The organism is Paenibacillus xanthanilyticus (assembly GCF_042682185.1).
GTDB lineage: Bacteria > Bacillota > Bacilli > Paenibacillales > Paenibacillaceae > Paenibacillus_Z > Paenibacillus_Z xanthanilyticus.
In genome coordinates this window covers 2,945,001-3,002,289 of the sequence record NZ_JBHUHA010000002.1, presented here as the reverse complement: position 1 = coordinate 3,002,289, position 57,289 = coordinate 2,945,001, and the positions used below count along the sequence as shown (strand labels likewise).

The 57,289-nt window shown below is 56.4% G+C and carries 53 protein-coding genes, 2 tRNA genes, 2 rRNA genes and 1 riboswitch (2 of these 58 only partly in view); of the genes, 17 read left to right on the top strand and 40 right to left on the bottom strand.

The window, feature by feature from the left end; all coding sequences use genetic code 11:
• The 5 genes from ACFSKT_RS30715 to ACFSKT_RS30695 form a co-directional block, all read right to left on the bottom strand.
• Positions 1-691, bottom strand: the 5' portion of a protein-coding gene (locus ACFSKT_RS30715) for an ABC transporter permease (RefSeq protein WP_377717518.1). Its footprint begins 167 nt before the window's first position; 691 of the gene's 858 nt are visible here — the first part of the coding sequence; the start codon lies at positions 689-691; its stop codon lies off the left edge, out of view.
• Positions 658-1,845, bottom strand: a complete 1,188-nt coding sequence (locus ACFSKT_RS30710) for an ABC transporter substrate-binding protein (RefSeq protein ID WP_377717517.1) — start codon at positions 1,843-1,845, stop codon at positions 658-660. Before ACFSKT_RS30710 ends, ACFSKT_RS30715 begins: the two co-directional genes overlap by 34 nt.
• Before the next feature lie 325 nt (positions 1,846-2,170).
• The gene (locus ACFSKT_RS30705) at positions 2,171-3,256 is read right to left on the bottom strand and encodes an efflux RND transporter periplasmic adaptor subunit (RefSeq protein ID WP_377717516.1); all 1,086 of its coding nucleotides are present in this window, start codon (positions 3,254-3,256) and stop codon (positions 2,171-2,173) included.
• A gap of 36 nt (positions 3,257-3,292) precedes the next feature.
• On the bottom strand, positions 3,293-4,663 hold the full coding sequence (locus tag ACFSKT_RS30700; protein ID WP_377717515.1) for an ABC transporter permease: 1,371 nt from the start codon (positions 4,661-4,663) through the stop codon (positions 3,293-3,295).
• Positions 4,660-5,376, bottom strand: coding sequence for an ABC transporter ATP-binding protein (locus ACFSKT_RS30695; protein WP_377717514.1), 717 nt, complete (start codon positions 5,374-5,376; stop codon positions 4,660-4,662). The genes ACFSKT_RS30700 and ACFSKT_RS30695 overlap by 4 nt, the downstream gene beginning before the upstream one ends.
• A gap of 389 nt (positions 5,377-5,765) precedes the next feature.
• Between ACFSKT_RS30695 and ACFSKT_RS30690 the strand changes: the two genes are divergently transcribed.
• Positions 5,766-6,524, top strand: a complete 759-nt coding sequence (locus ACFSKT_RS30690; protein ID WP_377717513.1) for an exodeoxyribonuclease III — start codon at positions 5,766-5,768, stop codon at positions 6,522-6,524.
• Positions 6,525-6,638: 114 nt separating this feature from the next.
• Here the strand turns inward: ACFSKT_RS30690 and ACFSKT_RS30685 are convergent, their stop codons facing one another.
• Complete coding sequence (locus ACFSKT_RS30685; RefSeq protein ID WP_377717512.1) at positions 6,639-7,616, bottom strand: GntR family transcriptional regulator; 978 nt, start codon at positions 7,614-7,616, stop codon at positions 6,639-6,641.
• Between the two features lie 171 nt (positions 7,617-7,787).
• On the opposite strand from ACFSKT_RS30685, the gene ACFSKT_RS30680 reads away from it, so the two are divergent.
• Positions 7,788-8,312, top strand: a complete 525-nt coding sequence (locus ACFSKT_RS30680; protein WP_377717511.1) for an HPP family protein — start codon at positions 7,788-7,790, stop codon at positions 8,310-8,312.
• 405 nt (positions 8,313-8,717) lie between these two features.
• Here the strand turns inward: ACFSKT_RS30680 and ACFSKT_RS30675 are convergent, their stop codons facing one another.
• Positions 8,718-9,257, bottom strand: coding sequence for a hypothetical protein (locus ACFSKT_RS30675; RefSeq protein ID WP_377717510.1), 540 nt, complete (start codon positions 9,255-9,257; stop codon positions 8,718-8,720).
• Positions 9,258-9,348: 91 nt separating this feature from the next.
• On the opposite strand from ACFSKT_RS30675, the gene ACFSKT_RS30670 reads away from it, so the two are divergent.
• Complete coding sequence (locus ACFSKT_RS30670) at positions 9,349-9,960, top strand: TetR/AcrR family transcriptional regulator (protein ID WP_377717509.1); 612 nt, start codon at positions 9,349-9,351, stop codon at positions 9,958-9,960.
• 131 nt (positions 9,961-10,091) lie between these two features.
• Positions 10,092-10,964, top strand: coding sequence for a phosphotransferase (locus ACFSKT_RS30665; protein ID WP_377717508.1), 873 nt, complete (start codon positions 10,092-10,094; stop codon positions 10,962-10,964).
• Positions 10,965-10,990: 26 nt separating this feature from the next.
• Here the strand turns inward: ACFSKT_RS30665 and ACFSKT_RS30660 are convergent, their stop codons facing one another.
• Both ACFSKT_RS30660 and ACFSKT_RS30655 read right to left on the bottom strand, forming a co-directional pair.
• The gene (locus ACFSKT_RS30660) at positions 10,991-11,752 is read right to left on the bottom strand and encodes an SDR family NAD(P)-dependent oxidoreductase (protein ID WP_377717507.1); all 762 of its coding nucleotides are present in this window, start codon (positions 11,750-11,752) and stop codon (positions 10,991-10,993) included.
• 79 nt (positions 11,753-11,831) lie between these two features.
• The gene (locus ACFSKT_RS30655) at positions 11,832-12,695 is read right to left on the bottom strand and encodes an ROK family protein (RefSeq protein WP_377717506.1); all 864 of its coding nucleotides are present in this window, start codon (positions 12,693-12,695) and stop codon (positions 11,832-11,834) included.
• Positions 12,696-12,941: 246 nt separating this feature from the next.
• Between ACFSKT_RS30655 and ACFSKT_RS30650 the strand changes: the two genes are divergently transcribed.
• The gene (locus ACFSKT_RS30650) at positions 12,942-14,309 is read left to right on the top strand and encodes a dicarboxylate/amino acid:cation symporter (RefSeq protein ID WP_377717505.1); all 1,368 of its coding nucleotides are present in this window, start codon (positions 12,942-12,944) and stop codon (positions 14,307-14,309) included.
• Between the two features lie 169 nt (positions 14,310-14,478).
• On the opposite strand, the gene ACFSKT_RS30645 is transcribed toward ACFSKT_RS30650, so the two are convergent.
• The gene (locus tag ACFSKT_RS30645) at positions 14,479-15,069 is read right to left on the bottom strand and encodes a Crp/Fnr family transcriptional regulator (protein ID WP_377717504.1); all 591 of its coding nucleotides are present in this window, start codon (positions 15,067-15,069) and stop codon (positions 14,479-14,481) included.
• A gap of 123 nt (positions 15,070-15,192) precedes the next feature.
• Between ACFSKT_RS30645 and ACFSKT_RS30640 the strand changes: the two genes are divergently transcribed.
• Complete coding sequence (locus tag ACFSKT_RS30640; RefSeq protein ID WP_377717503.1) at positions 15,193-15,930, top strand: SDR family oxidoreductase; 738 nt, start codon at positions 15,193-15,195, stop codon at positions 15,928-15,930.
• Between the two features lie 79 nt (positions 15,931-16,009).
• Here the strand turns inward: ACFSKT_RS30640 and ACFSKT_RS30635 are convergent, their stop codons facing one another.
• Entirely contained in the window at positions 16,010-18,301 is a 2,292-nt protein-coding gene (locus tag ACFSKT_RS30635; RefSeq protein ID WP_377717502.1) for an S-layer homology domain-containing protein, read from the bottom strand.
• Positions 18,302-18,376: 75 nt separating this feature from the next.
• Positions 18,377-19,192, bottom strand: coding sequence for a hypothetical protein (locus ACFSKT_RS30630; RefSeq protein ID WP_377717501.1), 816 nt, complete (start codon positions 19,190-19,192; stop codon positions 18,377-18,379).
• Between the two features lie 403 nt (positions 19,193-19,595).
• On the opposite strand from ACFSKT_RS30630, the gene ACFSKT_RS30625 reads away from it, so the two are divergent.
• Both ACFSKT_RS30625 and ACFSKT_RS30620 read left to right on the top strand, forming a co-directional pair.
• The gene (locus ACFSKT_RS30625; protein ID WP_377717500.1) at positions 19,596-21,377 is read left to right on the top strand and encodes a fibronectin type III domain-containing protein; all 1,782 of its coding nucleotides are present in this window, start codon (positions 19,596-19,598) and stop codon (positions 21,375-21,377) included.
• Between the two features lie 326 nt (positions 21,378-21,703).
• Positions 21,704-22,657 carry an ABC transporter substrate-binding protein gene (locus ACFSKT_RS30620; RefSeq protein ID WP_377717499.1) on the top strand — a complete coding sequence of 318 codons (954 nt, stop codon included), beginning with the start codon at positions 21,704-21,706 and terminating at the stop codon, positions 22,655-22,657.
• 200 nt (positions 22,658-22,857) lie between these two features.
• Here the strand turns inward: ACFSKT_RS30620 and ACFSKT_RS30615 are convergent, their stop codons facing one another.
• Entirely contained in the window at positions 22,858-23,142 is a 285-nt protein-coding gene (locus ACFSKT_RS30615) for a DUF2277 domain-containing protein (RefSeq protein WP_377717498.1), read from the bottom strand.
• A 440-nt stretch (positions 23,143-23,582) separates the two neighbouring features.
• Between ACFSKT_RS30615 and ACFSKT_RS30610 the strand changes: the two genes are divergently transcribed.
• Positions 23,583-25,409, top strand: a complete 1,827-nt coding sequence (locus tag ACFSKT_RS30610) for a rhamnogalacturonan lyase (RefSeq protein WP_377717566.1) — start codon at positions 23,583-23,585, stop codon at positions 25,407-25,409.
• Between the two features lie 75 nt (positions 25,410-25,484).
• Here the strand turns inward: ACFSKT_RS30610 and ACFSKT_RS30605 are convergent, their stop codons facing one another.
• From ACFSKT_RS30605 to ACFSKT_RS30590, 4 genes are all read right to left on the bottom strand, one after another.
• Entirely contained in the window at positions 25,485-25,853 is a 369-nt protein-coding gene (locus tag ACFSKT_RS30605) for a VOC family protein (RefSeq protein ID WP_377717496.1), read from the bottom strand.
• 174 nt (positions 25,854-26,027) lie between these two features.
• Positions 26,028-26,477 carry a MarR family winged helix-turn-helix transcriptional regulator gene (locus tag ACFSKT_RS30600; RefSeq protein WP_377717495.1) on the bottom strand — a complete coding sequence of 150 codons (450 nt, stop codon included), beginning with the start codon at positions 26,475-26,477 and terminating at the stop codon, positions 26,028-26,030.
• A 185-nt stretch (positions 26,478-26,662) separates the two neighbouring features.
• Positions 26,663-27,580: a helix-turn-helix transcriptional regulator gene (locus tag ACFSKT_RS30595; protein ID WP_377717494.1), complete on the bottom strand. Its 918-nt coding sequence runs from the start codon at positions 27,578-27,580 to the stop codon at positions 26,663-26,665.
• A 207-nt stretch (positions 27,581-27,787) separates the two neighbouring features.
• Positions 27,788-28,954 carry an epoxide hydrolase family protein gene (locus tag ACFSKT_RS30590; protein WP_377717493.1) on the bottom strand — a complete coding sequence of 389 codons (1,167 nt, stop codon included), beginning with the start codon at positions 28,952-28,954 and terminating at the stop codon, positions 27,788-27,790.
• Between the two features lie 283 nt (positions 28,955-29,237).
• Here ACFSKT_RS30590 and ACFSKT_RS30585 point away from each other — a divergent pair, with 283 nt between their 5' ends.
• Positions 29,238-30,485 carry an NAD(P)/FAD-dependent oxidoreductase gene (locus tag ACFSKT_RS30585; RefSeq protein ID WP_377717492.1) on the top strand — a complete coding sequence of 416 codons (1,248 nt, stop codon included), beginning with the start codon at positions 29,238-29,240 and terminating at the stop codon, positions 30,483-30,485.
• A gap of 246 nt (positions 30,486-30,731) precedes the next feature.
• Here ACFSKT_RS30585 and ACFSKT_RS30580 read toward each other — a convergent pair whose 3' ends face one another.
• The 3 genes from ACFSKT_RS30580 to ACFSKT_RS30570 all read right to left on the bottom strand — a co-directional run bounded on the left by ACFSKT_RS30580 (position 30,732) and on the right by ACFSKT_RS30570 (position 33,623).
• Positions 30,732-31,535 carry a helix-turn-helix domain-containing protein gene (locus ACFSKT_RS30580; protein WP_377717490.1) on the bottom strand — a complete coding sequence of 268 codons (804 nt, stop codon included), beginning with the start codon at positions 31,533-31,535 and terminating at the stop codon, positions 30,732-30,734.
• A 24-nt stretch (positions 31,536-31,559) separates the two neighbouring features.
• On the bottom strand, positions 31,560-32,351 hold the full coding sequence (locus tag ACFSKT_RS30575) for a VOC family protein (RefSeq protein WP_377717489.1): 792 nt from the start codon (positions 32,349-32,351) through the stop codon (positions 31,560-31,562).
• Positions 32,352-32,756: 405 nt separating this feature from the next.
• A complete protein-coding gene (locus ACFSKT_RS30570; RefSeq protein WP_377717488.1) occupies positions 32,757-33,623 on the bottom strand; it encodes a sulfurtransferase in 867 nt (288 codons plus the stop codon).
• A 217-nt stretch (positions 33,624-33,840) separates the two neighbouring features.
• Between ACFSKT_RS30570 and ACFSKT_RS30565 the strand changes: the two genes are divergently transcribed.
• Complete coding sequence (locus ACFSKT_RS30565) at positions 33,841-34,353, top strand: GNAT family N-acetyltransferase (protein ID WP_377717487.1); 513 nt, start codon at positions 33,841-33,843, stop codon at positions 34,351-34,353.
• Positions 34,354-34,620: 267 nt separating this feature from the next.
• Positions 34,621-34,944: a DUF378 domain-containing protein gene (locus tag ACFSKT_RS30560; protein ID WP_377717485.1), complete on the top strand. Its 324-nt coding sequence runs from the start codon at positions 34,621-34,623 to the stop codon at positions 34,942-34,944.
• A 210-nt stretch (positions 34,945-35,154) separates the two neighbouring features.
• Here ACFSKT_RS30560 and ACFSKT_RS30555 read toward each other — a convergent pair whose 3' ends face one another.
• Positions 35,155-35,277, bottom strand: coding sequence for a hypothetical protein (locus ACFSKT_RS30555; RefSeq protein WP_377717483.1), 123 nt, complete (start codon positions 35,275-35,277; stop codon positions 35,155-35,157).
• A gap of 30 nt (positions 35,278-35,307) precedes the next feature.
• A riboswitch (cyclic di-GMP riboswitch) is annotated at positions 35,308-35,402 on the bottom strand.
• 222 nt (positions 35,403-35,624) lie between these two features.
• A complete protein-coding gene (locus ACFSKT_RS30550; RefSeq protein ID WP_377717482.1) occupies positions 35,625-35,918 on the bottom strand; it encodes a hypothetical protein in 294 nt (97 codons plus the stop codon).
• Positions 35,919-36,189: 271 nt separating this feature from the next.
• Between ACFSKT_RS30550 and motA the strand changes: the two genes are divergently transcribed.
• Positions 36,190-36,981, top strand: a complete 792-nt coding sequence (gene motA, locus ACFSKT_RS30545) for a flagellar motor stator protein MotA (RefSeq protein ID WP_377717480.1) — start codon at positions 36,190-36,192, stop codon at positions 36,979-36,981.
• Positions 36,974-37,795: a flagellar motor protein MotB gene (gene motB, locus ACFSKT_RS30540; protein ID WP_377717479.1), complete on the top strand. Its 822-nt coding sequence runs from the start codon at positions 36,974-36,976 to the stop codon at positions 37,793-37,795. Before motA ends, motB begins: the two co-directional genes overlap by 8 nt.
• A 133-nt stretch (positions 37,796-37,928) precedes the next feature.
• Here motB and rluF read toward each other — a convergent pair whose 3' ends face one another.
• Genes rluF through ACFSKT_RS30525 form a run of 3 tightly spaced genes read right to left on the bottom strand, consistent with a single transcriptional unit; the run spans position 37,929 to position 41,671 of the window.
• Positions 37,929-38,618, bottom strand: a complete 690-nt coding sequence (gene rluF / locus ACFSKT_RS30535; RefSeq protein ID WP_377717478.1) for a 23S rRNA pseudouridine(2604) synthase RluF — start codon at positions 38,616-38,618, stop codon at positions 37,929-37,931.
• 17 nt (positions 38,619-38,635) lie between these two features.
• Positions 38,636-39,391 (bottom strand): NAD(P)H-binding protein, encoded by a 756-nt coding sequence (locus tag ACFSKT_RS30530; protein WP_377717476.1) that lies wholly within the window; start codon positions 39,389-39,391, stop codon positions 38,636-38,638.
• Positions 39,392-39,409: 18 nt separating this feature from the next.
• The gene (locus ACFSKT_RS30525; RefSeq protein WP_377717475.1) at positions 39,410-41,671 is read right to left on the bottom strand and encodes an ATP-binding protein; all 2,262 of its coding nucleotides are present in this window, start codon (positions 41,669-41,671) and stop codon (positions 39,410-39,412) included.
• A 368-nt stretch (positions 41,672-42,039) separates the two neighbouring features.
• On the opposite strand from ACFSKT_RS30525, the gene tadA reads away from it, so the two are divergent.
• Positions 42,040-42,507, top strand: a complete 468-nt coding sequence (gene tadA / locus ACFSKT_RS30520) for a tRNA adenosine(34) deaminase TadA (protein ID WP_377717565.1) — start codon at positions 42,040-42,042, stop codon at positions 42,505-42,507.
• Between the two features lie 5 nt (positions 42,508-42,512).
• Here tadA and ACFSKT_RS30515 read toward each other — a convergent pair whose 3' ends face one another.
• Positions 42,513-42,719, bottom strand: coding sequence for a Spo0E family sporulation regulatory protein-aspartic acid phosphatase (locus ACFSKT_RS30515; protein ID WP_377717473.1), 207 nt, complete (start codon positions 42,717-42,719; stop codon positions 42,513-42,515).
• 373 nt (positions 42,720-43,092) lie between these two features.
• Here ACFSKT_RS30515 and ACFSKT_RS30510 point away from each other — a divergent pair.
• A tRNA-Arg gene (locus ACFSKT_RS30510) sits at positions 43,093-43,169 on the top strand.
• Positions 43,170-43,284: 115 nt separating this feature from the next.
• Here the strand turns inward: ACFSKT_RS30510 and ACFSKT_RS30505 are convergent.
• Positions 43,285-43,407 (bottom strand): hypothetical protein, encoded by a 123-nt coding sequence (locus ACFSKT_RS30505; protein WP_377717472.1) that lies wholly within the window; start codon positions 43,405-43,407, stop codon positions 43,285-43,287.
• A 299-nt stretch (positions 43,408-43,706) separates the two neighbouring features.
• On the opposite strand from ACFSKT_RS30505, the gene ACFSKT_RS30500 reads away from it, so the two are divergent.
• The gene (locus ACFSKT_RS30500; RefSeq protein ID WP_377717471.1) at positions 43,707-43,883 is read left to right on the top strand and encodes a YjfB family protein; all 177 of its coding nucleotides are present in this window, start codon (positions 43,707-43,709) and stop codon (positions 43,881-43,883) included.
• Between the two features lie 325 nt (positions 43,884-44,208).
• Here ACFSKT_RS30500 and ACFSKT_RS30495 read toward each other — a convergent pair whose 3' ends face one another.
• The 13 genes from ACFSKT_RS30495 to ACFSKT_RS30435 form a co-directional block, all read right to left on the bottom strand.
• Positions 44,209-45,282: a hypothetical protein gene (locus ACFSKT_RS30495; protein ID WP_377717470.1), complete on the bottom strand. Its 1,074-nt coding sequence runs from the start codon at positions 45,280-45,282 to the stop codon at positions 44,209-44,211.
• Positions 45,283-45,452: 170 nt separating this feature from the next.
• Positions 45,453-45,608 carry a small acid-soluble spore protein P gene (locus tag ACFSKT_RS30490; protein WP_148933038.1) on the bottom strand — a complete coding sequence of 52 codons (156 nt, stop codon included), beginning with the start codon at positions 45,606-45,608 and terminating at the stop codon, positions 45,453-45,455.
• Positions 45,609-45,647: 39 nt separating this feature from the next.
• The gene (locus ACFSKT_RS30485; protein WP_377717469.1) at positions 45,648-45,824 is read right to left on the bottom strand and encodes a hypothetical protein; all 177 of its coding nucleotides are present in this window, start codon (positions 45,822-45,824) and stop codon (positions 45,648-45,650) included.
• A 51-nt stretch (positions 45,825-45,875) separates the two neighbouring features.
• Positions 45,876-46,223, bottom strand: coding sequence for a hypothetical protein (locus ACFSKT_RS30480; protein ID WP_377717468.1), 348 nt, complete (start codon positions 46,221-46,223; stop codon positions 45,876-45,878).
• Positions 46,224-46,446: 223 nt separating this feature from the next.
• Positions 46,447-46,535, bottom strand: a tRNA-Ser gene (locus tag ACFSKT_RS30475).
• A gap of 105 nt (positions 46,536-46,640) precedes the next feature.
• Complete coding sequence (gene serS, locus ACFSKT_RS30470) at positions 46,641-47,918, bottom strand: serine--tRNA ligase (RefSeq protein ID WP_377717467.1); 1,278 nt, start codon at positions 47,916-47,918, stop codon at positions 46,641-46,643.
• Positions 47,919-48,092: 174 nt separating this feature from the next.
• The gene (pdxT, locus tag ACFSKT_RS30465) at positions 48,093-48,677 is read right to left on the bottom strand and encodes a pyridoxal 5'-phosphate synthase glutaminase subunit PdxT (RefSeq protein ID WP_377717466.1); all 585 of its coding nucleotides are present in this window, start codon (positions 48,675-48,677) and stop codon (positions 48,093-48,095) included.
• 90 nt (positions 48,678-48,767) lie between these two features.
• Positions 48,768-49,649, bottom strand: coding sequence for a pyridoxal 5'-phosphate synthase lyase subunit PdxS (pdxS, locus tag ACFSKT_RS30460; RefSeq protein ID WP_377502516.1), 882 nt, complete (start codon positions 49,647-49,649; stop codon positions 48,768-48,770).
• A gap of 109 nt (positions 49,650-49,758) precedes the next feature.
• Positions 49,759-51,069 carry a D-alanyl-D-alanine carboxypeptidase family protein gene (locus ACFSKT_RS30455; protein WP_377717464.1) on the bottom strand — a complete coding sequence of 437 codons (1,311 nt, stop codon included), beginning with the start codon at positions 51,067-51,069 and terminating at the stop codon, positions 49,759-49,761.
• A 301-nt stretch (positions 51,070-51,370) separates the two neighbouring features.
• Positions 51,371-52,828: an IMP dehydrogenase gene (gene guaB / locus ACFSKT_RS30450; protein WP_377717463.1), complete on the bottom strand. Its 1,458-nt coding sequence runs from the start codon at positions 52,826-52,828 to the stop codon at positions 51,371-51,373.
• A 135-nt stretch (positions 52,829-52,963) separates the two neighbouring features.
• Positions 52,964-54,205: a putative glycoside hydrolase gene (locus tag ACFSKT_RS30445; RefSeq protein WP_377717461.1), complete on the bottom strand. Its 1,242-nt coding sequence runs from the start codon at positions 54,203-54,205 to the stop codon at positions 52,964-52,966.
• A 232-nt stretch (positions 54,206-54,437) separates the two neighbouring features.
• A 5S ribosomal RNA gene (rrf, locus tag ACFSKT_RS30440) occupies positions 54,438-54,554 on the bottom strand.
• 85 nt (positions 54,555-54,639) lie between these two features.
• Positions 54,640-57,289: ribosomal RNA gene (locus ACFSKT_RS30435) — 23S ribosomal RNA — on the bottom strand; it runs 280 nt beyond the window's last position.

Sequence of the window (57,289 nt, the reverse complement as noted above, 5' to 3'; positions counted from 1 at the left end):
AGCCCGTGAGCGCGTACGCCGTCGCATAAGCCCCGAGCGCGTTGGCGAACAGCATCCCGAAGGTGCCGACGATCGAAGGCAGCAGCATCGGAATGCCGATGTGCCGCCAGAATCGGAACGCCGAGGCGCCCAGCACCGCGGCCGCTTCCCGCCACTCCTCGCGAATGCCGTAATAGGCCGGATAGAGCAGCATAACCGCCAGCGGCACTTGAAAATAAACGTAGATAAGCGTCAGCCCCAGCTCCGAATACAAATCGAAGTCGCCGAACGAGTCGATGCCGAATGTGCGCGCGATGATCGTGAAGACGCCGTTATTGCCCATCAGAATCATGAACGCGAACGCCAGCGGCACGCCGGCGAAGTTGCCGATCATGTTCGTCAGCATGAGCAGCGAATCCCGCATGCGCGTCGTATACCGGGTGATGGAATAGGCGCAGAGCAGCGCGACGAGTATCGCCATGACGCTGGAGAGAAGCGCAATGCGCAGGCTGTTGGTCAACGCCTGCACATAGATGGCGCCGCTCAGCCCTTTGACGTAATGGCCAAGGGTCAACCCTTGGCCGTCGCTATCCTGGAAGCTCATCAGCAGCATGCGAGCGATGGGTACCAGTTCGAAGGCGCTGATCCAAATCACGAACGGCAGCAGCGCCAGCAGCATTATTTTACGTTGGCTTGCACCTGCTCTAACCATGCGTTCGGCAGCTCCTTAAGGGCGTTCTCCCACGCCTTGAAGTCCTGGATCGGCTTCGCGTTCGCGTATTCGTCGCCGCCGATCAGCTTGCTGCTCACGTCGTCCGGCAGCTTCACGCTATCGCGGATCGGTCTGGCGTACCCTTTGGCCAGATTGATCTGCCCTTCATCGCTCAGAATATAAGCGCGCGCCAGCTTCGCCGCATTCGGATTTTTCGAATTCGCGTTAATGATCGTTGCGTAGCCGCTGATCACGCTGCCCTCCGACGGAATATGCACGTCGAATTTGGCCGCATCGATCTGGTCGCGGTAGCCGAGCGCATTGAAGTCCCACAGCAGCGCCACCTCGACTTCGCCCTTCTGAATGTTCGGGACGCTCGGTTCTACCTTGGAGATGCGGTCCTGCTTGGCCAGCTCCGCGAAGAAATCGAGCCCCGGCTGCAGATTTTTCTCGTCCCCGCCGAACGCGAGCGCCGCTGCGAGCACCGAATGCTGCGCCTGCGCCGCCTTCGTTACGTCGCCTACCGCGACCTTGTACGCGCCGGCCTTCACGTCCGCCCAGCTCGTCGGGCACTTGTCCACGAGCGTGTTGTTGCACAGGAAGGAGATCGACCCGGTATAGCCGACGATCCAGTCGCCGTCGTCGTCCTTCGCCCAATCCGGGATCTCATCCCAGAACGGCGTCTTGTATTTCATCGTCAAGCCCTTCTCCTCGGCCAGCGGGCCGAACGCGATGCCGACATCGCCGATATCCGGCGGGCTGTTCTTCTCCGCCTCGAATTTGGCCAGCTCTTCCGCGCTCGACATGTCGGTATCGGTATGCTCGATCTTGTATTTGGTCTTCAAGTCCGCCCATGTATCTTTCCAGTTCGCCCACGAATCCGGCATGCCGACGCTGCTCAGCTTGCCCTCCTGCTCCGCCAGCGGCGCCAATTGTTCGATCGTCGGATTGTCTGCGGCCGCGGTTTGATTGCCTGTCGTTTCGGTACCGGCATCCGCATTCGCGTTCATATCGGCACTTGCGTTCGCATTGGCGCTTGCATTGGCATTCGCATTCGCCGCTTCATTCCCGCTCGACGAGCACCCTGCCAGCAGCAGTCCGCCCGCCAATACGATCGCGGACAGCTTGACGGCTTTCGTAGGATTCCCCTTCATTCCCCTCATCCTCCCAATTTATGCATCTGTATCTGTGCAATACCGGGAACGCCGGTTTTGCAATGACCAATGTCTCACAATCCGTTCATTCAAATTGACTACTCTTTAAGTTTAATGACCGTTTGTGTGGTCGCGAGAAAAATATACCGCACAGTACCAACTGGAGCAACGCAATTTATTGTAAAAACTTGTACGATTTTTACAAAATATTCACACCCCCTGTTGTCCGGCGCAAGACGGAGCGTTCACGCCTCGGGAAACGCAAAAAGGCGGCTGCGCTTTTCATTCGCGCAGCCGCCTCGTGAGCGGTCTCTCCCCTATGCCTTTACTGCAGCACAACCTTGTCGCCCGGCTCCAAACCCTTCAACACTTCGGTCTTCTCCGGCGTCTCCATGCCGACCTCGATATCCCGGCGTTCGGTCGCGCCGCCGCCTTGATCCAGCATGACGTAGGACTTGTCGTTCTCGCGCATGACCGCGATCGTCGGCACGACGGTGACGTTCTCCTTGCGCTCGGTCTCGATCTGGCCGTTCAAGCTGAGGCCGGCGATCAAATATTCGTTCGGCGCCAGGCTGATGACCACCTCGAACTGGGCCGCCTGGTCGATGTTGTTCTGATCCGTGCCCGTCTTGGCGAACTTCGAGACGCGCAGCACTTTGCCCTCGAGCTTCAGCTCCTTCTTCGCGTTCATCTTCACGGCCACCGCCATGCCCGGCTTGATCCGGAAGACGTCCTGCTCGCCGACGAGCGCGATGAATTGGAGCTTGTCCAGGTCGACGATCTTGCCGATGTACTGATTGTCCGTCACTGCCTGCGGCCGCTTGCCCGCCGATTCGTATAGGAAAATCCCGGTTGCCGGGGAACGGAAATCGGCCTTGCCGACGAGCTCCTTTTTCTCCGCTACCGTCTTGCGCTGAATGGTCGCGGTCACGTCGTTCAGCTCGCGCGTCAGCCGGGCCAGCTCTTCGTTGGCATGCGCGCGCTTGCGCTGCGTCTCGGTGATGCCCAGCCCCGTCTCCTCTTGATCCAGCTGCGCGACATACGCCTGCAGTTCGGCCTCCAGACTCGCCTTGCGCAGCGATGCCTCCTCCTGCGCGATCTCGTTCTGCAAGGCGGTGCGGTCCAATTGAAACAGCACGTCGCCCTGCTTCACCTGCTGCCCATCGGCCACCTTCCAGCTCGTGACCTTGGAGCCGAACGGCGCGTAGACCGCCGTCTCCTGCTCGTAGAGCGACTTGCCTTTCACCTCGACGGTGTTCGATATCGTCTCCCGCGTTACCTCGAAGGTAATCGCCTGCGAATCCGCCATGCCGTCCATCGGCTGCGCGGGCGGCCGCGAGACCATGTACAGCCCGCCGCTGATGCCGACCAGCACGATGCCGATCATCAGCCATTTGATCGTCCGTTTCATTGCCCTTGCTCCCCCTCTGTAGCGTCTATGCGCCGTCTAATCTCGCCGGATGGCCGTCAGCGCGTCCGTGCGCGAAGCGCTGATGGCCGGATAGATGCCGGATATGATGCCCGTCACGATCGCGAACGCCATGCCGATCGGAATCGCCGTCAGCGGGATGAAGATGACGACCGCGTCCTGGGCATCGGCCAGCTTGTTAATGAGGGCGTTGATCCCCCATACGATCCAATACGAGAACAGCACGCCGAGCAGACCGCCCAGGAACCCGAGCAGGCCGGCTTCGACGATGAACATATTGCGAATTTGCGCCAGGTTGGCCCCGAGCACCTTCATGATTCCGATTTGACGCCGCCGCTGATAGGTCGACATCGTCATGGCGACGACGATCGAGATCGACGCGATGATCAGGATGAAGACGCCGCCGCCAAGCGCGACCGCCTTCATAATTTTGAACTGGTCGGTCAGCCGTTCCTTCTGATGCAAATTGGTCATCGTGCTGAGCGTCAGCTTCTGAATCTGCTGCTCGACGGCCTTGATATTATCCTGGCTGTCCACCTTCACCAGCACGGAGTTGTACGATTGACCGGTGCCCGCCGCCGGCGCCGCGCCGAAATCGCGCCGCAGCTGCTCGGCCGTCTCCAGCGACACGTACGCCTTCTTATCGTTGATCAACGCGTTCTCGCTTACGCCCGCGGGCTTCTTCAGCACCCCGGCCACCTGCAGCGGCGAGCTCGGCTTCGCTTGCCCGCCTTGCGGGTTGTAGCCCTGCAGCTGAATCTGCCGCTGATACAGCGCGGCCGGCACCCGCTCGAGCTTCTGATACTGCTCCTGCAGCTTCTCGTCGTACGGATTTTGCGACAGCTGGTCCAGCAGCTTCCGGCGCGTCTCCTCGTCCGCGAGGCCCAGCGTGCCGCCGTAGCTGAGCACGACCGACCCGGCCAGCTCGCTCGGCCCACCCTGCATGAATGGCTTGTCGAACGGCTCCAGCATGGTCAAATCCGTGCCGATGACCTCGACGTACGACTTGCGGCCATCGGTCGTCTGCATATCCATGTATCCCAGCTGCTCGAATGGCGCGACGGCTACCACGTGCGGCAGGCTGCGGATAACCTCCACCTTCTGACCGGTCAGCTTGCCGCGGTCCAGCTCCTCGCTGTCCGCCTGCGCGCCTGCGCCGCCGGACGGGTTGCCGCTGCGGACTCCCTCGTTGGCGGAGACGGTGATCTCGTCCATTTTGAAAAAGCTGTTCAACTCGTGCTCGATATACTGCTGCGCCGACTCTCCGATGCTCATCGCAAGGATGATCGCCGCGCAGCCGATCGAGAGCCCCGCCGCGCACAGGCCGGTGACGACCTTGCGCCGCCTTACCTGATCCCAGGACAGCCGGGTCAAATCGCGGACTCTCATCGCGCCTCACCTCCGGCCGCGGCTGCAGCTTCCCTCTCCGCCTGCTGTTCCGTGATCAGCCGCCCGTCCCGCAGCGTGATGATGTGCTGCGTCTGCTGGGCGACCTCCCGCTCGTGCGTCACAATGACGAACGTCGTACGGAGCGTCTCGTTCAGCTGCTTAAGAATGGCGAGAATTTCTTCTTCCGTCCGGGTATCCAGATTACCCGTCGGCTCGTCCGCGAAGATGACCGACGGCTGGGTAATGAGCGAGCGCGCGATGCTGACCCGCTGCTGCTGGCCGCCCGAGAGCTGCGACGGGAACAGCTCCGCTTTGTCCGGGATGCCGACCTGCTCCAATAGCTTCATCGCCTTCTGCTTGCGAATGCCGGGGGCGACCGACTGGAAGACGAGCGGCAGCTCGACATTCTCGCGCACCGTCAAGTTATCGATGAGCTCGTACGCCTGAAAAATAAATCCGATATGACGCCGTCTGAACTCGGCCAGCTTGTTCTCGCTCATCTGCACGATGTTATGATCGGCGATATAGATCGCGCCCTCCGTCGGCTTCATGAGTCCGGCCATCAAGTTGAGCAGCGTCGATTTGCCCGAGCCCGAGCTGCCGAGCAGCGCGACGATCTCGCCCTGGTTGACCGTAAAGTCCACCGACCGGAGCACGGGCGTAATCTCCGTCCCGTTCTTGAACGAATGGGACACGTTCTCTACACGCAGCAACCGCGCTTCCCCCTTTTGTTTAACGTTGATTGTCAAACAATCCATTATTTAAGAAGAACTACCGCTCTACATAGTTTTAGTTCGACGCAAGGCGAAGCGGCTGCGCCGTCCTTTGCGGCGATGCGCGTTTCGCTTTAAACGGCCCTTCCAACGAATAGACGTTCCGGTAGGATGCTATGTAGTCTACTCCATGACCATGGTATCGTTTCATAGTTTTCGTGTAAATCGGTCTGCAGAATGACGTACACCCCGCTCTCCGCCCAGCTTTCCGTCGCCAAACGTTCCCGGTTTGTTCGCATCTCCTGCTTTTTCCCGAAGCCGGGAGGAAGGAACCTATGCTACACTACCAATAGTATTTTCATAGAAACCGTTAAGGAGAGGTTGCGGGCATGAGATTGGTATCTTGGAACGTCAACGGGCTGCGCGCCTGCGTCAATAAAGGCTTTAACGATTACTTTCAAGAAGTAGACGCGGATATTTTCTGCGTGCAGGAGACGAAGCTGCAGGAGGGGCAAATTTGCCTCGATCATGGGGACGCTTATGCGCAGTACTGGAACTATGCCGTGAAGAAGGGCTACTCGGGCACGGCCGTGTTCACCAAACGCAAGCCGCTGTCCGTCTACTACGGGCTGGAGGAAAACGAGGAGCCGGAGGGCCGCACGATTACGCTGGAGTTCGAGGACTTCTACCTGGTCAATGTCTATACGCCGAACGCCAAGCGCGACCTGTCCCGCCTGCCGTACCGGCTGGAGTGGGAGGACCGGTTCCGCGCCTATCTGCTCGGGCTCGACAGCCGCAAGCCGGTCATCGTGTGCGGGGATTTGAACGTGGCCCATGCCGAGATCGACCTGAAGAACGCGAAATCCAACTACGGCAACTCCGGCTTCACGGACGAGGAGCGCGGCAAAATGACCGAGCTGCTGGCGGCTGGCTTCACCGATTCGTTCCGTCATTTCCACCCGGACCGGGAAGGGGCCTACACGTGGTGGTCGTACATGGCCAAGGTGCGCGAGCGGAATATCGGCTGGCGGATCGACTATTTCCTCGTCTCGAACCGGCTCGTGCCGCAATTGACGGGAGCCCGCATCGACGCGGATATTATGGGCAGCGATCATTGCCCAGTCGTGCTCGAGCTGGCGGATGCCTAAATAAGCGAGAAGCGGTAAGCAACGCGACAGCAATAAGCAAGCGACGCGGCAAGCGCAAAAAGAAGCATTCCTCATGAAGACGGAATGCTTCTTTTTGCGCTGTTCGTGAAGACGTCAGCGCGATTCGCCACTGGCCTTGGCGAGCTCCTCCAGCAGCCGCTGGCTGCTCCTCTCCAGCTGCATCGGATAAAGCCGCACCTTCTCCGGGATCGCCTTGAGCAGCTGATCGTAGACGGCGGCGGAGGCATAGACGAGATCGGCGTCGGCCAGCATGTCGGCCGGGAATGCTTTCTCCCGGGCCTCCAGTACGCTGGGCACGATCTGCGTAATGCCGGCTTCCTCCACGCGCGTCGCCATCCACTGTCCGCCGGATCGGCCCAGGCATGCGAAGCCGACGCGCGTGCCGGCCTCCAGCCGGGCCAGCTGCAGCAGCCCCGCCGGGTCCAGCGTCGCGCCGATGACCTCGACCGGAATATCGAACGGCGCGAGCATCGCCTTCACCTCGTCGGCGTGATTGAGCGTTGCGATGACGAGGCCGGCGCGTCCGATGGATTCGGTCACCGCCTCCCGTCCCGAACGCAGATCCTCCACGAATACGGTGCGGACTGCTTTGCCTGTAATCCGCGCGATCTCGTCCCGATAGAACAAATGGTCATGCTCCCTGCACTCCACGAGCGCGATATGGCGCCCCTCCTGCGGTTGGTCCGTGCTGAGCAGCGTGTAGGCAAGCGACGCCAAGAAGAACTCCTCCAGCGCGATGCCCTGCGAGCGGGCCTCCTCGATCGTGCGCGCGAGCAGCTCGTGCATCGGCCGCCGCTTCTCCCGAAGCTTCGCGACGACCGGTCCGCTGACGACCTGGGTGCCGCGCCCCTTCTGAATGTTAAGCACGCCCTCGTCGCGGAGCTGCGTGTAGACGAGATTGACGGTATTGCGATTAATGCCGAGCGCGTCCGCCAACTGATTGGCGGCGGGGAGCATGTCGCCCGGCTGAATGAGACCGATGCCGATGAGCCACTTGAGCTGTTCCTTAACTTGGATGTTTACGGAAAAGGATAGCTGGGAATCCACTTTTAACGACAACTCGCGATTCACGGTTTTCCCCTCTTTTCATAGTCGACTAGCTGTATGTTGATTTTACCACGCGGGCATGCCGACAGGCATGTGAGAAAACCAACCAAATTTACTGGCATTCCCTTGCAAATTCCCGCGCAATTATAATAATATATACCTAGTTATCTATGTATTATGAAAAAGAGGTGTTCGATGATGATGTCTCGCGTTACCATGCTGCTTGGCAAAATGAAAGGCGGCGCGCCGAATCCGTCGGTCGTCCGCCCGCGCGCGGCGTTGGTCGGCGCCGCCGGCGGATTCGCCGCTATCGGACTGCTGGCCCTGCTGACCCAATGGTCGGCCGCCTCCTGGATCATGGCCCCCTTCGGGGCCAGCTGCGTCCTCGCCTTCGGCTTATGGGATTCGCCGCTCGCCCAGCCGCGCAATATTATCGGCGGCCATCTCCTCTCCACCCTCGTCGGACTGCTCGTCTACCATCTCATTGGCGGCGGCGCGCTTAGTCTCGCGCTCGGCGTCGGCCTCGCGATCGGCCTTATGATGGTCACGCGCACGACTCACCCGCCTGCCGGCGCCGATCCGATCGTCGTCATTCTGGCCGGGAGCGGCTGGAGCTTCCTGCTGACGCCGGTCCTGGCGGGATCGGTCGCCATCGTCGCCGCCGCGCTGCTGCTCAACAATGTCGATCCGAATCGCCGTTATCCCGTCTTTTGGAAATAACAAAAGGGCTTCGCCCTTCAGGATCCTTCGTTCTCGCTCCCCCTTCCCCCTCCGCCGAGGGGAACCAGAAGGTTAGCACCCTCTGGACTCTGCTGATCAGCGAAAATCGGTTCGCGGCCGTCTTCGATGTGTCCTCTCGAGGGGAGCCCGCTAGCCCTTCGGACTGGCTCTTGTTCGAGCTTCGTTCGCTACGCGTTTAGCCTTAGGGTGGTATCCTGTAGGTTGTCTACTTGATACAGCTCCGTGCTGACCTTCGCTTTCGTCCGCTTCCGCGGACACGCTTTACGTTTTTTTATCCACATCATGAGCGGTTGGATAATTTCCAAGCAAGAACAAAGGGACATTCGTTTGCGTGCCGCAGACGAATGTCCCTTCCTCTTCCTGACGTTACCGGCGTTACTGTCTTTATGTGGTCCCCTTCGCTCGCTTCGGCCATAGGGTAAAGCTGAAGCTGTAGACGAAATCAATGGCCAGCGCGATCGACCAGACACGAAGAATGCCCATTAAGGCGGACGTACGCTCCTCGCTGCCAACCAGCAGCACCATCGCATATAACACCGTGCAGCCGATCGCCCAAGCGCCGAGGTGCTTCGCCCAACCGATCCGTTCATGTCTGGCGTGCGCTTGCCCATGGGCCGGCGGACGCTCCGGGGCCGGCCCCCCGGCGAACCGGTGTGCGAACCGGACATCCGCCCACCGGATCATGCTGTGCCCGTAGACAAGCGACACGCCGATGTAGATGGCGGCGATGCCGTGGACGGTGCTCGCGACCGCGCCGTCCCTCAAGTCCAGCACCGTAACGATCAGCAGCACCACGTCGATCAGGGGGGTGGCGAGCAGCAGCGCGGCGCCGAGCGTCTTCGCCTTCAGCATATAGCGGAAGACCAAGCCCGCCAGCACGAACACCCAGAACGCGATTTCGCAGCCGATAATGATAGCGGCCATGGGGTCATCCCTCCTCTTTTTAGCACAATCGTATCATTTAAACTCATTGTAACACATTTGTATTAAAATACAACCGTGTTATAATAAACGTATGCCAAAAATCGTCGATCACCAACAACGAAAAGAAGAATTGGCCGAGGCGGCCTGGCGCGTCATCCGCAAGGAAGGACTGGACGGCCTCTCGGTGCGCCGCGTAGCCGAGGAGGCCGGGATATCGCTCGGCTCGCTGCGGCATTATTTTCATACGCAGGACGAGCTCATCGCCTTCTCCATGCGGCTGATCTCGGAACGCGCCAACGCCCGCATCGACCGGCTCCCGTTCAACGGGCAGCCTTATCACGATATGATGCTGGTGCTCGCGGAGCTGATCCCGCTCGATGAGGAGCGGCTGTCGGAGGCGGAGGTATGGCTCGCCTTCTCGGGCAAAGCGGTGTCCGACCCCGTCATTCGCGAGCTGAGCCGAGAAGTCTTCGACAGCTTGTACGTCGGATTTCGGCGTTCGCTGGAGCAATTGATCGCCCATAAGCTCACGCGGGAGGGCATCGACGCCAGCTTGGAGAGCCGCCGCTTGCACGCGCTTATCGATGGCCTCGTGCTGCACCTGGCGACCTTCCCCGAGCGGCTCGGGCGGGAAGAGGTCATGCAGGTGGTTGCCTACCACTTGCAGAGCATTTTGAAAGACGGCCATGCGGACGCCCCGTAATTCTCCGCAGCTAATAAGCCCGACCATTCGTATGGATGGCCGGGCTTTTGTCGGGGAGCTTGCGGCATAGGGCATGCCGCTATCGAAAGATCAATTGCCCGCGCTATATGACAAGCGAAGGAGCGAAACGGATGGAAACAAGACTGGGAAGGAAGATCGGAGAAGGCGCTTGCGCCGACGTGCACGAATGGGAAGGCCTGGCCAAAATTATCAAGCTCGCGAAGCCCCACACCAATTTGCATGCCCTGAACAGGGAACTTCGAAACGGCCGGCTTGCCTGGGAAGCCGGCTTGCCGGTTCCGCGCCCGTACGGGCTGGCGGAGGCGGACGGGAGGAGCGGTATCGTCTTCGAGCGCATCGACGGGGAGTCGCTCATGACGAGATTGCTCAGCCAAATCATCGGGGCCTCAGCTGCCGGGAAACCCGACCCGAGGCTCGATTCCCTTGCGTCCGATACCATCCTGACGGCTAAGCTTCTGCATCTGGTTCATAGCAGCCCGGCTCCGGAGATGCCTTCCCAACTGGAATCGCTGGCGTGGGCCATTCGCAGAGCGGAAGGTCTCCTTCCCGATGAGGCGGAACGCATTATCGTTTATATGGAGCAGCTGCCGCGGAAACGGCAGCTGTGCCATGGGAATCCAAACCCGGGCAACATTATGCTTCGCGGCGGCCATCCGGTCCTTCTCGATTGGAATGACGCCGCATGCGGCAACCCCGAAGCCGATCTGGCAGAATATATCGTCATGTTCCGCTTCGCCGACTTGCCCGATCATCTGCCGCAGGAAGCGGCCGAGGGGCTGGATGAGCTGCGCGAGCCGATCATCCGGACGTTCGCCCAAGCTTACGAGCAGCTATCGGGCATCGCTTATTCAGCTATCGAACCTTGGATGCTCCCGGTCGCGGCGCGCCGGCTTTCCATTAGTGCCCTCGGCGCCCGGGAGAAGGCACGGGTCCTTCGGGAAGTTCGCGACCGGCTGCATCGGCTTGCGCCTGCCTCTTCGTAGCCGCTGAAGCGCGACCTGATCCCCGTCTATTGCGCCGTCCAGCCGCCATCTACCAGCAGCAGCGTGCCCGTCACGAGATCCGATGCCGGCGAGGCGAGATAAATAACCGCGCCGGCAACGTCGTCGATCGTGCCGATACGGCCGGCCGGGATGCGGGCGAGCACGTCCCTCCGGAATTCCGGCGTATCGAGCCGTTCGGCGGTACCCGGCGTGTAAATGAAGGTCGGGCCGACCGCGTTAATGCATATCCCCCGGCTTGACCATTCCAGCGCCAGCACCTTCGTCAGCTGGTTCACGCCCCCTTTGGACGCGCAGTAGGCCACCCCTTCCGGTATGCCGACAATGCTCACTTGGGAGCTGACGTTGACGATTTTGCCATAGCCTTGCGCCAGCATAATGCGGCCGGCCGCTTGGCAGCAGAAGAAGACACCCTTCAGGTTGACGTCGAGCATTTCGTCCCAATATTCCTCCGTGACCTCCTCGGCCAGCATCCCGTCGCCTACTCCGGCGTTGTTGACGACGATATCCAGCCGTCCGAAGTCGGCCGTGATCTGCTCGAACACCGAACGGATTTGGGTCACGCTGCGCACATCCAGCTCATACGCCGCCGCTTGTCCGCCGGCCTGCGCGATTTCTGCCAGCAGCGGGGCGAGCGACGCTCTATCCCGCGCGGTAACGGCCACGATCGCGCCCGCCGCTGCAATTGATTGGGCCAGCCCGTAGCCAATGCCCTTGCTCGCACCTGTCACGACGGCGATTTTGCCGCGAATGCTAAAATCCGGCTGCATGCCATCTCCCCCTTTTCCTTGTTCCTTATAAGGAAGCACGCCGTGGCCGCTGAGGCCCGGCGTTTCGCGTTCACTACCGTCAGACGCTTGTTTCCGACGCGCTTGCCCCGAGCTGCTTGCCGGCCCACTCGCGGGCGCCGTAAGCGATCACGCGATGCTTGATCCTCGGCTGCTCGATCGTACAGCAGGCGAGCAGCTCCGGCAGAGCATGCGCCTCCAGCGCGGCTCGGGCGGCGTCCAGATAACCTCGATACGTCGTCGTCGTACCGCCGATGACGAGCACGTCAGGATTGTAGAGGTGCAGCAGGTTCGTCAGCGCGTATCCCATATAAGTCCCGGCCTGTCGGACCAGCGCTAGCGCCGGCTCATCGCCCGCTGCCAGCCGCTCCCGAAGTTCATCGTCCGTAATCCGGGCGTCCTTCAGGATCGCATACCCGCTGGCCACTGTATCGAGCAGGACGGGCTTGCCGTCGAGCGCCACAATCATGTAGCCCAGCTCCCCGCTCCACCCCTTGGCACCGGTCAGCAAAGCCCCTTTCACGACGACGCCCGACGCGATGAACGTATCCAACTGAACGACCGCCACCGTATCCCGGTCCGCATAATGCGAGGCTTCCGCCATCGTCGCCGCCTTCACGTCGTTGATGAACACCACCGGCACCTTCGCCTCGGCCGCGAACGCCTCGGCGGTCGCGCCGTTGAGCGCCGGCAGCACATGGCTCAGCTCTACTTTCCCGGTTCCCGACACCAAACCCGGCATGCCGATGCCGATGCCGCTCGGCCGGTATGGCAATTTGGCCGCAAAATCCGCCACCTCCCGGATCAGCGGCGCCAGCGTGCAGTCTCTGCCGGTCGGAACGGCATGCTCGACCTGGCCGGATGACGTCTCCGCCATCAGGTACATATAATCCCCATCGATTTCCACACCTATATAACGATTCATGATTTCCCACCTCTCATCGTCTTTGCTCTGACTGACAGGCTGGTCGTATCCATGCTAGCACAGGAGTGCCGATAATGGAATTTAAACCTTTTTATACCTATTTTGACATTGAGAGTTGCATAACCGTATGCTGCGATTCCCTTTTTGCTCTATTTTCCAAAAAAGAAATTGACATGACATGTTGTTTGTTTGTACAGTAAAACTCATAATTCCGATTAAATAGATATAAATAGGAGGGTATACAACGTGGACGATGTACAGAACAACCTGCTCGCGGCCGTCCAGACGAACTGGTACAGCTTCGTCACCTCGATCTTCGTCTTTTTCATTCTGTTCGCGCTCGCCAAGAAGCGCGTCGGATTCGGCACTCGCGTCATGATCGGTCTCGGACTTGGGCTTTTGGCCGGCATTCTGTTTCAGAACCTGGACTACGACACCAAAGGCATCACCACCTTCGGGAGCATTTACGTCAGCTTGATCAAGATGCTCGTCATTCCGCTCGTGTTCGTCCTGGTGCTCAACAGCATTTCTTCGCTCACGAGCCTGGAGTATTTGCGCAAAATCGGATTCAAAACGTTCGCCTGGTTCCTCGGCACGACCGGGGTCGCTTCCATTATCGGCCTGCTGGTCGCCTTGGCGTTCAATCCCGGAAGCGGCATTCAGCAAGCGGTGCCAGAAGACTTCGAAGCCCGCGAAATCCCAACCTTCTCGCAGGTCATTCTCGATCTCGTCCCGGCAAACCCGATTAACGAGGCAGCGAACGGCAAAGTCGTGCCCGTGCTCATCTTCGCGATTTTCCTAGCCGTCGCCATCATCAAGATTGGCTCCAAGAACGCGGAGGCCGTCAAGCCGGTCCGCGATCTGATCCAGTCGCTGACGCAGGTGCTGCACCAAGTGGTCAAATTCGTCATCCGCTTGACGCCGTACGGCGTGTTCGCGCTCATCGCGGGCATTACCGCCCGCTACGGCTGGGAAACGCTGCAGGAGCTGGGAAGCGTCATTCTGGCGTCGTATACCGCCCTTATCATTCATTTCGTGCTTGTCTTCGGCGGTCTTGTGCTGCTCGTGGCGAAGGTGAATCCGCTGCGGTTCTTCCGCAAAATTTACCCGACGATCGCCGTCGCGTTCACGACCCGCAGCAGCTACGCGACGCTGCCCGTTAATTTGGAGGTCATCACGAAGCGTCTGCACGTCTCGCCGCGCATTGCCAGCTTCGTAGCCCCGCTTGGCGCTTCCGTCAACTTCAACGGCTGCGGCGGCGTCTGGCCGGCGATCGTGACGGTATTCACCGCGCAGGTGTTCGGCATCGACCTGACGGCGACCGACTACATCGTGCTTGTACTCGTCAGCATCATCTCGTCGATCGGCGTCGCCGGCGTGCCGGGACCTGCCGTCATCTCGACGACTGTCGTGCTCACGGCGCTCGGACTGCCGCTGGAGGGCATCGCCATCGTCGCCGGCATCGAGGCGCTGATCGACATGGGCCGCACGGCCGTCAACGCAACGGGCACGACCGTGACGTCCCTGCTCGTCGCTTCGTCCGAGGGCGAGTTCGACCGTGAAGCGTTCAACAACGGCGAGGACGACGAAGAGATCGCGCTGGGCGCGGTCTAAGCCAGCTTATTCGCCGCGATAGGCACGCAGAACGGCCGCTCCGATCATCACGATCGTGGCGGCCGTTTTGGCGCGTCTGGCGGGAGATGCGTTTATTTTCACGTGCAGGAGCGCCGTTCGAACAGCGTCGTGCTTGCGTTCTCGAACCTAGGAGAATCTTGAAGGTTGGTCAATTGCAAGGTCCATCAATCATCTTCTTCAGCCTGCTTAGCGAGACCGGCGTAATGCCCAGGTACGAGGCAATATGGTATTGAGGGATTCGCCTGTTCAAGTCGGGGTATTCCTTCAGAAACATCCGATAACGATCTTCCGCCGAGTACAAAAGCAGCTGACGTTCTTTTAATTCTTTTTTGATGTACAACTGCTCTACCAGCTTTCTGCCCACCGTCTCCCAACACGAATGCCGCTGAAATAAATGGTCCAATATACGGCCGGGGAAAGAGGCGACCACCGAGGATGCCATGGATTGAATGGAAAAATAGGAGGGAATGGATAATATCAGCGAACTGTAGGAAGTGAAGAACCCTCGTTCCTTAATAAAGCTTTTATTATATTCGCCCCCTTCCTCCGTATGATAATACATCCTCAGCATGCCGCTCGCGCAGAAGTAAATATGCTCGCACCGTTCGCCGTTGCGCAGCAGAACATGCCCTTTCTCAAGGGTCTCCCATTGTATATATGGCTTCAAGTAGGCCCATTCCTCATCCGGTATTTCCGCAATCTCTCTCAATGCACCAAGGAACGTTTGTTCAACATCCAACCGAAGCATCCCCTCCCGTTAACGACCGCCATTAACAAATGTTAATGATGGATCTCGACCCCTTATGTACGCTAAGAATAGCATATGGATTCTGGCAAAATGCAGAATATGGGAGGTTGGGGAATGGAACTGCATGGCGCGAAAGTATTAATTACGGGAGGAACTTCGGGCATCGGCCGCAAAACAGTGGATCTGCTGGCAAAAGAAAACGCGAACGTCATCGTCGTGGCCCGAGATCAACACAAACTTGACCGGTTATGGGCAGAAGGAGCAATTGCAGGCGCGTATTGCTGCGATTTGGCAGATCCACAGGCGGTTGTGCTCCTCGCCGAGAAACTCGCGGTTGACCATCCGGATCTCCAAGTTCTCATCAATAACGCAGGCCTGCAGCATAATGTTGGCTTTGATGAGGACGCTTCTACTCCGCAAACGATCCGCGAGGAGCTGAACACGAATTTGCTGGCCCCGCTTCTGCTCATTCGGGTGCTGTTGCCTACCCTGGTCAAGCAAACGCAAGCAGCTATCGTTAACGTAACTACAGGGCTGGCGCTCGTCCCGAAGACCAGCTCCGCCGTATATTGCGGAACCAAAGGCGGGCTGCGAATATTCACGAAAGCCTTGCAAAACCAACTGGAAGGCACTTCGATCCGTGCCATTGAAATTCTTCCACCCGTGGTTGATACCCCTATGACGGCAGGAAGGGGCACAAATAAAATGGCCCCCGACAAAGTGGCGAATGAAATCGTCCACGCCATTAAAGGCAAGCGAGACGAGGTGTTTGTCGGGAAAACCAAGCTATTGCATTGGGTTTCAAGATTATCGCCCGGCATGGCGCGTCGCATCATGAAACGGTTGGGCTAATGTCGCACGCAGGCACAGACTAGGCGCCAAAAAGAACGCCGCGGGCGCACGTCCCTCGGCGTTCTTTGTTAGATCGCGATTATTTCGCGAGCAGGTTGTACAGCACTTGCGCCGCTTGCGCTCTCGTCGTGATGCCTTGCGGATTCAGCTTGCCGTCGCTGCCGGTCAGGATGCCTCCCGCCACAAGCGCTTCGACCGCTTCCTTCGCATAGCCGGCTACGCGGTCGGCGTCGCTGAAGCTAGCCAACGAGGCTTGCGTCGATGACGCAGGCAGTTGATCCAGCGTCTTCAGCGTGCGGTAGAGCAGCGTGGACAGCTGTTCGCGCGTAATCGATTGGTTGGGGTTGAACCGGTTGCCGCTATCGCCCGTCGCGATGCCGAGCTGCTTGGCTGCCGCCAGGTAACCCGTGTAGTACGCGCTGCCGGCGTCGATGAAGTTATCCGCGCCCTCCGCCGCTTCATCGATGCCATGCGCTTTAAGCAGCAGCACGATGAACGCGCCGCGCGTCAGTTCGGCATTCGGGCTGAAGTGGCTGGCATCCGTGCCGCCCGTAATGCCGCGCGCCGCCAAATAGTTGACCGCCTGGCTGTACCAAGCCGATGCCGCTACGTCCTCGAATGCAGATGCGCCTGCTTGCGGCACCGTAATCGTCACGGCTTGACCTGCGCCGTAGGCTGCCGTCGCCGGCGCTTTCGGCAGCTTCTCCGGCGTCGTGACCGGACCTTGGTAGCCGTTCTTGGCCGCATAACGGACCGAGTAAGCACCTGCCGCCAAATGTTTAATCGCCTCGCCGTTCGTCGCTTGATAAGCCGACTCCGGCGCACCTTCCGCTTTGTACTCCAGCAGCTTGCCGACAGTGCCCGCGATCTCGCCGTCGTTCGCACCTGCTGCCGTCGGCGCGATGGCCGCAAGACCTGCAGGTACGGCCTCCAGTCGGCCGTAGAGCGCATCCAGCGCTTGCGTCAGCGACTTATGATTGAAGCCGTCGGCAATGCCGTTGCCGAACACGTACGCCGGATCCACGTTCGAGCTCGTGCCGGTCCACGAATACATGAGCTCCGCGTGGCCGAGAATCGGCGCTTTCGTGCCGTCCGCGTCCAGGTTGCTTTTGTTGTACGCGAACAGGAAAGGCACCTGCAGACGGTCCGCCTTCACGGTTTGGCCCGCGTCGTTCACATACGTGATTTGGGCCGGAGGCGTCGCCAGCTTGTTCTGCGTCTTGATGTTCGTCAGGAACGTCGATACCAGATCGCCGTACAGCTTCGCGAAATCGTGATTGTTCGCGCGAACCTGCAGCTCTTCGTTATTATGCGGGTGCGTGCTGCTGGCGACGTCGATGCCCGCCGTCAGCTTCGTGTCCCACAGATAGATTTTGTCTACGCCGTGCTTCTTGGCGTATTCGCCGATGAATCGGATATCCGCCTGCGTGTTCGGGCACCAGGAGCCGCCGAAGAGGAAGACGTAGTTGCCTTCGCTTTTCAGAATGCGGGTCAGCTGGTCGTACGTCACGTGCTCGAACACGTCGTAGTTATCCACGCCTTTGGTGAAGATCGTCACTTTCTTGTCCGTGCCGCCCGTCGCCGGATCGTACTTCGGATTCTCGCTCCAGAACGTTTGGTTGAACGCGTTGCCGATGAACTCCCAGCTCGTCAGCGCATCGTATTCGGATGCCGGTACTTTACCAAGCACCGCCTGCACCTGCGCTTTATAAGCGGCGGCTTTGTCCGCGCTCGCGAAATACGAAGCGTCGTACGTCGCGGCTTCCGCGCTGCCGTGCTTCTCCAAGGAGGCGATGATCGGGGCGCTCGCGCCGTTGATCTTGTTGTCCTTGTTGTACACGAACAGGAACGGCGCCTGAATTTGGCTGGCCGTCACAGTGACGCCGTCTTTGGTATAGCTGACATTATGATCGGTTTTGTTATAAATCGTCGTGAGATTGGTCAGATACTTGTTCACCAGATCCACGTAGTAATGCGCGTATCTGCTCTTGCTGTCGGCGATGTCGAGCGACTTGCCGTCCAGCTTCGGATCGAAGTTGTAGATGGTCTTGATTCCATACGCCTTCGCGGCTTCGTTAATATAGCCGATATCCGCTTGCGTCTCCGCGCTCCACGCGCCGCCGAACAGGATGGCGAAGGTGCCCTCGCTCTTGAACAGCGTTACCAGGTCCTCGTAGGTCGCAGTTTGGAACACGTGGCTGTCTGCGTTCTTCAGGCTCGGATAAGCATCCTTGAAATAGTCGAATGTGTCGGTCCGGCCGCCTGCCGTGCCGGATACCGCAGACGCTGCGCCGACGCTCGCGGCGGGTACGATCAGGAATAAGGCCAGCAGTAGTGCGGCGAATCGGGTTAATTGGGAAGTGGATTTCATGGATAGGTCCCCGCTTTCTCTAATTGTTCTTCTTCATTAGCCTGGTGGCATCAGGCCGATCGCGGACTTCGACGATTAGCAGTCCTCTTCGCTCGTCCCGCCGTCCCCGCCCGAAGGCGCGGACGTGCCGGAAGCAGGCGCGCTATCGGTCGCTGAAGGAGCAGCCGCGGCCGGGGCGCTCTCCTGCGCTTTTGGTTCCGCTTTTGGTTCGGCCTTCGGCTCAGCTGCCGGAGCAGCTGTCACTGTGGCGGCAGGCTTGCTCTCTTCCTTAGCCTCAGGAGCTGCGGCCGTTGGTGCTTTCGCGGCTGGGGCGGACGCCGCCGCTTTCGGCTGCGTAGAGGCAGACGCCTTCGGCGAGGCGGACGCATTGCCCGATGCGGACGCGGCAGGCGCTGTTTGGGCCGGCGTGGAGACCGGCTCGGCTTTGACTTCGCTCTTCTCGACGGCTGGCTGCGCAGTTGCTTTCGCGATCGGCTTAACCGGCTCGGACGCCGCTTTATGCGCTGGGGCAGATGCCGCTTCGGCGGTTGCAGGCGCTTCCTCCTTCGCCACCGGCTCTGCCGCGGCCTGGCTTGCCGGCGCGTCTGCAGCCGATTCGCTCCCGGCAGGAGCCGACGTCGGGGCCGGGGCCGACTGTGCAGCGGAAGCTGCAACGGCCGCCGTGCCGACACCCGCCGCTGCTCCGGTGTCCGGCGCAGACGCGTTAGCGGCTGTAGGAGCCGTACCCTGGCTTCCCGTCTGAACCGTTGTTTCCTGCGCTGCCGCAGGAGCAGCGGCCGTTTCTTCGTTCGGCGACTTGTTCGCCGATACGGCAGCGTAAGTCGAGAACGCGTATAACACCGCTGCAGCGAGCAGGGACAAGCTTAATTTCGAGGTCGTAGGCTTTTTCATAGGCGTACACATCCTTTTCCGAGGGTTGATGGGTTCGGATAAAAAAAAGAGACCCAACGGCAGCGCGTAAGGCGCGTGCTGTTGGATCTCTGGCGGTCCAGTCGATCTCTCCCGAATCGTTTATCCGACTAAGTTAGACCTAATTCTAGGGTGCTTTTTACAGACTGTCAATCATTTTTTAGTAATTTCACATCGTTTTAGTCGGAATTATTTATTTTGTGTTTGCCGCCTTCCCTTGCTCCATAAGTCTTACCTTCGCGATACGCCGCTACCTTTCTCCTTTCTGTTAGCTGTAGAAGGGAATTTGTTCCTATTGCCAAACCAAATCCCGTGTCTTTACTCCCTTCCCAAATCCATCCTATAATAAGGTTGAATCTCATAATCTATCACTGGGGGATATTTGATGAACGCACGCGGCAAGATCGGTTTGGTCTTAGCGTTTCTGTTGGTGCTGACGGCCCTGTTTCCTGCAACTATGGGAGCGGCAAGCCCAAGCAAATGGAAAGGCTCGCAAATTATCGGCAAAATTCAAGCTTCATCCATCACGGCATCCGGCGTGGAAATCTCCGTCGTCGTAGCCAAGGGCTATACGCCTACACTCTACTTCGGCCAAGACGCCGGCGCCTTGGATCGCGTACAAGAGCCTACCTCGCGATCCGACAACCAATTCGTGTTCCGCGTGGACGGGTTGAAGCCGCAAACAACGTATTTCTACCAAATCGCGGCCGTATCCGGCAAAAAAGTCCGCAGCAGCGCCGTGCAATCCTTCTCCACGCTGCCGGGCGCCCTGACGCTCACCGATGTGAAGTTCTACTCCGCGGACGAGACATCCGTCAAGCTCGAGTGGACGACGAGCGGCAGCGCGACCTCCGTCCTGCGCTATGGCCTGGACCCGCTGAACCTAGACCGCTCGGCGACGATCGTACAAGACGGCGGCACGCTGCATTTGGCTTATGCGGACCAACTCAAGCCCGCCACGACCTACTATTATCAGGTCGTCGTTACGGATGTTTACGGCAGCAGCGCGAAGAGCGACGTGCTCAAGTTCAACACGACCGCGGGTCCGCTGACGCTCGCCAATGTGCGCGCCTATTCCACGGACGCGACCTTCACCAAGTTCGAGTGGACGACGAATCATAGCGCCACGTCGGTGCTCTACTACGGCATCGATCCGCTCAACCTGGACCGCAAGGCGAACGTCTACGACGACGGCTCACACCACACCGCTTATGCGGACGGCCTGAAGCCGAACACCACCTTCTATTATCAAGTCGTCGTTACGGATGTTTACGGCAGTAGCGCGAAGAGCGACGTGCTCAAGTTCACAACCTTGTCCGATATTCTGGTGCTCTCCGGCGTGCAAGCCTATTCGACAAGCGCCACGTTCACCAAGTTCGAGTGGACCACCAACCGCAGCGTCACCTCGACGCTCTACTACGGCGTGGACGCGGCGAACTTGGACCAGAAAGCGCTTTTGGTCCAGGACGGCGGCACGCACCATCTGGCGTACGCGGACGGGCTGAAGCCAAGCACGACCTACTACTATCAGGTCGTCGTGACCGATCCGAGCGGGTTTAGCGCGAAAAGCGACGTGTTCAAATTTTATACCATCTCGGATGAACTGAAGCTCTCTGGCGTGGCTGCGTACTCGACAAGCGCGACCTTCACCAAATTCGAGTGGACGACCAGCCATTATGCCAACTCGACCGTCTATTTCGGCACCGACCCGCTGAATTTCGACCGGAAGGCTTTGCTCGCCCAAGACGGCGGCACCTTCCATAATGCCTATGCGGACGGGCTGAAGCCTGGCACGACGTATTACTACCAAGTCGTCGTCATCGATGCGAACGGCAATACCGCGAAGAGCGACGTGCTCAAGTTCACGACCTTGTCCGATGTATTGACCATCTCCGGCGTGCAAGCCTACTCGACGAGCACCACATTTACGAAGTTCGAGTGGATCACCAGTCTGAATGCCAACTCGGTCGTGTACTACGGCACCGATAAGCTGATCCTGGATCAGAAGGCATTGCTCGCTCAAGACGGCGGCACCTTCCATAACGCCTATGCGGACAACCTGAAGCCTGGCACGACGTATTACTACCAAGTCGTCGTCTTCGATGCGAACGGCAGCAGCGCGAAGAGCGACGTGCTGAGCTTTACGACGTCGAGCGAAGCGAAATAACCGCATTCATCCTCGATTTGCAAGAAAAGAGCACCGGGATCTGTGTCATGCGACTCTTCCCAGGTGCTCTTCGCTTTCAATATGGCCGCATCGCGGCTCGTCCCAACCTGCAAGGATTCCCCGCCCGGCACGCGTATCGTCCCATGTCTCGACTCGTCCCATCTCGATGTCCACGCCTCGCGGCTGCAGGACCCGAACACCCCTTTGTGCCCATTTCCGAAAAATGTCCAGACGAATTCCGGAGAAAATCCATGTTCAGTTTGTCCCGCTTTCTCTATGATAAGTGATAATGATTATCATTATTGACTATGGAGAGTGAACGGGTCATGAGAAAGAGCATGAAGAGTCTCGTATTGGCATGCGTGCTGGCGCTGGGCGTCGGGTCGGCGGCAGGCGCGGTTGCGACGGCGGCGAGCGTAAGCACGGCGGCCACGCAGAAAATCACTTATAACGGACAGACGTACACGGTTCCGGCGAAAACGAACAACATCGTTATCACCGGTTCGGTCGAGTCGCTGGAAGACGCGCTCGTGCTGAACTTCAAGCCGAAGGGCGCCCTGACGGTAGGCGGCGAATTTCCGAAGCTGTTCTCGAAAATCACGGCCGGCGTAACGGCGATCGGCGAGAAAACGGAACCGGACCTCGAAGCGATTTTGAAGCTGAAGCCGGATGTCATCCTCAGCAGCACGAAGTTCCCGGAAGAGACGAACAAAAAGCTGGCGAAAATCGCGACGGTTATCCCGGTCTCCCACATTTCGACGGACTGGGTTGACAACCTGAAGCTGCTGGCGGCGCTGACGGGCAAGAAAGCGGAAGCGACGAAAGCGATCCTCGACTACCAGAAGCAGCTTGCTTCGGTCAAAGCGAAGGTCGCGCCGAAATTTAAAGGCAAAACCGTCGTCGCCGTGCGCATTCGCTCCGGTAACTTGTTCGTCTATCCGAAAGATGTCTTCTTCAACCCTTCGATCTACGCGAACCTTGGCGCTGCCGTGCCGAAGGAAATCAGCCAGGCGAAGGCGCAGCAGAATCTGTCGCTGGAAGGCCTCGCGTCGATCAATCCGGATTATCTGTTCGTCCAATTCGCGGCGGAAGAGAACAAGGATAAAGAGAAGGCGCTGCAGGACCTGCAGAAGAAACCGATCTGGAAAAACCTCAAGGCGTCGAAGAACGGCAACGTCTTCGTCAACCTCGTCGATCCGTTGGCGCAAGGCGGTACGGCGTACAGCAAAATCGCATTCGTCGAAGCCTTGACGAAAACGAAATTATACACAGGCAATTAAGCGGCATCGCGTACGCGAGCTGCATTTCGATTGCCCCCATAAAGAGGAGAGCATGCCCTGCGAGAATCGCAAGGCATGCTCTCTTTGTGTCTGCCTGGACGAGACTGGCCTGTACGTATCGGATATCGCCTACGCCGGGCCGCTCATCAGGATCACGTATCATGCCGCTCAGTTCCTGCCGGCCGACAGCCGTATGAACTCTATTGTCCGTCGCTCGCCGTGCCGAACCGCTTGGCCGAACGGATCTTGGCCCTCTCCGCTTCGACCTCCCGGTTGCGCGGCTCCGCCGACGTTACGAGCGAACCGAGCAGCTTCTGGGCCGCCGCGGTCACCTCCTCGACCGCGAGCTGGAACGCCTCCTCGTTCGCTTTCGACGGTTTGTTGAAGCCAGACAGCTTACGCACGAACTGGACAGCCGCCGCTCTCACTTCGTATTCGCTAGCCGCCGGCTCGAAGTTGAATAACGTTTTAATATTCCGGCACATGGGCGTCATCCTTTCTTCATGTATCTTCCTATACAATCCAGTGTAGCCTACTTCACAACCGATCCTCCATAAGGATTTCGCAAATCGGCCAAGACCTTCCCGCTCCCTCCTATTGCGGTCACTTGCCGCTTCTCTTACCCGCTCCTGCCTTTTCGAGCTGCTCTTGCCCGGGAAGCCAGCACCCGCTTGCATTTCTGGGCGAAAGACGGATTTTTAACGTCTTTAACCGGATTTTTGACTATAAATCCGGATTCCTCATCCCCTATAGTGGCCTTAGGCCGGTAGAAGCGCTTGCTTTGCTTCTGCGCGGCTTTCGCGAAGGGAGGGTTGGTAGCGCTTTCTCAACAAAGTCAGACTGCGTATTCCACATTCAAGGAGGATGAGAAATGATGAAAAAATTACGCTTGGCCCGCATATGCTGGGTCGCCTGCTGCGCGGCCATGCTCGGCACGCTCGCCGTCTGGCCTGTGTCGCCGAACGAGACATCGGCGGCAACGCCGCGCCAGATGGAGTCGCTCAGCCGCGGGGTAACCGCCGTCAAAGTCAGCGGGGGCGTGCTCGTCAGCTGGCGGCTGCTCGGGACGGAGGCGGCGTCGACGGCGTTCAACGTGTACCGGGGCAGTACGAAGCTGAACGCCTCGCCGATCACGACGAAGACGAATCTGCTGGATCCATCCGGCACGACGAGCTCGACCTATACGGTGCGCGCAGTCGTAGGCGGCGTCGAGCAGGCGGCCTCGGCCTCCGCCCCAGTCTGGGCGAACGGCTACCTCGACGTTCCGCTTCAGCGTCCGGCCGGCGGCACGACGCCCGACGGCGTGAGCTATACGTACAGCCCGAACGATGCCAGCGTAGGCGACCTTGACGGCGATGGCGAGTACGAGATCGTATTGAAGTGGGACCCATCCAACGCCAAGGACAACTCGCAATCCGGCTATACCGGCAACGTCTATTTGGATGCGTACGAATGGAACGGGACGCGCAAATGGCGCATCGACCTCGGGCGCAATATCCGGGCGGGGGCGCATTACTCCCCGTTCCTGGTCTACGATTTCGATGGCGACCGCAAAGCGGAAATCGTCGTGAAGACGGCGGACGGCACCGTCGACGGCACCGGTGCGGTCATCGGCAGCGCAAGCGCGGATTACCGAAACAGCAGCGGGTATATTCTGAGCGGACCGGAGTACTTGACGGTGTTCGCGGGCGACACAGGCAAAGCGCTGACCACTGCCGACTATCTCCCGCCGCGGGGCACCGTCTCCAGCTGGGGGGACAGCTATGGCAACCGCGTCGACCGCTTCCTGGCGGCCGTCGCCTACTTGGACGGCGTACGGCCGAGCATTATTATGGCGCGCGGTTACTATACCCGTTCGGTCGTCGTCGCCTATGACTGGCGGGGCGGCGCGTTAACCCGCCGCTGGACGTTCGACAGCAACAGCTCGACCAACTCGGGCACGGCCGGCCAGGGCAATCACAGCCTGAGCGTCATCGACGCGGATGCGGACGGCAAGGACGAGATCGTCTACGGCGCGCTGGTCATCGACGACAACGGCGCCCAGAAGACGAATACGAAGCTAGGCCATGGCGACGCGCTGCATGCCGGGGATCTGAATCCGGCCCGCGCGGGGATGGAAGTGTTCAAAGTGAACGAGAGCACCGGCGCGGCATACGGGGCGTACATGTACGATCCAAGCTCGGGCGCCGTCCTGTGGGGCGTCTCGACCGGAGCCGATACCGGGCGCGGCATGTCGGCCGATATCGACGACCGTTATCCCGGCAACGAACAATGGGCTTCCAACGGGGTTGGCCTGCGCTCGGCCACCGGCGCGCTGATCAGCGGCACGATTCCGCCCTCGATTAATTTCGGTATTTGGTGGGACGGCGACTTGACCCGCGAGCTGCTCGATCACACGGGCGGGACCGGCATCATCGATAAGTGGGTGCCCGCTTCCCAGAGCGCGACGCGGCTGCTGACAGCTACCGGCACGGCCAGCAACAACGGCACGAAGGGCAACCCCATGCTGCAGGCCGACTTGTTCGGCGACTGGCGCGAGGAGGTCATCTGGCGCCGCAGCGATAATGCGGCGCTGCGGATATACGCGACGCCGTACGAGTCCGCAAGCCGCTTCTACACGCTGATGCACGACTCCACCTACCGGACCGCGATCGCCTGGCAGAATGCGGGCTATAATCAACCGCCGCACCCGGGCTTTTACCTGGGCAGCGGCATGAGCACGCCGGCACAACCGAGCATTTATACGCCTTAATCCTTCGCTTCGGCCACCAATAGCGCGAGACCGTACGGCATCGTACGGTCTCGCCTTTGTTTGCGCGTCGCGCTTTTATCGATAGTACGAGAGCACCCAGCACACGCCGTTCCGGTCGGTCACGATGGCCAGCAAGCCGTTGAACGGTGCCTCGTAGGCTTCCGTGTTGATCGTACCGTCGGCCGCGAACCGTTCATACACATGCCGAAATGCCGCTTCGTCATCCAGCTTCAAGAACACGCGCACGTAATCGCCTTTGGCGGCCGGCTTCGCGGCTTGTGAATCGGCGAACTTCAGCGTCGCGCCTTCGAGAAGAAGGTCCGCATTCCACACGTCCTCGCCATTTTTGCGCAGAATCGAAATTTCCCCGCCCAAAATACGCTGGTAATACTGGATCTCGTCCATGCAATTGTCTACCACGATGAAAGGAAAAACCGTCATCATCTTCATTCCTCCTCAAGATTATGCGATTCGCTCTCTTACATTCACGGCCATTCGAACACGGCGACTCCTCGCACTCTTCCACAGGATGTCTGCGCCGCTGCCATCCGCACCGTACGATCCTTCACCACCATCTTGCGCGCTCGTATATCGACCTCATCGTCGCCCGCGCATGCGCTACTCGCTCAAATTCCGAAGCACCGTCTTGAGCAAGCCCATCATAACCTCGTACTGCTCGTCGTTGATGCCCTTGCGGGTCCTGCTCTTCACGCGATCCAACGCCTCCTGCACCTTCGGCACCACGCTGCGCCCCGCTTCCGTCAAATACAGCAGCTGATAGCGGTTGTCGGCCGGGTCGACTTCCCGCCGCACATAACCCTCGGATTCTAATTTGGCGATCGCCTTGGCGGTCGTCGTCTTGTCGATGAGCAGCATCTCGCTCAGCGCTTTCTGCGTTGTCGCCTCTTGGTACGCAATCGCCATGAGGAAAATATACTGCCCGCTGCCGATCCGGTATGGCGCCAGCTCGGTCGAAATCAGCACCTGCATATGGCGATAGATCGCGGAAATGTATGGACCATGGGATTCGGAAGCTCCCCGGCCCGCAGGCGTCCATCCGTTCTCCAACTCAATCACCCCCAAATAGGATGTCATTGCAACTAATTACAGTGTATGCCTAATAGGAGGGTATTGCAACTATTAGGGTGAGATCGGAAGTTGAATGTTCCTTTCAAACACCAAGGAGCTTATCTGCCAAGCCACGGTAATGGCAGGGTGATAGCTCCTCTTCATATGCTCGCTCTTATCCACGCTTACTCATAAAGCTCAGCCATTTTCTCGATTTCACGCTGCACATGCATGATTAGCTCCGGAGGTTCGATCACCTTCACCATACTGCCGTAGCTCAAGATTTTCTGAAGCGCCCGTTCCATGGATGAAAAATAGGTCGTCAGGGACAAGGTTTCATCGGAGTTGACGAGGACGGAATCGAAGCCGAATTCATCGCGTACCCGTGTCTTCATCTCCGGCTGGAAGCGTAATACAGCTTGCACGTTCTTAAAATCGGCTCGACTCATGAATTGCTGTTCGACATCCTGCAGTGTATAGTTTCGCCGCACAAATGGTTCCGGCAAAACCCTCAGTTCTCCTATACGGGACAAGCGAAATACGCGGATATCCATTCGTGTCAGACAATAGCCATATACATACCAAACATATCCCTTTAGGAAAAGCCCCATCGGCTCCAGTTTCCGCCTAGTTTCTGAACCTTTGTTATCGAGGTATGTAAATGAAATGAGTCGAAGGTCTTTAATGGCCTGATGGATGGGAGCTATATGCACTTTATCGTTTGGCGCCGGCTTGAAATCGAGCACCACATGAATCTGATCTCCAGCTGCTTTTTGCCCTGGCATTAACGCACCAATTCGTTCGATTAAGCGATCGATTTCGGAATAATCCGTAGCCGACCGTACCCCGCGCAAGGCTGAGCAAATGGATGAGAAATCCTCCAACGATAACACCTGTTTTTCCAATCGGTAGCCCTGCATAATCTCATACCCTCCATCGGATCCGGCGAAAGACACGATAGGGATTCCCGCTTGATTGATCGCTTCCATGTCGCGATAGATCGTTCGCAATGAAACCTCAAATCGCTTGGCTAGGTCAGTAGCGCTGACGCGGGGTTGATTCAATAAGGTCATCGTAATCGCGAGCAAGCGGTCCAGTTTCATAGAACGACCTCCAATATGAAATCCTGGAACCCTGCATAGGCAGGTGATTCCATCTATTTCCTATTTTAGTTCTACGTTTGCCCGCCCAAGCCTTCCATGTCCTAACGAATGGATGAAAAATAATACCCCAGGCAGCAAGATGGGGAGCTTCGCCACTTTACTCGTGTTATTGCTCCCACCTTGTATCACCCTATTATTATTTCAGCGTTAACGGAATCTCCGGAAGAACGACTGGATGTCAGGGATGAGAAGATCCGGCGCATCCATCGCAGCAAAATGGGTGCCGCGTTCAAATTCCGACCAGTGTACAATATTCGTGTTATCTCGTTCGGCAAAACGCTTCATTGATTTGAAATCATGTCCGAATACAGCCACGCCAGTCGGGGTCGAATTCACGCCCTGCGGCTCCTGGCCTTGATTGTGCGCATTCTCATAATACAAGCGAGCGGACGATTCCGCCGTGTTGGTCAACCAATACAACGTGACGTTAGCCAGGAATGCATCCCGGTCGATAAAATCCACATGGTCCCCAAAGCCGCAAAATAACTCGGCAATCCAGGCAAGCTGACCTGACGGCGAGTCTGCCAGCCCATAGGAGAGTGTTTGCGGACGTGTGGATTGGATCGAATTAAAGCCTGCCCGTTCCTGGAAATTAGCCAGGAATTGAAGTTTTTGCAGATCTTCTTCCGATAAGTCGGCCATCTCCGCCGGATCTCCGGAAGGGAACGAGAACAGCTGCAGCACATGGATGCCGCGAAGACCTTCCGGCTTCTGAATGCCGAGTTCTCTGGACACAAGCGCGCCGCAATCGCTGCCGTGCGCACCGTATTCCGTGTATCCGAGGCGCTTCATTAATACATCCCACGCTCTAGCTATGCGTGCTATATCCCAGCCGGATTCAAGCACCGGCCCTGAAAATCCAAATCCCGGTACGGAAGGAATGACCAAGTGGAATGCTTGAGCCGGATCGCCGCCGTGATTGCGAGGATCGCTGAGCGGACCGATTAATTCCAAGAACTCGACAATCGAACTGGGCCACGCATGAGTAAGCAGGAGCGGCAATGCGTCAGGTTCAGGCGAACGAACATGCAAAAAGTGAATGTTGGCGCCATCGATAGACGTGGTGAATTGAGGGTACTCGTTTAAGCGGTCCTCGAATTTACGCCAATTGAATTCTTGTTGCCAATAGGCCGCTAACTCTTTCACATAGTCGAGCGAAACCCCATATTTCCAGCCTGCCTCACCTAACGCATCCGGCCAGCGAGTCCGGGACAACCGAATCCGAAGGTCATCAAGATCGTCCTGCGGCACGGAGATATGGAACGGCCGAACTTCTGTACTTACCTCGGAAACGTTGGTTCTTGAATTTGTCATTAAATTCCCTCCTCGAAATGGGTTCGTTCTTTGGCTTACACGATCTATCCTAAACGAAGCACCCTGACAACATGATGTCAGGGTGCTCGGCGTACTTTTTATTTAAAATCTTGAAGTGGATTGAGTAATCGGGGAATCTATCTCCGCTTCCTATGCCTGCACTTCACCCCAGACCGTCGTATTTCCAATTATGCTTGCCCCATATCTTCGATTCGTTGTTTCTGTATATGCAATACGAGTTTGGATATAGTATACATGGAATTCTTACTGCCGGGGGTACAACATGAACTTACAAACGGGACTTTATTATTGGCCAACCACCTTCCCTGATGCCCCATCCTATCCCGCTCTAGAGGAAAACCTCACTTGTGATGTGGTCATTATCGGGGGCGGGAGTTCTGCCGCACAGTGCGCCTATTATTTGGCCGGCAGTGGATTAAAGGTCGTTGTTTTGGAAAAAGGGAGCATCGGAGGCGGCAGCACGAGCACGAACACCGCGATCATTCAATATTCAGGGGAGAAGATGTTCACCTCGTTGGTCCATACCTTCGGGGAGGCGTACATTGGGCGGCACCTGAAGCTGCTCAAAGAGGCCATCGACGAAATCGAAGCTGCCTCTCGAAGTGTGGACATCGATTGCGAATTCCGGCGCAGAGACACCCTATATGCCGCGAGCTGTCCAGAGGATGTTGACCGATTGCGAATCGAATACGAATTCATCAAGCAGCATGGCATTGACATCGATTTTTGGAGTCGAGAGCAAATCCAAGAAAGATATCCATTCCGTCGAGACGCAGCGATCTACTCCTATAACGATGGTGAGCTAAATCCATACAAATTCACCCATGCGTTATTTCAATACGCGGCCATTCGGGGTGTCCGGATCTATGAACATACCGAGATGAACGGCCATCATTACGATCGGCAGCAGCAGCGCATGATCGTCACGACGAAAACAGGAAGCGAACTTAACGCACGACATGTCATATTTGCAGCCGGCTACGAGAATATGGATATCCGCAAAGAGAAGCAAGCCTCTTTCGTGAGCACCTACACCGTTACGACTCATCCTGTTGCGGACCTTTCCTCTTGGTACAATAGAACGCTCCTCTGGGAAACGGCACGCCCGTATTTATATATGCGTACAACGGTCGACAACCGGATCATCGTCGGCGGCCTGGACGATAATACAACTTATTCGGAGGATCGAGACAGCAAGCTGATTCATAAGAAGGATAAGCTGCTTACCGAGTTCAACCGCATGTTCCCCGACATTCGGGTAGAGCCCGCCTTCTATTCTGCGGCTTTTTACGGCGGGATGGTAGACGGCTTGCCCATTATCGGCAAGTACGAGGAGTATCCGAACAGCTACTTCTTGCTCGCATACGGCGACAACGGAACGGTATACAGTCAGATGCTGGCCAAGATTATCGTTCAGGACATCGTCGAAGGGCATAGTCCTGACTTGGCGCTGTATTTGCAGAATCGGCCTCTGTTGGAGGTCCAGCTGGAGGAGAGCAAGAGCAGCTGATTGCTTGTAACGGTAAGACTGGGCCGGATGGCAGACATCCCGGCCTCTTCCCCATCCGCCTCCGCATTGCCTGAATCCATGTTGACTTCGGGGCATAAAAAATACATCGCCGAGTCCTATAGGCCCCGACGATGTATTCACAATCTCTATCCTGTTACACCTTGCTCGGTACTTCCTCGTCTCCGGTTGCGACCGGGTTATGTCCGTACGTAATCCAATCGCTCCAGCTGTCATTTACCGATCTCATTAATCTTCTGTAAGAGGTTCCGTTCCTTGACCGTGAACCACAGGAATCATCCATTGGTAATGCAGCTTATCGTTAAGCTGATAACGCTCAAGATTCGGTCCGGCCGGCTCGAATCCGAACGATTGCAAGACAAGCATTAAACTAAAGCAAGCATATGGATCGTTCGCCAAGCAATCCAGTGTAACAAACAGCGTAGGTTGTAAAACTTCAACTTCAACCTCATTGTTATGCTTCCAATCATCTGCCAAGACTGTCTTCACGGGTATTCGAAAACCAATTTTTCCGCTCATCTCATCGCCGATGATTTGTTCCTGTTGCACATAAGCTTCTTTCGTATGCAATAGCCCTTGCTTTTCTAAGTAAGCCGCTCTTTCATCTATGGCCTGAGCGAACGGATTAAGCTGGCGCCTGACGCGATGCCGAAACCAGAGCATCCTCGTCGGATGAGACCATCTGACCAACCGGATATGCTCATCAACGGAATCAACGCCTTCCAGATATTGTTTGGCCACATTGAGCGCTAACAGTTTCGCATCTACGTCCTGAAGCCATTTACGCAGCCAGCCTGCCTGTCCGGCGGCATCTGCTTCCAGATATCGACGGATCTCAAGCAGACCGATACCTGCCTGTCGAAGTGTATGAATCTTCAATGCGCTCGAAATCTGATCCTCTTGATAAAATCGATAATCGTTCTCCGCCCGATAACTCGGCTTCAACAGTCCTTCTTTATCGTAATAACGAAGCGTGCTGGCGGGAAGACCCGTCCGTTCGGCAAAGCTCTGGATGGTCATGCTTGTTTTCAACGGATCCTCCTCCTGCCAACCTCATTAATAATAACTCCATACATTCAACCGATTACCGTCCGGATCATAAAAGTGGAACCCCTTCCACCGGTCTCCTACGATATCGGAGGCTTCGATCCCCTGTTCTTTGAGCCATTCATTCGTTTTATGCAGATCTTCTTGCTTTTTAATCCTGAAGTATAACCTGGCTCCTGGATTGGCCTTTTTCGGTGATCGCTCGACGTTTACTTTTTCCAGCCAGACGGAGTCCCATGTTTCACGCATCAGTGCAAATCCTCGATCTTGAAAATTTTTCTTCGATTGTTCCCATCCGAGTATCCGCCCATACCAATTGATTGAAGCCTCTAAATCGGAGACGCCTAACCAAAGTGGCTTGGCAGCGTATTGAATGACGCGCGATTCCGGGAATTTACCTTCCAGTTTCCTGTCTTCGCTTAACGTCAGGCGAACATTTCCGAATGCGATAATATCGGCAGACCGTGTTTGATCCGGCATTTTCCGCGGCGAGGTGCATTCGATGCCTAGATTATCGAAGTATTCCAGTGTCCAATCCAGATTGGCTGTGCGGAAACAAAACCTGCAATTCCCTTCGGAGTACTCTTTAGACGTGAAGTGGTCTAGTTCGCTTTCGAACGACTTCAAATTGGCTTGTCCGGTCCCAGGCATCTTAAAGAATGCCTTCCTGCCGACCGGCCCATCACCCGTACCTATCAATCGCCAACCCATATTCTCGCGATACCATTCGATTGCCTCTTCGAACTGATCCCACGGCACCATAATAAAACCGCCGTCAAACTTAAACTTAGGTGTCTCCATATATGTAACCCCACTTTTTGGAATATTCCCGGGCGAGATCATCATACACCTTAAAGTTGCTTTAAGGTCAACATCTATTTTCCCATATATTTGTTGAATGTGTTGACTCCATGTTGACCTGCCTCTCGACACGCTTTAGGTGTTGACTTAATTGGTACTGCGGTGAGCGGTACGTTCGAAAAAGCATTCTTGTTAAAGTAAAATCAAATATTACAGTAAAAGCCGGAGTCCCAAGACACAGAATTTCGACCTTTCTTTATTAACTCATAGGAGTACACGATTCGAATCACTCTGAAAGTACTTTCACGAACCTTATGTTGACTCCTTGTTGACTTCGGGGCATTAAAAATACACCGCCAGAGCCTTTAGGCAACTTGGCGGTGTATTCGTCATAAAATACGGCTATTAGTCTTTTCGGTTCTCTTCATTCCCGATGGCAATCGAATTCCCCTCATAACTAATCCAATCGCTCCAGCTGCCCGCGTACAGCTTCACGTTCGTGTAGCCCGCTTCCTGCAAGGCCATCACGTTCGGCGTGGCCGTGACGCCGGAGCCGCAGTAGACGATGATCTCGTCGTCCTTCGCAAGGCCGAGCCCCTCGAAGCGCGCCGCCTGCTCTTCCGCGCTCTTCCACAGCCCGTCCGCGCCGCGGCCTTCCGTCCACAGAACATTCTTCGCGCCCGGGATGTGGCCCGCCACGCGATCGATCGGTTCCACTTCGCCGCGATAGCGAGCCGGCTCGCGCGAGTCGATCAGTGTTGCCTGCTTCGCACCGGCGACGACGTCTTGCACATCGTATACTTCCGCCAGCAAGTTATGCTGCACGGTCGCGAGGAACTGCGCCGGGATCGTGATTTTCTGCTCGGCCGTCACCGGGAAGCCCGCTTCCTTCCAACCTTTGAAGCCGCCGTCCATGACGGACACGTTGTCGTGGCCGAGGTACTTCAGCAGCCACCACAGGCGGGACGCCATCGCGCCGCCCTGATCGTCATAGGCGACGACGCGCGATTCGTTGCTGATGCCGGCCTTCCCGATTCTGGCCGCCAGCGCGGCCGGATCCGGCAGCGGATGCCGCCCGCCGCGCCCATCCGCCTCGACCGGGGCGGACAAGTCCTGCTCCAAGTCCAGATAGATCGCCCCCGGCAGATGCGACTCCTCGTATGCCTCACGGCCCGAATCCGGCTTGCCCAGCGCGAACCGGCAGTCCACGATCACGACGTCCGGCTCGTACATGCGCGCCAATACCCATTTCGCCGATACGATTGCGTTCATACCATCTCTCCTCTATGTTCGGGACCGAACCGGCATTCGTTCTCCGTCCGGCGCGCCCGTTGATTCCTTATGTGCTCGCCTGCGCGAGTATTCCCTCCTTACAGTAGCCTAGGGGCGCCGCCCCTGTCCAGTGGGGGATTTGGCAACCCGGACATCCCGCTCGGATGAAGCGCGGCGCCGAACTTTGCTATACTATTCCCAAAGGAGTGTACGCCGCATGTTATCTTCAACCATCCCTGCGCCGCCACGGCTCCCCTACCGGGTGACACCGCTGACGGAGGAGCTGGCCGCCGCGCTGTGCGAGTGGCGGTACGAGCCGCCTTATACGTTCTATCAATGGCTCAGCTGGGCCGATATGCAGGCACAAGAACGCGAATTCGGCGACCCGACGATTCGTCGCGGGCAGTACGCCGCCGTCCTCGACGCGGACGACACGTTCATCGGCTTCGCGCAGTTCTTCCCCCTTGCCGGCGTCACTCGGCTCGGGCTCGGCCTGCGGCCCGATCTATGCGGGCGCGGCGTCGGTCTGGGCTTCGTCCAGGCGATCGTGCAAGAAGCGATCCGCCGCGCCCCGGACAACGAGATCGACCTCGAAGTCCATACGTGGAACGAACGCGCCATTGCCGTCTATGAGCGAGCCGGATTCGTCGTCAGCGATCGGTATGAGCTGCCGCTTGCCAGCGGCGTCCAGTCGATCCTGTGCATGGTGTACTACAACCGTCTATCCTAGCCCCGCTCGTAATCGCTAGCCGGAACAACGCCGCTCTCGCCATCCCCCGCAAGCAGGGTCTTATTCAGCCTATCGGAATACCACATGCAGGAAAAACGCGGAACCCGGCAAGGCGGCTGGCCGAACGCATGCGCCGGACGATGGAAACCGCCACGAGCCCAAGCGGCCGTAAGACGAGAGCATTGCCTACGCCTTGCGCCCCTCCCGTCCACAAAAATAAAGCGCTTTCAAAAATTGGTCTATCCCTTGCGCCGGCAGCATATTTTGATGATGAGCGAAGATAAGGGCGGTATTAATGAGGACGGCGCGATCCATGCGCGGGTGCCGCCGCCGTCTGCCGGCCGGGCCGCCGCCTCTTCGCTCGCCAAGACGTTCGCGGGAGGCGATCCGATGAAAGTTTTGAACATCGTCAGTTTGGCTGTTCTCATTCTCGGGGGCTTAAACTGGTTGCTTGTCGGCTTGTTCGAGTGGAACCTCGTGGAAGAGCTGTTCGGCGGCACCGATGCGGTCGTAACCCGGATTGTGTATGTCATTGTCGGCTTGTCAGCGCTTTATGGGCTCTCTTTCTTCGCCAAAGTCTCGGACGAGTGAACCTGAGGCAGCACCCGCGCCGCTCGATCATCCGCCAGCCTCGTGCCTTAGGCACGGGGCTCTTTTGCGCGGCAAGCCAGGTGAACCGGCTGACGCCGTTTTGGTGGACGAGCTAATTCATGTGGAATAAAAAAAGCCGTCCCCGCCTCAATCCTTCGCCGCCAGTCTGCGACTACGATTGAAACGAATGACGGCCAGGGGATGCTTCCCCTACAGCATTGGCGCGATACTATCTGCATAGTCCTTCAAGGCTTTCGCGAACATGAACGGCACCATGCCGATTGCGACCACGCCAAAGCCAATCCCTTTGAAAACTGCTACTACATTCACCATGAAAATCTCCTCTACTCATGTTGTTGGGTGAATCGCAACCGGCTATCATAGCCCTCATCATATGTAGGACTTTAGACCCTATGGTTTTGCGCCGCTGACTTTCGTCAGGTTTGCCCAAGCAGCAGTTCTTTGTGAACTTTCTGCGTTGCTTATGTGTCTATTCTATGAACATTGTCACATGATGTCCACTGGTAATATATGCTCAACATCGTGTTCATAAATAGGCCTTAATTCCCACTAAAATAAAAGAACGGCTGGACCGATATTTCACGATCTGCCGCTCTTCTCTTAAGTGGTTTACATTGGTAATTCGGTCTCGCCAGCAGGTTCGTCTTGGCCCGTATACGCTAGACCAGTCGAATAATCCGGCTTTCCTTCCCGTCAATGGACACCTCGATGCAGTGGTGCTTCGCCCTGTACGCCACCAGCCCGCCGCCCACTTTAATCACCGGGTCCTCGCCAAGGCCGTAGAACACGTCATCCGCCAACGCTTCAAGCACGTCCAGACGCTCTCCCGCCTCCATTTGCGACCATTCTTCCTCTTCCATTTCGAAGAACACATAGCCGTCTCCGATGGATCCGATCGCCTCGGTCAGCTCCTGCAAAATCTCTTTATACTCCCTCGCGTGTTTGACGCCCATTCCAATCGCCGCCTTTGCCTTGAAATCCGCAATCCTTCCGTTCATTCTACACGATTTCCATGGAAAATTAACGTTATACCTGTTTTTCGGGGCAAATGCTCTAATTTTCGTTCCGATTTTGACGATAAACAATATAGAGCACATGGTGTCGAAAAGCCGTATCTTTTGTCAGCCAATTGCTAGCGACCGTCCACCGCCGGATAGCCCGGCTTACGCGGCATGCAGCGTATAGCGCGAACGATTTAAATACTATATTAGATGGGGTGTAGGAATGGAAAAATCAACGCTTATCGGTGTCGTACTCGCGATTATCTCTATTTTTGTCGGTATGGTGCTGAAAGGCGCGCCGCTCGGAGCCCTCATGGTTCCCGCCGCCTACCTGATCATTTTCGGAGGAACGGCCGCGACGATCTTCATCGGATTCCCGATGGCGGAAGTCATGAAATTGCCTACGCTCTTCAAATTGATCTTCAAGGAGCAAAAGCTGATCAAACGCGAAGAGCTTATCACGATGTTCGTCGACTGGGCGTCTGTTACGCGCCGTGAAGGTCTGCTGGCGCTGGAGTCGAAGGTCGAGGAAATTCAAGACGGTTTCTTGCGCAACGGCATGCGGATGATCATCGACGGCAATGACCAAGATCTCGTGCATGACGTGTTAATGGAAGATATCGCGGCTACGGAAGAGCGTCACCGCGTCGGCGCTCAAATCTTCACGCAGGGCGGCACGTACGCGCCGACGCTCGGCGTACTTGGCGCCGTGGTCGGTCTCATCGCGGCCCTGCAGGACATGAGCGACATGGACAAACTCGCGCATGCCATCGCCGGCGCCTTTATCGCAACGCTCCTCGGCATCTTCGTCGGTTACGTTGTCTGCCACCCGATCTCCAACAAACTGAAGCGTCTGTCCAAACGCGAGGTTGAAATCAAAACGATGATGGTCGAAGGTCTCCTGTCCATCCAATCCGGCGTATCCACGACGGCGATCAACCAGAAGCTGTCTGTCTACCTGACGCCGACCGAACGCGCGAAGCTGGAGCAGAAGGGAGCAGCGGCGAGTGAGTAAAAAGCATAAGCACGCCCATCATGAAGAGCACGTCGACGAATCCTGGCTTATCCCCTATGCCGACCTGTTGACCCTGCTGCTCGCGCTTTTTATCGTATTATTCGCGATGAGCTCGGTCGATGCCAAGAAATTCGAAGAAATGGCGCAAGCGTTCAACAGCGCGCTGAACGGCGGCAACGGCATTTTGGATAACACCTCGGTTATGGAGACCGGTCCCGTGGACGGCAAGAAGCAGAACAAAGACGAGAATAACGCGACTTCCCCTGCAGGGCAATCGCAAGCGGCGAAGGAGCGCGAAGCGCAGAAAAAGAAAGAGCAGCAGGAACTGGAGAACTTGAAGAAGAAGGTCGACAATTATATCAAGGCGAACGGCTTGTCGACGCAGCTTAACACGAAGCTCAACCAGTCCCAGCTCATGATTACGATTAGCGACAACGCCCTGTTCGCTTCCGGCAGCGCGACGGTCAAGACCGATTCACGCAAGCTTGCCTACGCGATCGGCAACATGCTTGTGGCTTATAATGACTACGATATCGTCGTCTCCGGCCATACGGACAACCAGCCGATCTCGACGTCGGAATTCAAGTCGAACTGGGATTTGAGCTCCTCCCGGGCGATTCGGTTCATGGATATTCTGCTCAGCAACAAAAGCTTGGATCCGCGCCACTTCAGCGCGATCGGTTACGGGGAATATCGTCCGCTCGAGGACAACAATACCGCGGCCAACCGCGCGAAGAACCGCCGCGTCGAAGTGTCGATCATCCGGAAGTATATCGATGCAGCGAACACAAGCGATCTTCCGGTGACGCCGTAATCCGGCAGCTTGTCCCTACCAGCGAGCCCAACCCTTTACCCCTAGTATGCACCGCAAAAAGCCCGATCTACCCGCGTAACGCGCAGGTAGATCGGGCTTTTCTTATGCAGCGTATACCGCCTTCGCAGCCCCGCTAGTTCAGCTGCGCGAACAGCTCGGTCAGCTCCTCGTTCGTCAAGTCGCGCCACTTGCCGTTCGGCAGCGCGCCAAGCTTGATATTCATGATTCGCACGCGGCGCAGCTTCCGCACCTGATAGCCGAACGCGGCGCACATCCGCCGAATCTGACGGTTGCGGCCTTCGTTGAGGATGATTCGGAACACGCGATCGCCCTCTTTAGTTACCGTGCACGGCAGCGTCATGCTGCCGAGAATATGGACCCCTTCGCTCATGGCCTGCACGAATTTGGGCGTAATCGGCCGGTCGACGGTCACGACATACTCTTTGTCGTGCTTGCCCTCCGCCCGCAGAATACGGTTGACGATATCCCCGTCGTTCGTCAATAGAATCAAACCTTCGGAGTCCTTATCCAATCGGCCGATCGGGAAAATCCGTTCGCGATGGCCGACAAAATCGACGATATTGCCTTCGACATGCTCTTCCGTCGTGCTCGTGATGCCGACGGGCTTATTCAACGCAATATAGACATGGCTCTTCTGCTCGCCGATCGGCTTGCCATCAATGCGCACATCGTCGCCATGCTCGGCCTGGCTGCCCAGCTCGGCGACGGCGCCGTTAATCGTGACGCGACCGGACTCGACCAGCTTGTCCGCTTCTCGTCTGGAACAGACGCCCGTCTCGCTAATAAATTTGTTGATCCTCACCCTGATGTCCTCCTGGCTTAGCCAATCCGGGACGCTGCTGCAGCGATCCCATCGTTCTCGTATACCCAAGTGCCGTCACCCGAGGCAGCCGCCGCGGTCTTCCCCGTGCCTGCCGCCGCGGCGCGCATGGCGCAGGCCACCTCCCGATCCGTAATCGGCCGGTATTTGCGCATCGGTCCGACGAAGGCCCAACGGATAAGCGGCGTAAGCAGCACCGCGATCCGCTCGCCCAGCCGAAATTCGCCCCGCTTGCCCAGCAGAAGCGACGGACGCAGCAGATGCAGCTCCTTCAGACCCTCAGCGACCAGCGCCTGCTCCATTTCGCCCTTTACACGGCTATAGAAGATGCGGGAGTCCGCGGTTGCGCCCATCGCCGATACGACGACCATCCGCGCCCCGCCTGCCGCCGCCCAAGCGCCGAGCCGGACGGGGTATTCGTAGTCCACCTTCCGAAATGCCTCTTGCGTGCCCGCCGTCTTGATCGTCGTCCCGAGCGCGCAGTAGACCACATCTGCCGCTACCCCGGCAAGCGCCTCCTCCAGCCGGTCCAAATCGGCCACGATCACGCGCAGACGGCCGTCAGCCGCTGCCTGCTTCAGCGCGGGGTCGTTCAGCGGCCTTCTCGCGAGCACCGTGACGCTGGTACAGCTTGGATCCCGCGCGAGTTGACGCACCAACTCGCTGCCTACTAGCCCCGTCGCGCCTACGACGAGGGCGGAGTATGGGGCTGCCGCCCCGCCATTGCCCGTCAGTTGCGAATCGTCCTTCCTCATGCGCAGCGCACCTTTCCTCTATTGTACACGATTCTGCGAACCCTCGCCTTCGTCCGTCACGTTCGGCTGCTCGCCGAGCGGCAGCGTAATCGTCACCGTTGTACCGATGCCCACGGCGCTCGTGATGTCGAGCACACCTTGATGGCTCTGAATAATGCGCTGACTCACCATGAGCCCCAATCCCGTTCCGGTCTCTTTGCCGGTGAAGAACGGATCGCCTAGCTTCGGAATCATCTCCTCCGGGATGCCGATGCCTTGGTCGATGATCGTCACGATGACGTTACGGGCGCCCGCGCGAGCGATGCGAATCGTGATTTCCCCTCCTTCGGGCATCGCTTCAATCGCGTTCTTCAGCACGTTGATGAACACTTGTTTCAGCTGATTCTCCTCGCAGGCGATAATGCACGTGTCCGTCGTAAAATCAATCTTAAACATAATGTCGCACAGATGCGCCTGGCTGTCGAGCAGCGAAATCACGTCGCCGAACACGTACCGTACGTCCTTTGTCTCGAATCGGGTGGCTTGCGGCTTGGCCAGAATGAGAAATTCGCCCACGATCAGGTTAATCCGATCCAACTCGGACAACATAATATCAATATGGCGGCTATTATGTTTGCCGGTCTCCTGCTGGAGCTGAAGGAACCCGCGCAGCGTGGTGAGCGGATTGCGAATTTCGTGCGCGACGCCGGCGGCCAATTGACCAACCGTCGTCAGCTTCTCCGACCGGCGCAGCAGCTCCTCCATCTTGTTGCGGCTGGTGACATCCCGCGTGATGCTGGCCAGCGCGCTCAGGTCGCCATGTTGATCGCGAATCGGGGACGTCGTAATGCTCACGTCGATCCACTCGCCGCTCTTCGTGACCCTTACCGTCTCTCGCGTATTGAGCAGCCGGCCCGATTTCAGCCAATTCAGCGCTTCTTGCTCTTCGCCGAGCAGGTGCTCCGGCACGAGCGGCAGCGTCCGTCCGACCGCCTCGTCGGCCGGATAACCGAACATGCGCTCGAACGCGCGGTTCACCTGCAGAATGCGTCCTTCCAGATCGACCACATGGATCGCATCGGTCGTATGGTTGATGAACGACTCCAAGTACTCTTTCATCGAGCGATTATCTTCGAACGACACCTTTAGCTTCGCCGTGTAGACGCTTAAGTTTTTGCTCATGGCGTTCACGCGATTCGCGAGCTGGCCGAATTCATCCTTGCGCTTGACTCGAATCGCATCGTCGAACCGGCCGAAGGAGACCTCATTGATTTTCCACAGCACGTCGTGGATCGGCCGCATGAGAACCCCTGCGATCCAATAGCTGCCGATGACGAGAATCAGCAGCAGGAACACGGCGATCCAAATTTGCGTGACACGTTGCTCCATCACCTGCTCCATCATTGGCGCCTTATCATATACGATTCTAAGCACGAAGCCGTCCGTCGCATTCGTATCGAAATAGCTCTTGATGACCCGGCTTCCCCGCAGCTCGGCATCCCGGTAGACCGGCGTCTCTTTCGCGGCCGCGGCGATTCGTTCTCCATCATCTTCGTCTGCATACGTATATTTGCCGAATATCGGCGTGACGACTCCCGCTCCGTCACGCCCGCTTTGCGGCGCGGCCGAATCGTACTCGAAGCCCGATATCTCCAGTATCGCCGGATTATCCGCCATCATAACCGCGATGACCGATTCAGGTCCCATCGCTCTCGCATAGCGATCTCCTAAACGATCGACGACTTTGCAGCTGATGATAAAATCATGCGCGGAGCTGAATGTATAACTCCAACTCTCTCCCGTATGTTCGGCTTTGTAACTTGGCGGCGCGCTTGAACCGATCAGCGGCTCGGCTCCTTCTTGCGCAAGCGCCTCGATTCGAGACGCATTGGCCGTCCAAACCGGGTTTGCAAGCGCGCTGGGCTGATCGGCCGAAGAGGGCCCGATCGCATATTGTCCTTGCCCATTCGGCTGCAGAATCGTTATCTCGGCAAGGCCCAGCCGTGCCGTCAGCGCACGAAGCTCTTGCGGGCGAATCCGATCTGCGGGCTGGTCGAGCAATGCGGATACGGCTGCAGACACCGATTTCAGCTTGTCTTGCATCGTTAGGTCGATTAGCCGGATGCCGTTATGATACCGATCGACCGAAGTCGTAATTTGCTTGGCAATGCCGGTGATTTCCGCTTCCGCTTCGGCCCGCAGGTTGACCCGTGTCGAATATTCATTCACAATCACATTGAGGATAAGCAGCACGAACACGATGAACGAGATGATGCAGGTGAGCTTCGTCTTGACTGACAATTGGCGACAACCCCTTTTCGATAAGACCGTGCATGGACGAACCAGCGTGATGAGCCCATCCCCAGACCTCCCGGATGAACCGGGTATAACTTTTTGCAGTACGCCGATTTTTCCGCATGTGCCTATTGTTTTCGGTGGATTTGGCAAGAAAACGCGAACCTTATCCACAAGTTATCCACTCTATGCACAGGACGACTGAATAAAATGGGGATAATAATGTGCACAAACCTCGACTTATCCACAATTCTATACACAACCTGTTAACAACGAATATTTGTTCGTAGCATAATTCGAGCGAAAACGACAACATGAAGTTGTCGAAAAAAGCCATTGCACGCTGCACTCTACAATGACGGGAGATACCTATGATGTTTATACGCGAAGAAGATCAACGCTGGATGCAAGAGGCCATTGAAGAAGCACGGAAAGCCGAAGCCATCGGCGAAGTGCCGATTGGCGCCGTTATCGTGAAAGACGGCAGCATCATCGGTCGTGGGCACAACCTGCGCGAGACCACCGCTGATCCTACGGCCCATGCCGAAATGGTAGCCATCCGGGAAGCGAGCAAGCACTTGGGCGCTTGGCGGCTCATGGGCTGTACGCTCTACGTAACGCTGGAGCCCTGCCCGATGTGCGCCGGCGCGCTTGTCCAGAGCCGTATTCACAAGGTTGTGTACGGCACGACCGACCCGAAAGCCGGCTGCGCGGGCACGCTGATGAATTTGCTGCAGGAGCCCCGGTTCAACCATGAGACCGAGATGGTTAGCGGCGTGCTGCAAGAAGAATGCGCCGCTCTGCTCACAAATTTCTTTCGTAAGCTGAGAAGGCGCATGTAGGTTTCCTATTCCGAAGGGAACGTCCGATAACCTGTCCGCCCTCTAATCAGCTCTTCTTTCTGTATCCGCTGCAAGTCCACGATCAGCTCGTCCGCTGCTTCGCTTGCCGCCAGAACTTCCGGGTCGGTCAGGCTCCCTCGCGCCTCCGCAAGATGCTGGAGTTTGACGCGAAGCGCATGGAGCTCATCCAGTAGTTGTATTTTGTCTTTCATGTCGCGTACAGTTCGCTCCATTCGCATCGAGGGTTACAATCAGTAACGCTTATAATTATACGCTTCGGAAGCTTAGTTTTTTGTAATTTCTTGTCGATAGACTACCTGTTTATTAGAGTTATTTTCGACAGTTATCTACATATTTCCAGGCATTTTGATCTACTACCACGCTTGGCATGGTTCCTATGCACCGTTCCTGTTGTGAAATTAGCGCTATATCGAACATTACTCGTGTGCTGGAGCGTGCAAGTCTCTTCACTGGTAAGCGATGCGCGCAGCGTATATGCTGTATGCGACTGACGCCGCTAGGCCCTTCTCTACCGCTGCTTATGTTGCAGCGTACGAGCCGTCTATGCTAAAATAATGGAACCGCGCGCCCGTAGCTCAGCAGGATAGAGCGACAGTTTCCTAAACTGCAGGTCGGAGGTTCGAATCCTCTCGGGCGCGCCACGATTTGAACTGCCGAACCCTTGTTGATCAAGGGTGGTTTGGGAACGAACAAGATCCCCTCATAGATGCACAACGGCCCCGTTAGGGGCCGTTTTTTTGTCGGTTATTTGGGTGATCACTGCGTATCCACAGCCCACCGCTCGATCCACAGCTGCTTGCCAAGATGGACCATGCTATTTTGGCGATAGCGGTCAGCATCCTTCCGATTGGAGAAAATAGCTCTGATTATTTCGGTCATGTTATCCACTTTTTCCTTTACAAGAAATACCGATGTCATCCAATCACCTCGTGAAATGGGTCTCTTTCTTGTAGACATGTATATGACCTAGTAAACCTTTTTATATCGATTCCAAACGAAAAGCATGTTTTCGCAATCACATGAACCTGTTCGGGTTCGCAACCTCCACCCGGCTACCGTCCTACAGCTCACCCACCCATCATCCGTCGAGACGCGGCGTTTTTCAAACTGTCATTCAATCTTCTTCTCCAAATGCCGATAATAGGAGTATTCTTCCTATAGAGAAGGAGGAATCGACGATGGATATCGCCATGCTGTCCATGAGCTTGTCTCAGATGAAGCTCGGGCAAGCCGTCGGCATCAGTGTCCTGAAGATGGCCAAGGAGACTGCCGTCTCGCACAACGAAGGGCTCCTCCAAGCGATGCAGCAGAGCGCGCAGCCGCATTTGGGGCAGCGTATCGACCTTCGGGCATAACGTGTTCCGCTAGACCCTTCTTCCTCTTGGGAGAAGGGTCTTGGCGTTATAACAGCCCTGTGTCGATAAATCTGCCGGCCGCAATGGAGCAGACCCGCGTATTCGCAATTTTTCCCGTTTCTAATCCGCCAAATCCCGCTTAAGAATCGCTATCCACAAACCCACAGGTTTTTCCCCATTACCCCCGAACTCGGCATCAGCCTCCGATCCGCGCGCGGCGTTACGCACATGTGGATAACGTTATCGAATGTCCAATTCCTTTGCTCCGTGCCTCGCCATACGACAAAAAGCACCTCCGCCAAGGGAGGTGCTCCTACCGGTCAACCTATAGCGCAGGCGCGCCGCCAAACAGCGACTCCAGCTCTTCCATCGGTACCGCATCGGTCGGAAGCTCGTATTCGAACTTCACGTCTTCGTTGATTTGGTCATAGCTCGTGTCGAAGTGCAGGCCGAATTTCATCGTCTCGCCTTCGTTTGTCACGTCCACGTTGGCAATCAAGCTCTGGTACACGAGATAATCGTCTTTGACCGCGCCCGTTACGCTGAGCTCGTTGATTTTAAGGCTCTTCTTGATTTCATCGATGCCTTGCTTAATCTCGCCGTCTTCCGTGCCTTCCAATTCCTTCTTCGCGCTCTCCAGGTCTTCCTTCGTCAGGCCAAGCGCCGTCAGGTACGATTCGTTCTTCAGCAGCGAATCAATCAACTGGGGCGCGACCTTATCCACGATCGTCGTGATCGCTTGGTCGAAGTTATCCGGCGTAATCGCGAAACGGATCAGCTTCTCGTCCTTCAGCTCTTCCGGCAGACCTTTCACGTCGGCCGCCTTCACTTCGCTGAAGTAGGTTTTCTCGTCAAAATTGTCCATGAGCGTCTTCGTCATCTCTTGGACCATCTGCTGGGTAGCGGCCGTATCCAGCGACTTCAGATCTTGGCCTTGCTGTTCTGCCAGCTTCTTCATGTCGATCTCGACAAATTTGCCTGTCAGCTCCTCCGGCATCGGGAACATCGGAATCTGCGGGATTTTAATCCACATCTTCTCTTCCGTCACGATCATCGGGAAGCTAAGATTGAAACTCATGCCGTCTCCGCCCAGCTTCATATCCATCGTCAATTCCGTGCGCATCGGCTTGGTCTGGGCATTGCCGCGGAACGTGACCGTCGCGCCCTTGAGCAGGCTCGAGACCATGGCGGCCGCCTGCGCATCTTCCGCGCTCATGCTCTCCGGCAGCGTCAGTTCATCGAAGCCCAGTTCGCCTTTGAAGCTGTATGACTTCAGATCTTGCATCTTGGTTAACGCCGAGACAATATCTTCTTTCGGAGACTTGCCGGCGCTACAGCCGGATACGATCAACATAAGTGCGGCAAGCAGCAGCGGTACAACAATTTTCAATCGATTCATGTAGGTTGGTATCCTCCCTTGTGTTCTGCCGCGCAGTAACGCGAGCCCTCCTATTTTAAACGATACTAGGGCGCGACGGGAAGGGGATTTCTGTAAAAATTATTTAAAAAATCCCTGTGCCGTTCCTTTCGCGAGGAACAACCAGGGACTTTTCACAAGTTCGGAGAAGCTTAGCCCTCTCCGTTATTATGGCGGGAATGGTTCTCGTTCTTCGTTTTCTTCGATCCGGATAGCGGCTCCTGACCGCCGGAGCGGCCTGCCTCGGCTTTGCTTACTTGATGCTCGTTCTCCGAACCGTTCACTGGCACCGAACGTGGTTTGCTCATCTTCAGCACTCCTTTCTGGTCTCTCACAAGGGATTTTCGCTAGCTGCGTTGGTTGGTCAGATCCGTCGGCTGATCATGGTTCAGCGCATCCTGATGGCGACGGTCGTTCTTGTCCTGGTTGAGCTGCTGCGCGTGATGGCTGTTTACGGCCGCTTGGTCGAGACTCTCCGCCACGTTCGTTAAGTTTTTATCCGCCGTGCCTTTCGCTTTGGACATCGGTTGCACCTTCCTTTTTCCTCATAAGGTCGTTGCTTGCGTTCCCAAATTCTACGCGTGCGTCAGCTGATGCAGCGCCTGGGCGCATTCGTGAATATGGCGCGTGTAATCCTGCACGAGCTGCTGGATGATATCCGTGCGCTCGTCGACCGAACGGCCGTCGCGCTCCACGTCGACCAGCTGCACCTTGACTTCACGGCTGTCCAGGTACGTTACACTGTAATCGAAGCTGTACATTTGATGGCCGGCTGTATGAATCGTAATGCGCAGCGTATTGTCGCTGGCTTCGTCGGCTTTGACGATCGCCCGGTCTGCCTCGTTAATCGTCGTCGGCAGCGTACGCTCCCAAGCCGCTACGAGCTGCTGCTGATCAATGCGAAGTTTGTCTTGTTTGGACATACTGCTTCCCACCTCCATGACGATAATATGCGGTGGGGACGCGCCTTTTATACTCATGAAACGGCCGTCTGCGCGCACAAGGTAAAACGGCTGTCTCCGTCTTTAGCGGAGAAGCGCGTTTCATTCCGGGGAATTGGGAACTCGTGCATACACGAGAAGCTGATACATGCTTAGAAGTCAAAAAAACGCCCCGGCATTCGCCGGGACGTGTTATATGCTTAACTGGCGGAGAGGGTGGGACTCGAACCCACGTGGGCTTGCGCCCTAACGGTTTTCAAGACCGCCCCGTTATGACCGCTTCGGTACCTCTCCGTATCAATGATGTCGCCCTAAAGGGGACAAAATGAATTGTACCACAGGCCAAAAACGATTAGCAACTCCATTTTTGACCTGGGCAACAATTTTGCGTATAGCAGTTTATGGCTTCAGCACTTCAAGACCGCCCATGTACGGACGGAGCGCTTCCGGCACGATCACCGAGCCGTCAGCCTGCTGATAATTCTCGAGAATCGCGGCCAGCGTGCGGCCGACGGCCAGACCCGAGCCGTTCAGCGTATGCACGTATTCCGGCTTGCTCTTCGGTTCGCGTCGGAAACGAATGCCCGCACGGCGTGCCTGGAAGTCCTCGACATTCGAACACGACGAAATCTCGCGGTACGTGCCGCCGCTTGGCAGCCACACTTCCAGATCGTACGTCTTCGCCGCGGAGAAGCCCATATCGCCCGTGCAGAGCGCCAGCACGCGATAAGGGAGACCCAGCAGCTGCAGCACACGTTCGGCGTTCGCTGTCATCTTCTCGAGCTCGTCGTACGACGTCTCCGGCAGGCACAGCTTGACCAGCTCCACCTTATTGAATTGATGCTGGCGAATGAGTCCGCGGGTATCACGGCCGGCAGAGCCTGCTTCGGAACGGAAACAGGCGCTATACGCCACGTAGTGCTTCGGTAGATCCGACACGTCGAGAATCTCGTCGCGGTGCATGTTCGTCACCGGTACCTCTGCGGTCGGGATGAGGTAGTAGTCGGAATCCGTGAGTTTGAACAGATCTTCTTCGAACTTCGGCAGCTGCCCCGTGCCGACCAGACTGTCGCGGTTCACGATATAAGGTGGCAGAATTTCCTCGTAACCATGCTCGTCGCTGTGCAGGTTCATCATGAAGTTGATCAGCGCGCGCTCCAAGCGTGCTCCCAACCCCCGGTAGAATACGAACCGCGAGCCCGTAACTTTAGCTGCCGTCTCAAAGTCGAGTATGCCCAGCTGCTGCGCGATATCCCAGTGCGCCTTCGGCTCGAAATCGAAGGACGGCACGTCTCCGATCCGGCGGATCTCCACATTGTCGGCCTCCGACGCGCCGATTGGCACGCTTTCGTTCGGGATATTCGGAATGGACAGCGTCAGCGCGTCGACTTCCTCGTCCATGACGCGAAGCGATTCGTCCAACTCCTTGATGCGGTCGCCGACATGACGCATCTCTTCGATCAGCGCGTCTGCGTTCTCGCCGCTTCTCTTCAGCTTGGCCACTTCTTGCGACACCGTATTGCGGCGCGCCTTCAGCGTCTCGGTCTCTTGAATCACTTCTCTGCGCTTCGTATCGAGCGCGGGGAAGCCGGCGATCAAGTCCAACGATTTGCCGCGGTTGCGCAGCGCCTGCTCGACTTGGCCGAAATCATTTCTTAGCAATTTGACATCCAACACGAAAGGTGAGCCCCTCTCTATTCGCTATGTAGTTTATTCCTTGTTCCTGCGGCATCCGATTATCCTTCAGCATTGACGCATTTAACTTCCGTATACTCGAGGCGCTCGTACACCATGACCGCATGAGCCGTCGATGCGAAAAAGAAGACTGCGTCAATCCGCAGTCTTCTGCTTTTACCGCTTCACCGCGGCCGCTTCTTCCGCCATGCGAAGAAAATAAGCATGAAGCGCATAATCGTCGGTGAGCTCCGGGTGGTAGGAAGAGGCCAGCAAGTGCCCTTGACGCGCCGTTACGATCTCGCCATTGTATGTCGAGAGCACCTCGACTTGCGGCGCGACTTCCTTAATCAGCGGTGCACGGATGAAGACGGCGCGTACTGGCTCGTCGATTCCCTTGACCGGCAAATCCGTCTCGAAGCTCTCCCGCTGACGGCCGAACGCGTTGCGGGCAACGGTCATGTCCATCAGCTCCAGATGCGCCTCCTCTTGTCCTTCAATGCGTTTGGCAAGGACAATCAGACCGGCGCATGTGCCGAAAATCGGTTTGCCGTCTGCAGAGAACTGCCGAATGGCATCAAGAAAGTCGTATTTCCGCATGAGTTTGCCGATCGTCGTGCTTTCGCCGCCTGGGATGATCAAGCCGTCCAACTCGTCCAATTGCTCGACCCGCTTGACGGCGACGGCTTCGCCGCCCGCCGCTTCAATGCTCCGAATATGCTCCGCAACGGCTCCTTGGAGCGCCAATACGCCTATTTTCATCTCGTTCACGCCTTCTTTCCGATTACCTGTTGTTGCAGCGTTATTATGATCCGAGCTTCTTAAGCCCGGGTACGATCTACTCGTTATCTATTACCAGCCGCGGTCCTGCATGCGCTGCGTCGCGTCCAGCTTCGAGATCTCGATGCCTTTCATTGGCGTGCCCAGGTTCTTGGACACTTCCGCGATCAGCTTGTAGTCCTGGTAATGCGTCGTTGCCTCTACGATGGCGCGAGCGAACTTCTCCGGATTGTCGGATTTGAAAATCCCGGAGCCGACGAATACGCCGTCTGCGCCCAGGTGCATCATCAGCGCCGCGTCGGATGGCGTTGCTACGCCGCCTGCCGCGAAGTTAACAACCGGCAGCTTGCCCGACTCATGCACGCCAAGCAGCAGGTCGTAGGACACGCCCAGGTTCTTCGCTTCCGCGTACAGCTCGTCCTTCGAGAGGTTCTGCACCTTGCGAATCTGTCCATTGATCAGACGGATGTGGCGAACGGCTTCCACGATGTTGCCCGTTCCCGGCTCGCCCTTCGTACGCAGCATCGCCGCGCCTTCTTGGATACGGCGAAGCGCTTCGCCCAGATCCTTCGCGCCGCACACGAACGGTACCGTGAAGTCACGCTTGTCGATATGGAATACTTCGTCCGCTGGCGTCAGCACTTCGCTCTCGTCGATGTAGTCCGCGCCCAGCGCTTCCAGTACCTTTGCTTCCACGAAGTGACCGATACGGGCTTTGGCCATAACCGGAATCGTCGTTACTTTCATGACTTCTTCCAGAATCGTTGGGTCCGCCATGCGGGCTACGCCGCCTGTCGCGCGGATGTCCGATGGTACGCGCTCCAACGCCATAACCGCCGTTGCGCCAGCCGCTTCGGCGATTTTCGCTTGTTCGGCGTTCATAACGTCCATGATGACGCCGCCTTTTTGCATTTCAGCCATGCCGCGTTTAACGCGGAAAGTACCTGTTTCCATTGTTAAAAGCCTCCCCGTTATTCAGCAAAATGCCGTACTAATTCTAACCAATAATTTTACAGCATCATGCCTTAATCGACAACCATTATTCATACTAAATGGGTTGCAATTAGAACAGATCCACGATGCCTTGGAACAAGCCGGAGAAGAAATCACCGATAGCCCGCATCATGAGCCTGAACCAGCCTGCCTTCTCGACGTCAGCCGTCGCGATCAGATCGACCGTCGACTCCAATGCCTTGCCCGTAGCCGGATCCTTGTACGCATAGGTGACCGTGCCGAGCTTCTGGTCCTTCTTGATCGGTGCCACAAGCTGGTCTTCCGGCAGAAGCGTCAGCTTCGTTTGTTCGACAGCGGGCGTCTCGCCTTTCTTCACCAAGAACGATACGCCGGACTTCGTCGCCACCGGCACGGACTTGGACTTGCCTTTCTTTATTGTGACCGTCTCCGCTTTTTCTACAACCGCATTCGGCTGCACGACCGTTTTGCGCTCGAAGTTCGCGAAGCCGTAATCGTACAATTTGGCTGTCTCGCGGAAACGCGCTTTCTGCGATTCCGTGCCCATGACAACGGAGATGAGACGCAGATCGCCTTGTTTGACCGTTCCCGTGAAGCAGTATCCGGCGGCGCTAATATAGCCGGTCTTCATGCCGTCTACGCCCGTGTATGCGAATTGCGCGATGCTTGGCGTTTCCGGATTGGTTTTGTGCGCTTCCAGCATCCAGTTCCAGTTGACCATCGGCTTTTCGTCGCGTTCACGGAATTTATATGTAGAGATTTTCGAGTAGTCCAAAAATTCCGGGTGCGTGTCCAGCAAAATCTTCGCGAATTTGGCCATGTCCCTTGCGGAAATAACCGTCGTGTCGGCAAGACCCGTCGCCGTCGTGAAATTCGCGGTCGTAAGTCCTAGGCTCTTCGCCGTCTCGTTCATCTTCGCCACGAACGCTTGCTCAGAACCTGCGATATGCCCGGCTAGCGCGATCGTTGCATCGTTCGCGGACCCGACCGCCATCGCGATGTACATGTCTTTCAGCGGATGCTGATCGCCTTCGGCCAGGTAAATCTGCGACCCGTCGGCAGGAACCGCAGCAGCTTCGGCATTAGCCGTCACGACCGTATCCCAGGATTGCCGTCCGGATTTGATTTCTTCGAGGATGATATACTCGGACATCATTTTCGTCATGCTCGCGGGAGGACGCACCTCATCCGCATTCTTCTCGTACAGCACCTGACCTGTCGCGGCATCAATCAGGATCGCGGCCTCCGCGTTCAGTCCAAGCGAATCCGATGTATTCGATGAGTTCGTGCTTGCTCCTGCTGCCATAACCGAGGTGGAACCCAGTGTCATTAAGAGTACCCAAACAGCCAACATTGCAGACATCACCGGCACCAACCGTACCGGCTTTCGGTTGCGTTTCAACGTATCTCTCCTCTTCTCCCATTTATTTGTTCACGCATTATTGTAACACATCCCTCGTACCCGAAAAAGCCAAGCAGAGGTTAAGGCGCCATTTGATCTCAAACGGAAGAAACACGATCAAAGACGAGCTTAAGCATTTCGCGATTGGTACCCAATACGATTAAGTTCCTTCTTGCCGAATGGAAGTCTGGACCTATCGTATGGCCATCTTCTCGCGTGATACACAAAAAACAGCGCGCACCTCAATGGTACGCGCTGTTCGATATTTATATATTGAAGAAAGACGAATTCAAGTCACGAATTAAAGCGAGTAGTTCGGCGCTTCTTTCGTAATTTGAACATCATGCGGATGGCTCTCGCGCAGACCCGCGTTCGTGATGCGAATGAAGGACGTGTCGTTCTTTAGCTCATCGATGTTCTTCGTACCGCAGTAACCCATACCGGAGCGGAGACCGCCGATTAGCTGGTGCACGGTATCGGCAAGCGGTCCTTTGTAAGCCACACGGCCCTCGATGCCTTCCGGAACGAGCTTGTTCTCGTTCTCTTGGAAATAACGGTCTTTGCTGCCCTCCTTCATCGCGCCGATGGAACCCATGCCGCGGTAAACTTTGAAGCGACGGCCCTGGTAAATTTCGAATTCGCCCGGGCTCTCTTCCGTACCTGCGAACAAGCTGCCGATCATAATTGCACTTGCGCCAGCCGCGATCGCCTTAGTTACGTCGCCGGAATATTTGATCCCGCCATCGGCGATAACCGGGATATTATACTCGCGCGCAACGGATGCGCAATCGTAGATGGCTGTAATTTGCGGTACGCCAATGCCGGCGATAATACGGGTTGTACAGATCGACCCTGGCCCCATGCCGACTTTGATGACGGAAGCGCCTGCTTCGATCAGATCGCGCGTTGCTTCGCCAGTCGCGACGTTGCCGGCTACGATCGTCAGGTTCGGGTGAGCGGCGCGTACTTTCTTCACCATCTCCGTAACGTTCTGGTGATGACCATGCGCCGTGTCAATGACTAACACGTCTACGCCGGCTTGTACGAGGGCTTCCGTCCGTTCGAGCGTATCTTTCGCGATACCGACTGCCGCGCCGCACAGCAGACGACCATGGCGGTCTTTGGCCGCGTTCGGGAACTGAATGGCTTTCTCGATATCTTTAATGGTAATGAGACCTTTAAGCGTATTCGTCTCATCCACGAGAGGGAGCTTCTCGATTTTATGCTTTTGGAGCAGAACTTCCGCTTGTTCCAGCGTCGTTCCTACTGGTGCGGTAACCAAATCGGTGCGAGTCATGACTTCGCTGATTTTCATCGAGTAGTCATGGATGAAGCGCAAATCGCGATTCGTGATAATGCCAACGAGCTTCTGATTCTCGTCTACAACCGGCACGCCCGAGATCCGATATTTGCCCATCAATTCTTCCGCATCGTAAACGTGATGATCCGGTGTCAACGAGAACGGATTCGTAATAACGCCGCTTTCCGAACGCTTAACGCGATCGACTTCTTCCGCTTGTTGCGCGACCGACATGTTCTTATGGATGATTCCGATGCCGCCTTCCCGCGCCATTGCAATCGCCAAAGCAGCCTCCGTTACCGTATCCATCCCTGCGCTGAACAGCGGGATATTGAGCTTCACGTCCGCGCTCAACTGAATCGATACGTCGACTTCACGCGGCAGTACCTCCGATCGACGAGGTACGAGCAGTACGTCATCGAAGGTCAGTCCTTCTTTGGCGAATTTGGTTTCCCACACGAGTATGTTCCTCCCTTTGCTTTCATCCGAAATAAAAAATCCCTAAAAAATAAAGCCACTCACGTATATTGTTGCAATTTTAGCAGAGGGGTATTAGGCTGTCAAGATAAGTCCGAACAGGCACTTTTGTCGAAATCAAGAACGATAATCATATTTGCAATTCGAGCTCCACAGCAAAAATTCATGGATGCCTTGCTTCCGGGCAGCCAGCACTTGCGCGCGTACTTGATTCACTCCATAATTTTGGTGAGGATCCACCCATGTGGCCGTAAAGCTTTGCAGCCATGGTCGAATTCGAGCCGGTTTACGTCCAATTTGTTTGATCTGTTCATTCTGCTGCTTAGCGTCTTTCATCGCCTGCTTAATGACAGCGGAAGGGTGAAGGTCCGGCGATTTAATACCGTACATGCCGGACGAGTAATGCGAAGGATAGGTCATCGGCGAAATCACATCGACCGTGCCTGCAATCTCTCTCCACGTCTGCCCAATGCCCATATCATCGGTCGATGAGGTAACCAAACCGAACACGTCAACGGATAACTTGGCCCCCGTGGGAGTAATGCCATGTCTTGCTTCTCTTAAGAATGTACCTATAATAGCCGCTTTGCTTCGCCCACCAGTTGGCGCGAACCTTACTTGCTGATTAACCTTTACGCCATTATCGGGGAACCGGACATAGTCGAACTGAACTTCATCAAACCCAAGATTGGCGGCTTCTTTCGCAATCGCGATATTGTATTCCCGTGCCCGGGCTTGGTAGGGATCGAGCCAAGCTACGCCCTTTGCATCCCGCCAAACTCCGCCGGCTTTACGCTGAAGCGCCTGCGAGGGCCGCATTCGGGCATAATAAGGATCTTTAAAAGCAACGACACGACCAATGGTATAAATCTGTTTCGCATGAAGCTGCTTCAGCAAAGACCGTATGTTGGATATCGGCGGGCTAGCATCGGCTTTGATCGCTTTCACTTCGGGTACATTGGATTTGTAGGTCAAATTGCCATAATCATTTTTAACATCGATGACCATCGCGTTCAGATCCGTTTTCTCGATAAGACGGATTAGTTTTGCCATGCGTCCTGGATCGCCAGCTACCCAGCCGGACACGTAAATGCCCCGTACTGGCTGTGTATTAGCCACTCGCGCAATCGTCGGGGCCGCTTGTGGCCATGTCTTCGTCCTTATAGAAGGTCGACTCATGTTGGGACGTTTCTTTAATAAAGGCTCTTTCTTTAAATTCCCTGTTATTCGCTCGGTACCTTCGGCCGCCACTTTAGGCAAAACCGATTCGTTGCGCTTGGCTGGCAAAGTGCATCCACTGGATATTACAAGAATAAAAACGGCGAGCATTATAATGACCGTGCGTAAAGATCGTTGCATGGTTCAACCACCTCCCGTCGACGTTGCTCAATAGTATGGACGGAAGCGATGCTCCTGTGTCAAGGAGATGAATCCAAGGTAGGTGAATGCTGTCATGGTGATGAGATTCTCTACGCCATCTACACCATGGGTGCTCGGTTTGACATGAGTCAGAAAACCGGTTTGTCAGAAAAGCCAAAAAATCCAAGTAAAAAGCAAAAAACCGACCACATCACTGTGGTCGGTCATTCGTGCTTGGCGACGTCCTACTCTCCCAGGACCCTGCGGTCCAAGTACCATCGGCGCTGGAAGGCTTAACGGTCGTGTTCGGGATGGGTACGCGTGGTTCCCTTCCGCCATCGCCACCAAACATTCAAGGTGTTACACCCTGAAAACTGGATACGAAACTCAACACTTTAGCTGTGTTTGTCTAAGCTCTTGTGAACTTAAACCTTTAGGATAAGCCCTCGACCGATTAGTATTCGTCAGCTGCACGCATTGCTGCGCTTCCACCTCGAACCTATCAACCTGGTCGTCTTCCAGGGGTCTTACTAATTGGGAAATCTCATCTTGAGGGGGGCTTCACGCTTAGATGCTTTCAGCGCTTATCCCGTCCGTACTTGGCTACCCAGCGGTGCTCCTGGCGGAACAACTGGTACACCAGCGGTACGTCCATCCCGGTCCTCTCGTACTAAGGACAGCTCCTCTCAAATTTCCTACGCCCACGACAGATAGGGACCGAACTGTCTCACGACGTTCTGAACCCAGCTCGCGTACCGCTTTAATGGGCGAACAGCCCAACCCTTGGGACCTACTTCAGCCCCAGGATGCGATGAGCCGACATCGAGGTGCCAAACCTCCCCGTCGATGTGGACTCTTGGGGGAGATAAGCCTGTTATCCCCAGGGTAGCTTTTATCCGTTGAGCGATGGCCCTTCCATTCGGTACCACCGGATCACTAAGCCCGACTTTCGTCCCTGCTCGACTTGTGGGTCTCGCAGTCAAGCTCCCTTATGCCTTTGCACGCTTCGAATGATTTCCAACCATTCTGAGGGAACCTTTGGGCGCCTCCGTTACATTTTAGGAGGCGACCGCCCCAGTCAAACTGCCCGCCTGACACGGTCCCCCCACCCGATTCAGGGTGGCGGGTTAGAACTCCGATACGATCAGGGTGGTATCCCAACGGCGCCTCCACCCAAGCTGGCGCTCAGGCTTCAACGGCTCCCACCTATCCTGTACAGATCGTACCAAAGTCCAATATCAAGCTGCAGTAAAGCTCCATGGGGTCTTTCCGTCTTGTCGCGGGTAACCTGCATCTTCACAGGTATTAAAATTTCACCGGATCTCTCGTTGAGACAGCGCCCAAGTCGTTACGCCATTCGTGCGGGTCAGAATTTACCTGACAAGGAATTTCGCTACCTTAGGACCGTTATAGTTACGGCCGCCGTTTACTGGGGCTTCGGTTCATAGCTTCGGGTTGCCCCTAACCACTCCCCTTAACCTTCCAGCACCGGGCAGGCGTCAGCCCGTATACTTCGCCTTACGGCTTCGCACAGACCTGTGTTTTTGCTAAACAGTCGCTTGGGCCTTTTCACTGCGGCCCCCTCGGGCTATTCACCCTACCGAGGCACCCCTTCTCCCGAAGTTACGGGGTCATTTTGCCGAGTTCCTTAACGAGAGTTCTTCCGCGCGCCTTAGCATGCTCTGCTCGCCTACCTGTGTCGGTTTGCGGTACGGGCACCTTCACCTGGCTAGAAGCTTTTCTTGGCAGCGGGAACACATAACCTTCGGTACTGTAATTTTCCCTCCCCATCACAGCCCAGCCTTACGATGCGCGGATTTGCCTACACATCAGCCTCACTGCTTGGACGAGCTATTCCATCAGCTCGCGTTACTATCCTTCTGCGTCACTCCATTGCTCATAACGGCTACGGTGGTACAGGAATATCAACCTGTTGTCCTTCGACTACGCCTTTCGGCCTCGCCTTAGGTCCCGACTTACCCTGAGCGGACGAGCCTTCCTCAGGAACCCTTAGGCTTTCGGCGGACAAGATTCTCACTTGTCTTTTCGTTACTCATACCGGCATTCTCACTTGTATGCTGTCCACCAGTCCTTACGGTCTGACTTCAACCTACATACAACGCTCCCCTACCACTACACCATACGGTGCAATCCATAGCTTCGGTGGTGTGTTTAGCCCCGTTACATTTTCGGCGCAGAGTCACTCGACCAGTGAGCTATTACGCACTCTTTAAATGGTGGCTGCTTCTAAGCCAACATCCTGGTTGTCTTTGCAACTCCACATCCTTTCCCACTTAACACACACTTGGGGACCTTAGCTGATGGTCTGGGCTGTTTCCCTCTTGACAATGGATCTTAGCACTCACTGTCTGACTCCCGGTTATAAGTCGATGGCATTCGGAGTTTGACTGGACTTGGTAACCCTTGGCGGGCCCCGCACCCAATCAGTGCTCTACCTCCATGACTCTCAATACCGAGGCTAGCCCTAAAGCTATTTCGGGGAGAACCAGCTATCTCCGAGTTCGATTGGAATTTCTCCGCTACCCCCACGTCATCCCCGAATTTTTCAACATTCGTGGGTTCGGGCCTCCAGTGCGTGTTACCGCACCTTCACCCTGCACAGGGGTAGATCACACGGTTTCGGGTCTACGACCACGTACTCATTCGCCCTATTCAGACTCGCTTTCGCTGCGGCTCCGTCTCTCCGACTTAACCTTGCACGTGAACGTAACTCGCCGGTTCATTCTACAAAAGGCACGCCATCACCCATATAGAGGGCTCTGACTTCTTGTAAGCGCACGGTTTCAGGTTCTATTTCACTCCCCTTCCGGGGTGCTTTTCACCTTTCCCTCACGGTACTGCTTCACTATCGGTCACTAGGGAGTATTTAGCCTTGGCAGATGGTCCTGCCGGATTCCGACGGGGTTTCACGTGTCCCGCCGTACTCAGGATCCGTCTCGGAGAGTGCTGGTTTTTGGTTACAGGGCTTTTACCTCTTCTAGCGGGCCTTTCCAGACCTCTTCGCCTAACCAACACCTTTGTAACTCCATGTGAGACGTCCTACAACCCCAAGGAGCAAGCTCC

Coding starts and splice junctions, on each gene's coding strand:
- ACFSKT_RS30710 (WP_377717517.1), bottom strand. CDS start 1,845: ATGAAGGGGAATCCTACGAAAGCCGTCAAGCTGTCCGCGATCGTATTG.
- ACFSKT_RS30705 (WP_377717516.1), bottom strand. CDS start 3,256: ATGAAACGGACGATCAAATGGCTGATGATCGGCATCGTGCTGGTCGGC.
- ACFSKT_RS30700 (WP_377717515.1), bottom strand. CDS start 4,663: ATGAGAGTCCGCGATTTGACCCGGCTGTCCTGGGATCAGGTAAGGCGG.
- ACFSKT_RS30690 (WP_377717513.1), top strand. CDS start 5,766: ATGAGATTGGTATCTTGGAACGTCAACGGGCTGCGCGCCTGCGTCAAT.
- ACFSKT_RS30680 (WP_377717511.1), top strand. CDS start 7,788: ATGATGATGTCTCGCGTTACCATGCTGCTTGGCAAAATGAAAGGCGGC.
- ACFSKT_RS30675 (WP_377717510.1), bottom strand. CDS start 9,257: ATGGCCGCTATCATTATCGGCTGCGAAATCGCGTTCTGGGTGTTCGTG.
- ACFSKT_RS30670 (WP_377717509.1), top strand. CDS start 9,349: ATGCCAAAAATCGTCGATCACCAACAACGAAAAGAAGAATTGGCCGAG.
- ACFSKT_RS30665 (WP_377717508.1), top strand. CDS start 10,092: ATGGAAACAAGACTGGGAAGGAAGATCGGAGAAGGCGCTTGCGCCGAC.
- ACFSKT_RS30660 (WP_377717507.1), bottom strand. CDS start 11,752: ATGCAGCCGGATTTTAGCATTCGCGGCAAAATCGCCGTCGTGACAGGT.
- ACFSKT_RS30655 (WP_377717506.1), bottom strand. CDS start 12,695: ATGAATCGTTATATAGGTGTGGAAATCGATGGGGATTATATGTACCTG.
- ACFSKT_RS30640 (WP_377717503.1), top strand. CDS start 15,193: ATGGAACTGCATGGCGCGAAAGTATTAATTACGGGAGGAACTTCGGGC.
- ACFSKT_RS30635 (WP_377717502.1), bottom strand. CDS start 18,301: ATGAAATCCACTTCCCAATTAACCCGATTCGCCGCACTACTGCTGGCC.
- ACFSKT_RS30630 (WP_377717501.1), bottom strand. CDS start 19,192: ATGAAAAAGCCTACGACCTCGAAATTAAGCTTGTCCCTGCTCGCTGCA.
- ACFSKT_RS30625 (WP_377717500.1), top strand. CDS start 19,596: ATGAACGCACGCGGCAAGATCGGTTTGGTCTTAGCGTTTCTGTTGGTG.
- ACFSKT_RS30620 (WP_377717499.1), top strand. CDS start 21,704: ATGAGAAAGAGCATGAAGAGTCTCGTATTGGCATGCGTGCTGGCGCTG.
- ACFSKT_RS30615 (WP_377717498.1), bottom strand. CDS start 23,142: ATGTGCCGGAATATTAAAACGTTATTCAACTTCGAGCCGGCGGCTAGC.
- ACFSKT_RS30610 (WP_377717566.1), top strand. CDS start 23,583: ATGCTCGGCACGCTCGCCGTCTGGCCTGTGTCGCCGAACGAGACATCG.
- ACFSKT_RS30605 (WP_377717496.1), bottom strand. CDS start 25,853: ATGATGACGGTTTTTCCTTTCATCGTGGTAGACAATTGCATGGACGAG.
- ACFSKT_RS30595 (WP_377717494.1), bottom strand. CDS start 27,580: ATGAAACTGGACCGCTTGCTCGCGATTACGATGACCTTATTGAATCAA.
- ACFSKT_RS30590 (WP_377717493.1), bottom strand. CDS start 28,954: ATGACAAATTCAAGAACCAACGTTTCCGAGGTAAGTACAGAAGTTCGG.
- ACFSKT_RS30585 (WP_377717492.1), top strand. CDS start 29,238: ATGAACTTACAAACGGGACTTTATTATTGGCCAACCACCTTCCCTGAT.
- ACFSKT_RS30575 (WP_377717489.1), bottom strand. CDS start 32,351: ATGGAGACACCTAAGTTTAAGTTTGACGGCGGTTTTATTATGGTGCCG.
- ACFSKT_RS30570 (WP_377717488.1), bottom strand. CDS start 33,623: ATGAACGCAATCGTATCGGCGAAATGGGTATTGGCGCGCATGTACGAG.
- ACFSKT_RS30565 (WP_377717487.1), top strand. CDS start 33,841: ATGTTATCTTCAACCATCCCTGCGCCGCCACGGCTCCCCTACCGGGTG.
- ACFSKT_RS30560 (WP_377717485.1), top strand. CDS start 34,621: ATGATGAGCGAAGATAAGGGCGGTATTAATGAGGACGGCGCGATCCAT.
- ACFSKT_RS30555 (WP_377717483.1), bottom strand. CDS start 35,277: ATGGTGAATGTAGTAGCAGTTTTCAAAGGGATTGGCTTTGGCGTGGTC.
- ACFSKT_RS30550 (WP_377717482.1), bottom strand. CDS start 35,918: ATGGGCGTCAAACACGCGAGGGAGTATAAAGAGATTTTGCAGGAGCTG.
- motA (WP_377717480.1), top strand. CDS start 36,190: ATGGAAAAATCAACGCTTATCGGTGTCGTACTCGCGATTATCTCTATT.
- ACFSKT_RS30530 (WP_377717476.1), bottom strand. CDS start 39,391: ATGAGGAAGGACGATTCGCAACTGACGGGCAATGGCGGGGCGGCAGCC.
- tadA (WP_377717565.1), top strand. CDS start 42,040: ATGTTTATACGCGAAGAAGATCAACGCTGGATGCAAGAGGCCATTGAA.
- ACFSKT_RS30515 (WP_377717473.1), bottom strand. CDS start 42,719: ATGAAAGACAAAATACAACTACTGGATGAGCTCCATGCGCTTCGCGTC.
- ACFSKT_RS30505 (WP_377717472.1), bottom strand. CDS start 43,407: ATGACCGAAATAATCAGAGCTATTTTCTCCAATCGGAAGGATGCTGAC.
- ACFSKT_RS30500 (WP_377717471.1), top strand. CDS start 43,707: ATGGATATCGCCATGCTGTCCATGAGCTTGTCTCAGATGAAGCTCGGG.
- ACFSKT_RS30495 (WP_377717470.1), bottom strand. CDS start 45,282: ATGAATCGATTGAAAATTGTTGTACCGCTGCTGCTTGCCGCACTTATG.
- ACFSKT_RS30490 (WP_148933038.1), bottom strand. CDS start 45,608: ATGAGCAAACCACGTTCGGTGCCAGTGAACGGTTCGGAGAACGAGCAT.
- ACFSKT_RS30485 (WP_377717469.1), bottom strand. CDS start 45,824: ATGTCCAAAGCGAAAGGCACGGCGGATAAAAACTTAACGAACGTGGCG.
- ACFSKT_RS30480 (WP_377717468.1), bottom strand. CDS start 46,223: ATGTCCAAACAAGACAAACTTCGCATTGATCAGCAGCAGCTCGTAGCG.
- pdxT (WP_377717466.1), bottom strand. CDS start 48,677: ATGAAAATAGGCGTATTGGCGCTCCAAGGAGCCGTTGCGGAGCATATT.
- pdxS (WP_377502516.1), bottom strand. CDS start 49,649: ATGGAAACAGGTACTTTCCGCGTTAAACGCGGCATGGCTGAAATGCAA.
- ACFSKT_RS30445 (WP_377717461.1), bottom strand. CDS start 54,205: ATGCAACGATCTTTACGCACGGTCATTATAATGCTCGCCGTTTTTATT.